Source organism: Pantoea sp. CTOTU46764 (genome assembly GCF_031974595.1).
Classification (GTDB): domain Bacteria; phylum Pseudomonadota; class Gammaproteobacteria; order Enterobacterales; family Enterobacteriaceae; genus Pantoea; species Pantoea trifolii.
Genome location: NZ_DALYOQ010000007.1, coordinates 57,220 through 103,803 on the forward strand (window position 1 = coordinate 57,220; position 46,584 = coordinate 103,803).

Sequence of the window (46,584 nt, forward strand, 5' to 3'; positions counted from 1 at the left end):
AACCTGAATAATCGCGTCATACTGCGCAAGGCTTTTGGTGAACGCCGCCAGATGCGGTGGCACCGAGAAGGATTTGTACACGCCGCCTTTGCCGAGGTGCGCCATCATGATGTCCGGCATCAAACGGTTCGCTACTTTGCGTTTCAGGCTACCGACTAACCCTTTGCCCGACTTGCTGTTGTGCAGGAACAGGGAATCCTGCTGGATGTCCTGCTGCAGTAAATAGCCAGAGCTTGTTGGATAACGGCTGATCACATCGATATCCAAATCCGCGCGCGCGGATTTCAGTGAATCAATCAGCCCACGTAAAATCGCGCCATCCCCACGATTTCCACAGGTATGGTTTCCTACCAATAAAATCTTCATAAAAAAACTCCGGAAAAATTTTTGTAATTTTTTACAAGCCGCCAATAGCTGCACTGGCAAAGTGAACTCTGTTTAAAAGGACTGCAATGGGAGTAAACCCCAAAAAATGGTGCTTAACGTCGGTACTGCTCTCTGGTGCGCATGAATGCACACCCTATAAAACCATCATCCAATGCCGATTTAACGTAGGGTCGCCATTAATGGCGACCGATTTACAAACCACTCATTACGACTTCACAGCGAAATACGGCATAGCCACCTGCTCGCCATTGATCACTACCGAGATGAAACCTTTGGGTTCGCGGGTATCCACCTGTTCCGGCTTGAGCGCGCGCGATGCCATCAGTAAATCGCCCTGCTCGTTACCGCCGATGCCAGCCTTACCGTTGTGAAGGCTGAAACGCTGCGGCGCCTGCTGTGCGCCACTGCCCGGTGCGCCTTTGTCCATCACCGCATCCACACGCGCACATTGGCCGGTCAGGAAACGATCCTTGGCGGTGCTTTTGATCAGCACGGCGGTGGTCGGCGTCCAGCCCGCCAGCTTGACGTAGACTTTGGTGTCGGTATCGCTTCGCGCTTCGAAACGCACATCAACCACCGGCGAGCTACCTTCCGCTGACCAGCTGGCTTCGGCTTTGTTTTTCTTGCGCTGCAGATGAATCACTGCGCGGCCACCGGTGCCTTTACCGTTGATCACATCCATCAGCGGCTGATTAGCAGTACCGTTATTAAACTGCGACTGGCCAAACACCTCGATCTCCCAGCTATCGCCCACCGTTGGCGAGTAGAAGTTGCCGAGTTCAAACCAGGTTTGCTGATCGCTGTTATTGGTCAGGCGGAAGCGCGAGGTGATGTAGTTGTATTTCAGACTGCCATCGATGGCGACGCCGTAAGATTCGACGCGCGTTGAGCCCATTTCCCAGATGTTCAGCCAGCGCTCGCCTTCAAGCGAGTTATCAATCCAGCTGCCCGACTGCAGATTGGTCTGACGCATATTAAGGCGCGAGTTACGCGCGTTAAGCGGGTTCTTACAATCCTCAATGCTCAGCGCATCGACAATCCACTGGCCGTTCGAGATGTCGCCAGGGAAATCGCTGTGCTCGATCCAGCCGTTATGGATGATCGATTGGCTGCAGCGCGGCAGATTCAACACCATGCCGCCTTTACAGTGCTGAGCGTTAAAGTTGGAGAGCTCAATCGCGGTGCTGTGATCCCAGGCGCCGGCCTTTTGCCCCGACCAGCTGGCTTTAATCACATCGCCGGTACAGGCGTTGGCATACCACTGGTCGATTTTGCAATCCAGCGTATCCAGCAGGCTAAGGGAGACGCCGCCAACCTGATTGAAGCGCAGGCAAGCGCCGCGGAAGAACTGGCCGCCCGGACAGGTATTGCGAAACAAACCCTGTTTGTTCGGACGCTTGTCAGTGTTGCCGTTGAAATTCAGGTTGGAGATTTCCGTCCAGCGCGCATTCACCTGGAACAGGAATTCGGAGCGTCCGTCAGAAACCAGCGTGGTCGCCGGGAAATAACCGAAGTTGACCATCGCGCCCGAGATGCGGAAGAAACGACGTCCTTCATCACCGAAATCACACTCGGAGACAAAGAAGGTGCCGGCCGGGAACTGCACGCAGATCTGCTGGCTGGCATCAATCGACCATTGATACATGGCTTTGATCGCCGGCGCGGTATCGGTTTTGCCGTCGGCGATGGCGCCGAAATCAAACAGCGTCAGGCGGTTAAAATCTTCCACCACACGACGCCAGGTGAAACCGTTGCCGCTGAAGTTCACGCCGCCATCATCTTTGCCATCACCGAAGGTGCCGACGAACTCGCCGCCGCCCACTTCCAGCCCTTCGTGCCAGCTTTTCAGCTTGATTTTGGCACCGGCAAACAGCGGACGGGTTTTGCGCAGTTCTTCAACCGACGGAATTTCGCCAATCAGCTGGTAGCCGTTCGGCTGCGCCAGACGCTGGCTAAAGTTGCTCTGATTAGGACGTGAAACATCGCTGATGGAGAACAGCGTGTGGCCTTGATCGTCCTCCACCACCATTGAATGTGATGGATTGGCGATCAACGCCGCATTGTCGTGAATGAACTGGGCGAAGTTCCCTTTGTTCAACGCAATCGGCTGGCTGATTTGTGACACTTTGCCATTGGCATCGCGCAGAAACACCGGGATCTGATTACCAGACTGGCTGGCATCACTGCCTGCCTTACCGATCCACAGTTTGCCCTCAAAGTTCTGCCAGAACTGCGGTGGCATGGTATAGACGTTTTCTGGCGTCAGAATCGGCACATCGCCCGCCGGTACGCTGGACGGATCGACAGATTTTAACGTTGGCTGACCACTTTTTGCGGCGTAGCTGGAAAACGCACTCACTGAGAGCGCAGTAACAATCGAGGAGGCTGCGGCCTGCAAGACTTCTCTTCTTTTCATGCTTCAATTCCCGTGGTTGTACGGCCAAAAAGGATTCCCGAGGCACGATAATTGTCGCTAAACAAGCGCGAGCCAGCTCTGCTTGATCTGGTTACCGTCAAACTTGAGCGCGGTTTCTTTGGTTTTTTCACTCATCGCATAGAACAGGCCATCATCGCTGGCGAGCTGCTCCATACGCTTAATAAACGTGGTTTTGTCATTCATCGGCACCAGGAAGCCATCTTCACCGTGATTGATGATCTCCTGCGGTCCGGTTGGGCAATCGTACGCCACCACCGGCAGCGACCAGGATTTGGCCTCCAGCAGCACCAGCGGCAAACCTTCATAGCGCGAGGTCATCAGCGCCATGTCGCTTTCGCGGTAGTAATCGTTAATGTTGCTGACTTTGCCGACGAAGTTAACGCTGTTAGTGATACCTAACGCAGCAGCCTGATCGTGCAGCTGCTGACGCAGTTCGCCGTCACCGGCAATCACCAGTTTCCACTCGGGATGCTTCTTACTGAAGTCGGCCCAGATATCCAGCAACAGGTCGAAGCCTTTCTGGTTATCAAGACGCCCCACCGCCAGCGCCTGACGGCTGCGCGTTTGGCGTTGAAACGCTTTGTACACCACCGGATTGGGGATTTGCTGGCTGGCAATGTTCCAGCGGTTAAAGACCTGATGATCTTTGTCAGTCAGGACGATCACCTGATCGTAATAGCGCAGCATCAGCCACTTCAGCAGCTTAATTGGCTTGCTGAACGAGTTGATCGCGATGTGTTCGCAGGCATACGCCTTGAAGCGCTTCTTCTTCAGCGCCATCAGGTTCCAGAAGGCGAACATCACGCTCAGGCGGCCCATGCTGATCAGGAATACGCTGTCGAAGCCTTCCTGGTGGATGCTGGCAACGGCGCTTTTAATCGGGTTGCTGTGGCCTTCAAAGCTGACAATTTTTTTCACCCGTTCGAACGGATAAAAGGTTTTGCCGTGGCCTTCCAGCGAGTAAATGGTGACTTCATGCTGTTCGCCGAGGCACTCAGACATAAAGTTGCAGATGTTTTCCGTGCCCGCATATGAGTAGGCATCTTTAATCACCAAAACGATCTTTTTCATAAAATCCTTTCCACCTCAAACGACTGTTTAATTGAGACCCAAATCATTCGCGCTGCAACAAGGCGGCAAGTACGACCATCCCCCGGAGCTTACTTCAGTAAGTGACTGGGGTGGACGTGCGCAGCCAACGCAGTTGCAGCGTGAAGGATGCCGGGTATCAACGGTGTTTTAAGGCGAAAAGAACGCCGTTCACCATATACCAGACGTAATAGTAATATACTTTTAACGGATTGTTTTTATAGATAATTCTTAATAATTCGAGGTGCCACTTCGCCGCTTTATTTTTGTTACGCGACAGTGAATCGCCCAACTCGTAATAGTTGACCAGGATTTTCTGGATCACGCGGGCTTGTTTGTAGCGGAGGAACAATTCATAGAGGAACAGGAAGTCTTCGTGGCCTTTACGCTGGAAGAAGATGCCCTGTGGAGGACGGCGGAAACACACCGAGGAGAAGCAAACGCGATATTGCTTCTTCACGAAGTTTTCCTGCTGCAGGTAGGGTTTGCTGTAGTTGATATCGTGATCAGCGGTTTTGGTTTTGTAGTGATAATGCGTGATCACGAAATCGTCGCCGGCGGCAATCGCAGCCGTCTGTTCGGCCAGTTTTTCGCGGTGCCACTCGTCGTCGCTGTCGAGAAACGCGATGATCTCTTCTTTCGCTGCACGCAATCCAACGTTACGGGTTTCGGCTGCGCCCTGATTCACTTCGTTGTCGAGAATAGTGATGCGTGCGTCCTGGCAATGTTCACGCACAAAGGCCAGTGAATCATCGGTGGATTTGTCGTTGATGAGGTAAAGATGCCAGTCGCTGTAGGTCTGGTTGATGATCGACTCAACCGCGCGCAGAACGGTATTTCGCGCGTTATACATCGGCATCACAATACCGACGGTGCCAACATGATTTGTCATTTGTCTACCCGGAGTTTCAGGAACCAAAAAATTGCCCCCATGTAGGGAGCAAGTGAAAGTGTTTAAAAGTGAATCAGGAGACGGCTCTTCTGCCCGAGAAGCGCGACTTCACCTTATCGAGCAGGCGATTCATGAAGTAGGCGCGATTGTCACGGTTGGTGAGGAAGAAGTAGCGTGCAAAGCTGAGGCTGGCCTGCAGCGATTTACCATCCATCTTATAGCGCAGCGGCAGCTTGAACGCCTTATAAGTGTGGATGTCGCGTGTGGTCAGATGCGGCTTCATGGTGTCGAGCCAGAAGAAGGAGTATTTGACCGATTCGCCTTTGTGCTTGGAACCAAATTTGGTCACCAGGTGGTAGGTTGCCAGCGGCTTGTCGATCATCACGAACGCGTAACCCATGCGGTCAGCGCGGATGCAGAAATCATAATCCTGATGGCGAATATAACGCGCATCAAACTGAATCTTCGCCGCATCTTCGCGCTTCAGCACAATGGTGCTGGTTTGAATGAAGCCGTAGCAGCCAAACAGATATTCGGCCACGGTTTCGTTCTTACCGGGCGGCTGCATCGGCATCACCTTGAGGAAGCTGCCATCCTGATGGATGTTCACCTGACTAAAGATGACGTAGCGCGATTTGCCCTGCGCTTCCAGTTTGGCGATGGTTTCACTCGCCACTAATAACTTGTCCGGATGCCACTCATCGTCGGCATCGAGAAAGCTGATAAAGTCGCCGCTTGCCAGCTCAATACCTTTGTTACGGGCGCCGGCGCCGTTGAGTTTGACCTCAGACAGCTCCAGTTTGATAGCCAAATCCTGATAACGCTCGCTGCGCACCACCTGCGCCAGTTCGGCCGCATCGGCCGATTTGTCATCAACAATAATGACTTCAAAATTGCGATAGGTTTGCGCTTTGACACAATCTAGCGTCGTGACAATCGATTTCGACGCGTTATACGCGGGAATAACAATTGAGAAGCGAATCTCCTGCATTGCCAGCACCTCATTAAAAAAGTTACAAAATCAATGATATAACTTGTGGGCTCAAAAGAATAATGGGTGGTGTCCTAATTTGTCGGCGAGGTCTTCATCGCCACTTTCTTCTTGTTGCTACTGCCGATAAACGGTTTCTCGACAAACAGGTAAGTCAGTTTCGCCACATAGAAAGAGGCGACAAAGAACAGCGTTGAAAGCAAGGTGTAGAACAGGAACGAATGCGGATAGAGCGTTTCTGGGATCTGCTTGATGAAATAGAGCACCACACCGTGAATCAGATACAGGCTGTAACTCACCTCACCAATCGACATCAGGGTTTTGTTTTCCAGAATGCCAAACACGGCGTTGCCGCTGCTGACAATAAAGAAGATCACCGTCAGGCAGCAGAGGAAAATCAGATACCAGAAGGTGTTGCTGGTAAAGGACAGTGAGAACAGCGACAGCACAATCACGGCGAAACCGGCCAGGCTGGAGGTTTTGTAGTGCGCAAACCTATCGCGATATTTATACGCCAGATAACCCATGGCGAAGCCCAGCACCGGACGCGGATCGGTATAGGTTTTACCCCACAGACGTAGGCCAACCGCCACACAGAAAATCACGCCGATCGAGCCGAGAATCAGCAGCGTTTTGTATTTGCCTTTGGTGGCGCGGTTAAGGACGTAAATCAGCGGAATCGACAGATACAGCAGCCATTCGAGGCGCAATGTCCACTCAACACCGGCGTTCACATCCGCCGTCAGGAAGTCACCCATGCGATAGCTGCCGATAAACAGCAACCACAACACGGCATCTTTCACCGCCGTCAGGCTGTAAGTGAGATCGCCCTGCACCACGCCCACCGCGATGATGACAAAACCGGAGAACCAGAACATTGGGACAATACGGCGGATACGCGACTTCAGCAGCTTGTGCGTCAGTTGCCCTGGCGTCAGGGTTTCATTATCCAGCCAGCGATAGAACAGGAAGGCGGAGATCATGAAGAACAGCAGTACACCAAATTTGCCGGAGTTAACGAAGAAGTTGCCTTCAGAGAACCAGGCAAAATAATCTTTATCGAACACCCACTGACCATCCAGCGAATAGATGTAGTGGGCGAAGTGTGAGAACGCGACGATGCTGGCCAGCAGCGCGCGCATACCAGAGATACTTTTAATACCGCTCTCGTTGTAAACGCCTTTGTGGAAGGAGAATACTCGCAGAATGATTAGCGCCAGACAAAATGACAGCACCATGATTAATACATACATGTCAGCTCCTGAATCTGAGTTGGGTTAGCTGCTGTGCCGTGACAAAACGCTATCGAAAGTGCTGCTTAAGACATTGAAGGTTCTTGCTGCTTTCTGTTTATAAAGCATCTCATTGGGGTGAATACAATCGGGCGACATCTCAGATTGCCAGTCACGGTTTTCTTTGATGACGCTGAACTGCTTCACAATCGGAACTTGCTGCTCTTTAGCCACTTCATTTAATTGGTAAACATACGGCCAGACGTTCCAGCGCTCGGCTTTGCCACAAATGGGATTCGGTTCCTGCAGAACCACCAGTTTGTTATTCGCCTTCGCGCCTTTTACCAGCTCGGTGATGATGCGCTTGTACTCTTCCGGCGTTTCAATGCGCTCGCCTTTATCTTTGAAGAAGTTGATGCGCGCATCATTGATCGCATAGTTAATCAGAATCATGTTGGCATCGGATTTCGCCATGCGTTCAGACCAATCCATTGGCGTATTGTCTTTGTTGTAAACCAGCACCGAAACCTGTGCGCCCGGCATGCCGTGATTCTTCACCTCAATGTTGTTGCCGTACTTCTCGCGCAACATTTGCTGCAAAAAACTCACTTCGTTGTTTTGACTGATGATGTTGCGATTGCCCTGGGCGGTAACGCCTGCGGTGGTCGAGTCACCGTAGGCCGCGATGATAAAGGTGCCGGGATGATCGTCTGCCTGCGCCAGCAACGGCGCAGAGGTGATCAGAAATGCCAGTAAGGTCTTCCGCATATTTCCTCTCATCGGTTAATGAAACAATTTGAATTCACGAGCAACTTCATAGCCGACAACGGCTTGCTTCAGTGAGATCGTGTTGTAATAGAGGTAATAAACAAGGAAGAAAGCAAACATCGCAAACATCGCCGGCTTCAATACCCGTTTCGACTGATAAATCAGCGACGTCAAAATAATCGGTTCAACCTGCAGCAGGTAGTTCGACAGGCGCGCACCCGATGAGTAGTTATAGAAGAAGATCCTGATGCCGCCGCCGATCGCAAAGGTCAGAATCAGCAGGTAGTTCAGCTTCCACACGTCGTACTGCTCGCGCTTGAGCTGGTTGCTCAGCATGAAGTAGACAAAGATAAACACCAGCATGATGTTTTTCAGGTTCGATACCGACACCACGCTGCCGTCACCGGCATTCGACGCTTCGTTACTGTAGCCTGCAGCCCTTTCCCCCATCGATCCCAGATGTCCGGCGATCAAGGCGATAAAGCCGGTCCCGCCCACCACCGAAAGGGGCACACTTAATATGATGATGGCCACTGGCCACCAGCGTGATTCCCGTATAAACAGGAACGGAATGATGGTCACCACCATTACGGCGGTGTTGTGACTGAGGAAGGAGAGGATAAAGAAGGCAAACGCCCACCAGTATTGCTTGAGGTAAATCGTCCAAATCACGCCAAGAAACAGCGCCGAACTCAGGCCAAAACGTATCTGGTTAACGTCTTTATTAATAAAGATATGCGCCGAGTAGAGCGCTAATGCCAATACCGGATACGGCGACATCTTTTTAAAGAAGATGGCGTTAGTCGATACCGCCAGAATACTGAACACAAACAGGAACACGCTGGCATTGTGTGAAAACAGGCTGGTGATCCACGCGATAGCAAAAATCAGCGGTTCGTAACGGAAGAAGGCGACGGTGTTAGCAAAACCGTTGACCTCAATACGGCGGATGAAGTCAGCAAAGAAGCTGCGATATTGATAGTCATCCATCCCGGTGCCAAGACCGCGAATACCGGCGAAGATAATCAGCGTGACCGTGGCGATGCACAGCAGGTAAGTCAGAATATGGGTGGTGCGTTCGTCTTTCTTCAACAGGATTTCGACCAGCGCAAGCAACAGCAAAAACCCTGATAAATACCAATATGGAGCCATGGTGTGATTCCTTAATTCCACAAGTTCTCGTGCCAGCGGTGGCTTTTAATGGCGTTATAGAGAGAATCACCTGTGTAAATCGTTGCGTGTCGTCATTCAAACGGTGCGATCAAAAGGGGCGGTCAACCCGCCCCTTTCTTCACCGGATTACCCTCATCATTAACTGTGAATGACGGGCAAATTAACTTTTGGTCGGTTTGCCATACTCGTAGTCGTAATAGTCGTAACCGTAACCATAAGAGTTGGCGGCTTTACGCACCACGGCGTTGAGGATCACACCTTTAATCTCAATACCGTTCTGGGCAAAGCGTTTGAAGCTGACATCCAGCTCTTTCGGCGTGTTGGTTTCAAAACGCGCCACCATCAGCGAGGTACCGGCCAGTTTGCCGATGATAGATGCATCGGTTACCGCCAGAATCGGTGGCGTATCAATCAACACCAGATCGTAATTCTTGCTCGCCCAATCCAGCAGCTCACCCATGCGACGATGCATCAGCAGTTCAGACGGGTTTGGTGGTACCTGGCCGCGTGGCAGGAAGTCAAAACCATACGCACCTTTCTGAATCAGCGCTGGGCTGAACTCGGTTTTGCCCGACAACACGTTGGACAGACCGGATTTGTTATCGGCTGACAGCAGTTCGTGGGTGTAACCACGACGCATATCACCATCGATGAACAGTACGCGTTGGCCTGCTTTTGCTACCAGCGTTGCCAGGTTGGCACAGATAAAGGTTTTACCAATACCTGGGCTCGCGCCAGTGATCATCAGGATGTTGTTTTTCGCTTCCATCATCGCGAAGTGCAGGCTGGTACGCAGGCTACGAATCGCTTCGATTGACAGGTCAGTAGGATTACCCAGCGCCAGCAGCGTTTCGTGTGGATCGGTTTTCACCTTGTTGCCACGACGCGCCAATGCTTCGGTATCTTTCTTACGTTGCCATTCTGACAGCGGCACGCTCGCATACACGTTCATGCCCAGCTCTTCCAGCTGTTCTGGATTTTCGATGCCGTGATGCAGCAGCGCTTTCATCAGAACCAGACCAACAGAAACCATCAGACCCAGAATCAGGCTCGCCGCGATGATCAGCAGTTTCTTCGGTGCTACCGGGCTGTTGCCGGTTGCTGCGCCATCGATGATACGTACATCACCCACGGTGCTGGCTTTACTGATACCCAGCTCTTGCTGACGGTTCAGCAACTGCATGTAGATTTCCTGACCAGACTGCACATCACGCGTCAGACGCAAGATCTCTTGCTGCGTTTGTGGCATCTGAGAAATCTTTTTGTTCAGCGTGGCCTGTTCGTTTTCCAGCGTTTTGCGTTTTTCCAGCAAGGCGCGATAGGTTGGGTGATCTTTGGTAAACAGCTGAGAAACTTCGGCTTCACGGAAGGTCAGTTCGTTCAACTGGCTCTGCACGCTGACAGAAGAATCCAGCGCAGATTTTGCTTCCAGCGACAGGTCAACCGACTCGTTCTGGCGACGGAAGGTATTCAGCTTGTCTTCCGCATCATCCAGTTTGCCACGCACTTGCGGCAGCTGATTGCGCAGGAATTCAAGGCTCTTTTCCGCTTGCTCAGATTTACGCTCAACGTTCTGCAGCAGGTAGTTATTGACGATTTGGTTCAGCACTTTGCTGATCTGCTCTGGATCTTCACCCAGATACTCCAGACCCAGCACGCCGGTGTCTTTGCCTTTGTCCGCAACGGTCAGGTTGGCCAGCACGGAGTTAATCGCCTGCAACTCGTTCAGCTTAGTGACGCTGAAGCTGGTGCCTTCATCAGCATTGATGCCGCTCACCAGCATGGTCACTTCACCGTGCGTTTCCAACTGACCGACTTTACCTTTGAACAGTTCATCACCATCCGCTGACACGGTGTACGAGTCAGGACCGGTCACTTCCAGTTCAACGGTGCGCTTATCGATGGTGCGTGGAATTTCCAGGCGGGAGATCGCGACAGTCGATGGCTTATTTCCCATCAGGCGCGACAGACCTTTACCAATCACCGGGAAATAGTTCTGAGTGACAACGGTGTCCAGACCCAGATCGTCAACGGTTTTACCGATAACCATACGTGATTCAAGAATCTGAATCTCGGTATCGGACGCCGGCGTTGGCGGCAGAATGCTGTCTAACTCATTCAGTACTGAGCTGGCATTCTTCTGCTCAACCTGCACTAACGCATCTGCGCTGTAGATTGGTGTAGCAAACAGTGTGTAGAGCGTCGCCACCAGCATGAAGAAGGCGGTAACGGCAACAATGATCCAGCGATGATCAATCAGCTGTCCCACAAGATGCGCCAGATCCCATCCATTCGAATCTTCCTTTGGCGCGGTCATAACCTTGTTTTTGATATTCATGGATAATCCCAACTATCGGCTTAATACGTTGACCCATTTCTGGGTAGCGTTTTCCAGTAACCCGTAGACCTCTTCAAAGGCCTCGCGACTTTTTTTGTACGGATCCGCAATTTCCTGCTGATTGAGCCAGTGGCCAAGCAGCATGGTTTTTCCGCGTGCGGCTGGATCGATGCGATTCACCTGCTCAACGTGGCGCTTTTCCATTACCAGAATCAGGTCATAGTCACGGCACATGCTGGCCGTTAACTGCTGTGCCTGATGACCATCGAGCGACACGCCGTGATCGGCGGCCACATCAAGGGCTTTCTGGTCCGCCGGATAACCTTGCAGGGCACTGAGCCCTGCTGAGGCAACCCGGATGTTTGGTAGCGCGCGTTTGAACAGACGCTCCCCGGTTGGGGAGCGGCAAATGTTGCCGACGCAGACGACTAACACGGACTTAATCATGGCGAACCCTTAGTTCGACCAGTTGCGGAAACGAAGCGCCGCGGAGCTGGCATCGTCAACACCTACGATGGTCGGCAGCAGGCTTGAAATCACACGGTTCCAACGGGTAAGTGGTGTAGCGGTGACATAGACGATGTCGTATGGCTCCAGTTGGAATTCGGTGCCCATCACCATCGATGCCGCATCTTTGGTATTCAACTGATAGATGTTGGCGATCTTGGTGCGGTTGGCGCCGCGAATCGGACGAATCACGAACACGCCGGTGGCATCAGAAGTGGTCTGATCCATACCTTGCGAGTTGCCCAGCGCTTCGGCCAGCGTCATGCCGCTGCGGTCCATCTTCAGCGTTGACTGCTGCTTCACTTCGCCCATCACGAAGACTTTGAGATCGTCGTTACGTGGCACGTAAAGGATGTCGCCCGGATAGAGCAGATGGTTTTGGCTCAGGTCGCCGTTTTGCATCAGCGCCTGCAACGAAAGACGTTGTTCTTTGCCGTTGTGCGTCAGCACCACATTGCGCCAGTCAGCGTCGGCGGCTAAACCGCCCGCAGCGTTGACGGCATCCAGCACGGTCAGCGGAACGTTAGTGATCGGCTGCTGTCCGGAGGTGGTGACTGAACCGGTCACATAGGCTTTCTGTGAACGGAATGAGGCGACGTTTACGTCAACCTGCGGGCTTTCAATGAACTGTGCCAGTCGACGCGCCACTTCGGTGCGGATCTCGGTGACCGTTCGGCCTGCTACGCGCACTTTACCGATGTACGGATAGAAAATAGTGCCATCCGCCTGCACCCAGTTACCGGTGTCGCTGGCGCTACGGTACTGACCGGCTGGTGTGGTCAACTCTGGGTGATCCCAGACGGTGACGTTCAGCACGTCACCCACACCGATGCGGTATTCGTAACTCTGAATTTCATTTTGCAGCATCGGGTTAGCCTGCGCGACTAACGGCTTCGGACGCATCTGTTCAACCAGACGCGGCGTCAGCGGGAAGACGTTGACATATTTGTCGATGTCATAGTTGCTATCCTGTTGCTCTATGACATCTTTTCCACTGGTGGAAAGGTGAGAACCCGGCTCAATGGTACATCCGGAGAGAAAAGTCGCGGATACCAGTAAAGGTATCAATTTAATTTTCATTATCATCTGATTCTTCGCTATCAGTTATTGATTGATAGAGGCGAAATCGCCCGCTGTGTAGCGTCTTACAAAAATGGAATATGACAGGTTAAACACTGAAACTGTGGGTCATTATTATGCGCTCCCTTGGTTTTATGTTGTCACCGAGTCTAAAGACGACATCAATTAAAATGGTTTATACAGACTCAATCAGTGCAGCTGTCAAATAACGACACACTCAGCACCCGCAGTTTTCAACCGGGGAAATAACGCCCTCCCCGGCTTCGCTGTCTATCAATAGGCGCCATCGCGTTTCAGCACTACGCCAACCGTCTTAAACAGAATCGCAATGTCATTCCACAGCGACCAGTTCTTGACATACCACGAGTCAAAATAGACACGGGTTTCATAGTCAACGTCGTTACGACCGCTAACCTGCCACAATCCCGTCATGCCTGGTTTCGCCATCAGGTAATAATCGACATCACCGGCATAACGGCAGAGTTCATCTTCAATAACCGGGCGCGGCCCCACCAGGCTCATATCGCCACGTACTACGTTCCACAGCTGCGGCAGCTCATCCAGACTGGTTTTACGGATGAAATGACCGACTTTGGTAATGCGCGGATCGTTCTTCAGTTTGAAATCTTTATCCCACTCGGCGCGGGCAACAGGATCGGTACGCAGTACCTCTTCCAGCACCTCTTTCGAGTTGATCACCATAGAGCGGAATTTCAGGCATTTGAACTTACGTCCGCCCAGCCCCACACGTTCATGACCGTAAATCGGAGGTCCGCCATCGCGGCCAACCATAAAGCCGAGCACCAGCAACGCCGGTGACAGCGCCAGAATAATGCTCAGCGCGCCGACGATATCGAATGCACGCTTCAGGAAACGTGAAGTGCGCTTCGCCAGGTTGTTATTTACACGCAGAATCATCACTTCATGGCTGAAGATGTAAGCCATATCGGTGCCGTACAGCGGTACACCACGCAGCGTTGGGATCACCGAAACAGAACGGCAATTGTGCATTGCCAGCGTTTTCAGCCAGTGATCGCGGTGCTGGCTCTGTTCGAACTCCACCGCCACGATGAATTGGGTTTCGCTGTTGGTCAGTTGCCACAGCTCTTGTTCGTTGTGTAGCACAGGTACGCCAGAGATGCTGGCCTGCGGGCTGCTCTTATCAACATCGAAGAAGGCGATTACATCAAAGCCCATCACCTCTTCACTCTGCAGCGCCTGCCAGGCTTCCTGTGCGTTGCGGCTGCTGCCGATAATGATGGTTTGCTTCTTCCACATGCCGTAATGATTCAGCACACGTTTAGAGATGGCGCGCGCTAATGGAATCAGAATCAACGCCAGAACCCAGGTCGCTACCCAGACAAAGCGCGACATTTGCCATTGTGAAAGTGCCGAAATTGACAAATCAATGACAGAGAAAATAAGAATGGTACGAAAGATCTCTTTGAGCTCGAACCAGAATGGTTTGCGGTAAGTATAATGTCGCAGACGAACCCAGAACCAGCCTACGCAAATAACCGATAACGCAATGTGCGTAGCGATTTTCAAATGCAGGTATTTTTCAGATATATCTGCCAGTGGAGAATGGGTGAACGAATTAATCATCGCCATCGCAATAAATAATGCTGCGTTGAAACAAATTAAATCCGAGCACGCCAGTAAAATTTTGGTCAGAAGACTTTTATAAGTAATTTCGTTATCGCGCATATTTAACTCTTTTATATTATTTCTTTAATCCCTGATGCCTCAACGCTGTTTAATAAACGAGCGAAACTTTCACTGCATTTGTTGAGGCAATCTGCGGTAAATTCTCTGAGGCCAAATCAATTCTCACAATAGTAAGCAAGAGAATTGTGATTAATACCAACAGATTAGTCCGACTTCCCTTACCACAGTGGCAGACCGTTAAACCAAGAGAAAGGCGCTTCAGGCACGCTACCGCCCTTGGCTGTCGCTGCCAATACCGCTTTCATCATCCTAATTACAACTTGTTGTATGCGGCATTTTTGCGCTAATTACTGGCCGTGGTCCGCGTGCGATCACAATTCGCAACATTAAGAGGCTATGGAGCACGCTATTAACAACATTGGCGCAGACATTTACTAACACGTTGCTATACTAGTTATTACTGGCTTGTTTACAAGTAGGCCCCGTCTTCCCTGCACTACTTTAGGAAAAAGACTACCAGCCATAAGTATTGATGCCACCCCTTTCAGGCCTTTCCTCTGCAAAATTCAGATTAATTCGATACTCAACGACGCAATACACTGCATTAAAAATGTACGCACTTGTCTGCTTTAAAAAAATAATAGCCGCCGTTATTCAGGTGCAATTTTTATCCATACTTTCATCTTATCTGTGGAAATCGGCAATCAGGTTTATTCTTCTTGCCTGGACATAGCCCGGATTGACCGGGTCAACGGCTATTTGTACGCTTTACGCCAATTCACTATCATCAGATTTAGCTCAATTCGAAGACATTAAGGTGATTAACACATGTTGGAGTGGATCATTGATCCGTCGCTCTGGGCCGGATTAGTAACGCTAATCGTTCTCGAGCTGGTGTTGGGCATTGATAACCTGGTTTTCATTGCCATCCTGGTAGAAAAGTTGCCGTCGAAAGAACGCGACCGCGCGCGCGTGATCGGCCTGCTACTCGCGCTGGTGTCGCGTTTAGCGCTGCTCGCCTCACTTTCCTGGCTGGTTACGCTGACAAAACCACTGTTTACTCTGCTGAATCATGGGTTCAGCGCCCGCGATCTCCTGCTGCTGTGCGGCGGTTTCTTTCTTCTTTATAAGGCCACCACCGAGTTAAACAGCCGTCTGGAAGGGGCTGACGAGGAAACTGGTCAAAATAAGAACGGTGCTAAATTCTGGCCAGTGGTGGCGCAAATAGTGGTGCTGGACGCCATCTTCTCGCTGGACTCGGTCATTACCGCCGTTGGCATGGTCAATGAGCTGCCGGTGATGATGGCGGCGGTCACGGTGGCAATACTCCTGATGCTGCTGGCGAGTAAGCCGCTGACGCGGTTCGTCAACGGCCATCCCACCATCGTGATTCTTTGTCTGAGTTTCCTTCTGATGATCGGCTTCAGTCTGGTGGCCGAAGGGTTAGGCTTTATTATCCCGAAAGGTTATCTCTACGCGGCGATTGGTTTCTCCATTGTCATCGAGATACTCAACCAGTTAGCGATGTTTAATCGCCGCCGCTTCCTCTCCGCCGGCCGTCCGCTGCGCCAGCGCACCTCGGAAGCAGTGTTACGTATTCTGCGCGGCGAAGCGCAACGTGCGGAACTTGACGCCGATACCGCTTCACTGGTGGCCGACGGCGAGGAAGGTGCACTCTTCAATCGCCAGGAACGCCGCATGATTGCGCGCGTGTTGGGGCTTGGACAGCGTCAGATTAATAGCATCATGACCTCGCGCCACGACGTTGAGCATATCGACCTCAGCGAAGATCCAGCGGAGATTATGGCGAAGCTCGATCGTAATCAGCACACGCGCATTCTGGTGACCGAACAGGGCCGCGACCCGCTCGGCGTGGTGCACGTGATTGATTTACTGCATCAATCGTTGCACAGCAAATCACTGGATTTACGCTCGCTGATTCGCCAGCCGCTGATCTTCCCTGAGCGTGTCACCTTATTGCAGGCGCTGGAGCAGTTCCGCAATGCGCGCACCCACTTCGCCTTTGTGGTGGATGAGTTTGGTTCGGTGGAGGGCGTGGTTACGCTGAGCGACCTAATGGAAACCATCGCCGGCAATCTGCCGATTGAAGGGGAGAAAGTTGATGCACGCTATGATATTCAGGCGCTGCCCGACGGCGGCTGGGTGGCAAACGGTCATATGCCATTGGAGGATTTAGCCGTCTACGTGCAGTTGCCACTCGATGAAAAACGCAATTATCACACGCTGGCGGGATTGCTGATGGATAGCCTGCAACATGTGCCGCAGGAAGGCGAAGAGTTGCAGATCGGCGATTATCTGTTGCGCACGTTGCAGGTTGAAAACCATCGCGTGCAGAAGGTGGAGATAGTGCCGATCGCAACGTAATCAGCCAGGTCGCCATAAATGGCGACCCTACGTTAAGGCTTCGCAGGTTGCTGGCGGTCCAGCCACTGATTCAGGCGCGACTTCGCTTCACTTTGCAGCTGTTGACGTACCACGTCATCCACCGGCAAGGAGTACTGCAAATTATTCCAGCCGCCGTACATGCGCAGCGGAATAGTTTGCTGGTTCAGTAAAGCAGCTAATTTGTCGTCGCCCTGCCAGCCGCGCAGCATCATATTAATGGTGACGTCGAGCTGCTGTTTGACCATATCCACATTGCCTTTGGTCTGCACCGCCAGACGACTGTTGCCGCCCTGCAGATCCGGTAAGCTGAAGATGCCCTGTTTAAGCGTGACGCGTCCACTCAACTGCTGAATACCCTGATCGTCGGGCTGATCGTTGGTGACACGATTACTTACGCGCGCCACCGCACGTCGCACCATCTGTTGCAGATTCAGCTGCGAAAGCTGCAAATTAGTCGCTTCCAGATCCGCACTACCCTGCCAGTTGCGTTTTGCCTCTTCAATGCTTAATCCCGCTCCGCTGATATCACCTTTCAGCGAAACGGTACCTTGCAGCGTCTCTGGCAGTTTTAAAGCCTTCAGCAATGGCGCTATGGCGATGTTATTCAGCTCAGGCTGAAACGCCACTTGCGTCACCGGTTTGCGGATATCTACCGAGCCGGGCACCGAGAAATGCCCTTCACCGAATTTGCCTTGCAGCTTACTCAACGTCATCAGACCCTGCTGATTACTGCCGTCGAGCTGCAAATTGGTCAGCGTCAGGCCGCGCCACACGCTGCTATCGGCGGTGAGGTTGAGGGTCAAATCCAGCTGATTCAGCGGCGAATCGCTGTTGTCACGCATCCGCGGCTCCGCAATCACTGGCGTGCTCACCACGTTGGCACGCTGCGGCGCGCTGCTATCCGTCACCGGTGCATTCGCCATCAACGCGTCGATGTTTAAACTGGTGGCATGCAGCGCCAGATTAAGCTGCTGCGGCAACGCCAGACGTCCCTCGGCGCTGCCATCCAGTGCGCTGTCATTGGCGGTGAGCTGCATCTTCTGTAAGGAGAAATGCTGGTTGTCGCCGTTCCATTCGCCCTGACCGCTCAAGGTGCCTTTGATCCCCTGCGTCGGCAGATTGGCGCCGTCAATGGTGTAATTCATCTCATCCAGCTGTCCGACTAAACGATGCGGATACTGCGCCACATTCATTTGCCCTTTGAGATTGACGCTGACATTGCGCTGATTACGCGAAATTCGGGTAGACAGATTGATGCTGGCCTGTTTGCTGGCATCCTGATCGAGGTTGAGATTGAGGTCGCGGAAATTGTATTCATCGCCGCCTGGCTGCTGCCAAATCAACAAACTATCGGCAAGACGCAATTTGCCAATGTTGAATGACCAGCCGTTATTGCTGCTGCTCACCGGTTCGGCATCTCCCGGTCCAACTGGCGCACCGGTCGGTTTTTGCGCGGCGCTGTCTGGCGTCACGCGGATGATGGCGTTTTTCAGCATCACCTGGCTGACGCTCAATTGATGCGACAATAACGGCCAGAGATTGACATCCAGTCGCATATTATCGGCGGTGACCATTGGCTGCGTGGCGCCCGGCGCGGTCAGACTCATGCGCCCAGCGAGTATGCTGAGCTGCGGCCAGACGTGCCAGCGCAGATCGCCGCCTACCTGAAGCTGATAACCACTGCGCTGCTCTACCTGCTGTACCATATAGGTACGAAAGTCGTTGGGATTGACCAGCAACACCAATGCTGTCATGCCCGCTACGACCACCACTAACAGGATGGCCAGCGTTGTTATCACTCTTCTCATCAATTCCTCATTGCCATCATACTTCAAGTTGCCGCAGCGTTGGCTGCGCTCGCTCACCCCGGTCACTTACTGATGTAAGCTCCCGGGGATTTACTCGCTTGCCGCCTTGCTGCAACTCGAATTATTTTGGCAAGCATTAGTTTTAGTCAGTCTTTATCTATACGGCTGGCATCCGCGCCCTGCTGACCACGATATTTGGCATCTTCGCGACGGTTATACGGTCGCGCAGCGGGGCCCGACAGCGGCTCAAAGCTTAATGCACCAATTAACATGCCGGGACGCAGTGCCAGCGGCAGTTTACCTGAGTTATAGAACTCCAGCACGATGCGGCCTTGCCAGCCCGGATCGATACGGTGCGCCGTGACATGCACCATCAAACCCAGGCGCGCCAGCGAAGAGCGTCCATCCAGCCAGCCGACCAGATCGTCGGGAATGGTGACCGATTCCAGCGTTACCGCCAGTGCCAGTTCGCCAGGATGCAGGAAAAAGGCTTCGCCTTCTGGCAGCACAATCTCATCGCTCATGACGCGGTCCAGCGCGGCACTGACTTCGTGCTTAGGACCACTCAAATCAATAAATGCCGCCGTGTGGCCGCTAAAAGTGCGGAACTGGTTGCCGAGGCGCACATCCACCGTGGCGCCATTAATGCGTTCCACCGGCGGGCGCGGCTCAATCGCCAACTTTCCGCTGTCCAGCCAGGCTTCAATATCGCGATCGCATAATCTCATCGCAGGTACTCCGTGAATTAAGTGTAGCGAATGGCTACGACAGCGCGTCACGCCGAGGCGGACGCCATGTCGTTAAAGATACTGATTAATCTTGGCCTTGAGGATATCAATCGCGATACGGTTCTTTCCGCCGCGCGGCACAATGATGTCAGCGTACTGCTTGGAAGGTTCAATAAATTGCAGGAACATCGGACGCACGGTCTTCTGATACTGGCTCATCACCGAATCCATTGAGCGGCCGCGCTCATTCACATCGCGCTTCATACGACGCATTAAACAGATGTCCAGCGGCGTATCGACGAAGATGGAGAAATTCATCTCCTGGCGCAGGCGCGCATCGGTTAACAGCAAGATGCCTTCAAGGATGATGACTTTCTTCGATTTGAGATGAATGCAATCGCTGGTGCGGGTGTGCTCAACGTAGCTGTAAACCGGCAACTCAATTTCCTGACCGGCTTTCAGCGCGCGCAGATGCTGCAACAACAGATCATGATCCATCGCACTCGGATGGTCATAGTTGGTTTTCACCCTCTCTTCCATGGTGAGGTGGCTCTGATCTTTATAGTAGGCATCTTCGGGGATCACACCGATATGCTCGTCACCGACCTGGTCACGGATTTCACGATAGAGCGTGCTGGCGATAAGACTTTTTCCGGATGCGGATGCACCTGCGATGCCAACGATCACGCACTGATGAGACTTGTCAGTCATACTTTTTTAAGACCTGATAACTGGAGCCTGCCTAAGCCGAAGCTGCAACGGGCCGAATGAGAGGGTTAGTTGGCGGCAATTATAGGTATTTCACCGGTTTGATGCCAGAGAAATGGGCCAACGGCTTTTCAGAATATCCCCTTTTGCAGCCAGACGCTTAATCGATACACTGTTCCTCTGCCAACACTGTAGCGGGCGTTGGCACTCCGAATGTAGCCGCAAGGAAAAGTATGAGCTGGAAAACCCTGACCTATTTTGGCGACAGCATGTTGCTGATCCCGACTGCGGTAATCATCGCGCTGGTATTGCCCTGGAAAAGCGACAACCGCCAAACCGTGTGGTATTGGGTGCTGGCGTTTGGTCTGGCGGGCCTGGTGGTGAGCGTCTCGAAAATACTGTTTCTCGGCTTTGGCATTGGTAGCGCCAGATTTAACTTCACCGGCTTCAGTGGGCACAGCGCGATGTCCGCCACGCTCTGGCCGGTAATGATGTGGCTGATCTCCGGTCGCTGGTCGCCGCGCTGGCGCCTGTTTACCATTGGTATCGGCTATCTGATTCCGTTGATGGTCGGCCTTTCACGTTTGGTAATCCACGCGCACTCAAAAAGCGAAGTACTTGCGGGCCTGATGCTCGGTTTCACGCTCAGCACCGCATTTCTGCTGACGCAGCGCCGGACTTCGCTGAAGGGCTTTAGTCTGCCGCAGATCGGCGTCGCGCTACTGGTGCCGCTGCTGCTACTGGGCCACGGTCGCGTCGCCACCACACAACAATTCCTCGAGCGCTTCTCTGCCAATCTTGCCGGCTTAGAAAAGCCTTATACCCGCGCCGATCTTTTTCGCTAACAGCGGTTGGCCCTTTGCGTGCAAAGGGCCAATCAATTCAGTGAATAACGACTTAAATGCAATTCCCGGCCGAAATCTCAAACAGATGTGCTAGCATGCGAAATAGTGATTGATTGGCGCATTTTCCATCGTGAATCAGGTGCGCGCAGCTGGATTCTTGCATGACCCTCGAAATATTGACTTCACGAGAAAGACCACAACGAATTTGGCTCAATGCCTTGCTCATTGGCGGGCTCACTTTTCTACTGACGCTATTTTGTCTGGAACTGATCGTTGTCAGCGGACGTATTTCACCGCTTTGGTACTCCACCGCGCTGATGACGGTGATCGTGTTTCGTGCCCACTCAAAACACGTTCCATTGCTGCTGCTTGCTTGCGTGATGGGTACCGCGCTGGCCAATCTGATCATTATTGGTCCCGCGCTCAGCAACATTAAATTTGCCATCTTAAATATGGTGCAGGCGGTTCTGGGCGGCTTGATGCTGCGCGCCCTGCTCGATCGCCGCGCCCCGCTTAATTCATTACTCGACTGGGTACGCTTTGCCTTGTGCGCCGGTCTGATTGCGCCGCTGCTCGGCGGCGTGGTGGCGTTGTGGATGCTGCATGTCGGTAGCAGCGCGTCACTGCCCTTCTTCTCAACCTGGGTGATTTCTGAAGTGATCGGCGTGCTGGCATTTGGTCCGGTGTTATTGCTGTGGCCGAACAAACCGCTGCGCCAGATTTTAACGCCAGGTCGTCAGCTTGAAACCTGCCTGACGCTGCTTGGCACGCTGCTCGCCAGCTATTTATCGCTGCGTTTTCTGCCGTGGCCCTTCACCTTTATTGTGGTGATCCTGTTCTGGTGTGCGGTGCGGCTGCCAAAATTTGAAGCCTTTCTGCTGTTCTTCCTGAACGCCAGTTTTATCTCGATTCTGCTCGCCTTTAATTTGGTCAACCTGGCGCAAAACGGCATGCTGCTCGGCCAGGTCAGCACCTGGCTGCCGTTCCTGTTAGTGCTGCTGCCAAGCCACGTGATGGCGCTAGTAATGGATGCCTTCCAGCGCGAAAAACATCACATCAGCGAGAGCGAAACCCGCTTCCGTAACGCCATGGAATATTCTGCGATCGGTATGGCGCTGGTTGCGCCGAATGGGGGCTGGCAGCAGGTCAATCAGTCGCTGTGCCAGACGCTGGGCTTCCCGGCCGATGAACTGAAAAAGCTCACTTTTCAGCAAATTACCCATCCCGACGATCTCAACAGCGATTTGCACCAACTCGAACGATTGGTGGCGGGTGAAATCATGACCTACACCCTGGAGAAGCGCTATTTCCGCAAGGATGGCGAGATCGTTTGGGCGCGCCTGACGGTGTCGATGGTGCGCGACGCCGCGCAGCAGCCGCACTACTTCATCGCGCAGATTATCGATATCTCCGAGCTAAAGCAGAGCGAGCAGGTCAATCGCCGCCTGATGGAACGCATCACGCTGGCCAACGAAGCTGGCGGTATCGGCGTGTGGGAGTGGAATCTGCTGACCGGTGAAATGCTGTGGGACAAGCGCATGTACGAGCTGTTTGGCTTAGGTCCGCATCAAACGCCCACCTACGATCTGTGGGTGCATTTGCTTGATCCCGCCGAGCGGGAAACCGCCGCGCTGGTGGTGCAGCAAGCCATCGAACGTCGCAGCGCTTTCCAGCTGGAATACCGCATCAATTTGCCGGAAGGCCCGCGCTATGTGCGTTCTGAGGCCAACCGCATCCTCAGTCAGGATGGACAGATTGAACGTATGCTCGGCATCTGTCAGGACATCACGCCGCTGCGCGCGCTGAATGAAGCGCTGTTCCAGGAAAAAGAGCGCATGGCGATCACCCTCGACTCCATCGGCGAAGCGGTGATCAGTACCGATGATGAAATGCGCGTTACCTTTATGAATCCGGTGGCCGAAACGCTGAGCGGCTGGCCGCAGGAAAAAGCGGCAGGCGTGCCGATTACCGAGCTCCTCAACATTACGCGCGGCACAAGCGGGCCGCGTGTAGACAACCTGTTGCTGTGCCAGCTGCCGGGCGAAAAAATTTCCCCCGATCTCGATGAAGAGCTGGTGCTGCACACGCCAGACGGCACGCGCGTCGAGATTCATTACAGCATCACGCCGCTGAAAACCCTGACCGGCGCCAGCATCGGCGCGGTAATGGTTATTCAGGATGTCAGTGAATCGCGCAAGGTGATGAAGCGCCTGAGCTACAGTGCCTCACATGACATGCTGACACGCCTGCCCAATCGTCACAGCTTCGAACAGCGCTTAAAACAGTTGGTGAACGATGCGGCGGCCAATGACAGCCATCACGTATTGGTGTTTATCGATCTGGATAAATTCAAAGCGGTGAACGATACCGCTGGCCACGCCGCCGGTGATGCGCTGCTGCGCGAACTGGCAGAGCTGATGCCGCATCATCTGCGCAGCAGCGATATGCTGGCGCGTTTGGGCGGCGATGAGTTTGGCGTATTGCTGCCGAATTGCGAAGTGGATCAGGTGCGCGACGTGGTGCAGCGCATCGTCAGCGCCGTGAGCGAATACCGTTTTATCTGGCAGGATCAGCCTTATCACGTGGGCGCGAGTGCCGGCATCACGCAAATTGATCAACGCAACTGTATCAGTAATGTGGTGATGTCCCAGGCTGATGTCGCCTGTTACAGCGCGAAACACGCGGGCCGTGGTCAGTATCACGTTTATCAGGAAGTGCAGATGTAATCTGCCACGTCTGCCCATTGCCAGCCCGCGCTGGCTGCGCTAAAGTCGCCCCCTTTTTTCCGGCATGGGGGATAAATATGTTTATCGGATTCGATTACGGCACAGCAAACTGCTCAATTGCTATCAGCGATAATGGCACGCCGCGCCTGCTGACACTGGAGAATGGTCAGCGCCTGCTTCCCTCCATGATTTGTGCACCAACGCGTGAAGCGATCAGCGAATGGCTGCATCGCCATCATCAGATTCCCACGCCCGACAGCGAAGGCACCGCCTTATTGCAGCGTGCGCTGCGTTATAACCGTGAAGAAGACATCGACGTCACGCCAGGCAGCGTGCAGTTCGGGTTGACTGCGCTGCAGCAATACATGGTCGATCCTGAAGACGTGTGGTTCGTGAAATCACCGAAGTCCTTCCTCGGCGCGAACGGCCTGAAACCGCAGCAGATCGCTTTCTTTGAAGATCTGGTGTGCGCCATGATGCTGCACATTCGTCAGCAAGGTGAAACCCAGCTCGATCGCCCGATTGAGCAAGCGGTAATTGGTCGCCCGATTAACTTCCAGGGTTTAGGCGGCGAAGAGGCTAACCAGCAGGCGCAAGGTATTTTGCTGCGTGCGGCACAGCGCGCCGGTTTCCGTGATGTCGAGTTCCAGTTTGAGCCGGTGGCGGCGGGCCTGGATTTCGAAGCCACATTGCAGAAAGAGACGCGCGTATTGGTAGTGGATATCGGCGGCGGCACCACCGACTGCTCGATGCTGCTAATGGGCCCAGAATGGCGTCACAAAACCGATCGCCGTGAAAGTTTGCTCGGCCACAGCGGATGTCGCGTGGGCGGAAACGATCTCGATATTATGCTGGCGTTCAAAACCCTGATGCCGCTGCTGGGCCTCGGTGGCAATACGCAGAAAGGCACCGCGCTGCCCGCGCTGCCGTGGTGGAATGCGGTCGCAATCAACGATGTTCCGGCGCAAAGCGACTTCTATTCTGCAGCCAGCGGCAAACTACTGCGCGATTTGATTCGCGATGCCGAACACGGTGACAAAGTATCGCACCTGCTGAAAGTGTGGCAGCAGAAGCTGAGTTATCGTCTGGTGCGTGCGGCGGAGGAGAGCAAGATTGCGCTGTCGGAGATGAAAGAGACCGACGCCTCGCTGGCGTTTATCGCCGCCCAATTGCAGGCGCAGATCAGCGCAGCGCAGCTGGAAGAAGCGATTAACCAACCGCTGGAACGGATTCTGGAGCAAGTGCATCTGGCGCTCGCCACCTGCGAAACCAAGCCAGAAGTGATTTATCTCACCGGCGGTAGCGCACGTTCTCCGGTGCTGCGCGCCGCACTGCAACAAGCGCTGCCCGAAACGCCAATTGCCAGCGGCGATGACTTCGCCTCGGTGACCGCCGGCCTCGCCCGCTGGGCCGAAGTGATGTTCAGTTAGTTCCCTCTCCCGCTTGCGGGAGAGGGAAAAGCCAAAGATTCTGCCAGATTAGAAATTCACGTTCGCACTGATCCCGCCTACAAACGCATCTTTCACTTCACTCACCGCACCCGGCGCAACCACATATTGCAGGTTCGGACGCAGCTGCAGCCATTTGGTCAGCTGAGCGTTGTAGTAGATTTCATAGTTGTACTCTGAGCCATCCTGAATTGGCAGATAGGTTGGGCTGTTGAAGTCCGTCTCGCCGTTAGCGTTGTTCTGCTCACGCAGTGAACGCGTGTAAGCGCTATTCACGTGAATACGCGCTGCACCGACACCAATCTCATCCTGCGGACGCGCATCGAACGGCCCTTTCCAGGTGAAGCTCACCGACTGATAGTTATCGGTTTTCGAGGTTTTGTGGTCGTTCATCACCGCTTGTACGGTAACGCCCAAGCCACGGCTGGCATCGCCGCCTTGTGCCGTCAACTGCTGTTGCAACAGCACGTAGCCGCCGTAAGCATGATCCTGGCTTTGATAGGCGCCATCGCGCCAGCTGCCGTAGTTGTCGCCGTTAGCCGATGAGTAGTAATAACCGATGCGGTAATTACCCTGCAGCTTGTCTGCGCCCAAGGTCGGTTTCCAGCCCAACTCTACCGGCACCATATTGCCTTCGGAGTTACTGGTATCCAGGCGGAAGCCGTCACCGCGATCGTAGTTGGCACTGTTCTGGTTATAGAAACCGACCTGGAAGAACACCTCAGGCGTGATATTCACCTTCACACGGCCGCCCCATTGGGAAACGGGCCAGTTGAACCAGCGATCGCCACGCCAGTTACCTGCCTGGCCGCTACCAAATGCCAGGTTTTGGAACTTACTGTCAAAGTTATCGAAATCTTCACCCACGGTCACACGACCCGCTTTCAGGTTCACGGTGTTATCGAACAAACCCTGGCTCAACCAGAACTGGGTTAAGCGCCAGGTTTGGCCGCGTCCGTACACTTCCTGAGGTGATGACAACATGCCAGTACGAGAATCGGCAACCTGATCGGCGATGTTCTGACCATTACGATCGGTAATCGTCACCTGGAATTGGGCATCCTGCCAGTTGAGCAGTTTTTCCAGGTCGAAGTTTGCGCCAAACGCCCACTGATCGCTATAGCGCATGGTGGTGTTGGTATCAGCACCGCCCGCCAGGTTAGAGCCGGTTTCCATGGTGTAGTTAACGTCGAATTTAATGCCGTCGTTTTCCAGCTGCGTTCGGTAACCGCCCCAATCACCAAACATATATGGAGAGTCGTAACTGAAAGCATCAGCGGCCAGCGCAGATGCACTCAGCATCGCAAACATCAGGGTTCCCGCTGCCAGGCGGGGTAAATGCTGCACTGCTTCTTTTCTGTTCATGATGGTTATTCTTATATGAAGTTACTGGAATGGATCGAACAGAGGATAGTGCTGAGGATTTGTCAGTTTTTGCAAATATGTGCGCAGTTAACCTGAGGTTGATAGTGCGTTAGCGCAATTGTGACGCCTGTCTATGATTGAAAATCTTTTGGCGAAAATGGCATTTTTTGTGAGGCAGAGCAGGAAAATGGCGGGACGCCGCAGCGTCCCTGAAAACATTACAGTTTGCTGGCGCTCGCCAGCTCTTCGATCTCTTGCTTGCTGAGTTCCAGCTGAGTAGCTTTCACCAGCTCATCCAGCTGCTCCAGTGAAGTGGCACTGACAATGGGCGCGGTGATGCTTGGGCGCGCAATCTGCCACGCCAGCGCAACCTGCGTCGCCGACACATCGTGCGAGGCGGCGACATCTTCTAATGCTTCAACAATGCGCTTGCCGCGTTCATTCAGATATTTATCTACGATGCCCTGCCCGCGCTTACTTTTGCTGGCATCTTCCGGCTTTTTGTATTTGCCGCTGAGGAAGCCGCTGGCCAGTGAATAGTAGTTGATCACGCCGAGGCCATTTTTCACCGCGACCTGCTCCAGACCGCTTTCGTACTCCTGACGATCGTAGAGATTGTATTCCGGCTGCAGCGTTTCATAGCGCGCCAGGCCGTGCTGCTTGCTCACATCCAGCGCTTCCTGCAGACGTTTCGCGTTGTAGTTTGACGCGCCAATCGCACGCACTTTGCCCTCTTTGATCAGTGAATCGAAGGCTTTCAGCGTGTCCAGCAGCGGCGTGGTTTCATCATCGCGATGCGCCTGATAGAGATCGATAACGTCGGTTTGCAGGCGGCGCAGTGAATCTTCCACCGCCTGACGAATGTAAGCCGGTTTAAGACCGGTTTTCTCTGGCGACAGCTCCATGCCGACTTTAGTAGCCAGCACGATGCTGTCGCGCTTGCCGCTTTTCTTCAGCCACTTACCGATGATGGTTTCCGATTCGCCCCCTTCGTTACCCGGCGCCCAGCGCGAATAAACGTCGGCGGTATCGATGAAGAACAAGCCCTTCTCCACCAGCGCATCAAGCAGTGAAAACGATGTTTTCTCATCCACCGTCCAGCCAAACACGTTGCCGCCAAAGGTGAGACGGGGAACGTCGATACCGCTGTCGCCAAGCTGGCGGAGTTTCTGTTGACTCATTTTGTTCTCCTTATTCAAACGAGACAGGTCTGCTATTGAGCTTAGCAAAGGAATTCGTCGCGCTTATGCCTATTGCTGGCAGAATATTTACAGAATATGAATACTTACCTTCGCCAGGGCGATATCCTTATTTCCTTCAATTTTTGCCCGATCCGGGCGACTACAATCATTCGTTTGCGTAGTGGCATTTTTATTACGCACCTTGGGAATACGAAACCGCTGGAGAGCACACACCTTGATGAACCGTCGACTCAAAACAAGCTTGCTGGCCGTAGCCGTGATTGCCGTATTGGCTGGCGGATATTACTGGTGGCAACATCCAGCGGAACCGAATAAACAGACGCAGGCTGAAGGTCAGCAGCAGCGTGGACGCGGCGCAAGCGGCAAACGCCCCTTAGCGCCAGTGCAAGCCGCCGCTGCCACAACCAGTAGCGTGCCGTATTTCCTTAGCGGCCTCGGCACCGTCACCGCCGCCAACACCGTCACCGTGCGCAGTCGCGTTGATGGGCAATTGATGGCGCTGCACTTCCAGGAAGGACAACAAGTGGCCGCCGGCGCTTTGCTGGCGGAAATCGATCCGCGTCCTTATCAGGTGGCGTTAACCCAGGCGCAGGGCCAATTGGCAAAAGACCAGGCCACACTCGCCAATGCGCGCCGCGATCTCAGCCGCTATGAGAAACTGGCAAAAACCTCGCTGGTGTCGCAGCAGGAACTTGATACGCAACGTTCGCTGGTGAGCGAGACGCTAGGCACCATTAAGGCCGATGAAGGCAACGTCGCCAGCGCCCAGCTCAATCTGACTTACAGCCGCATTACCGCGCCAATTGGTGGACGCGTCGGCTTGAAGCAGGTTGATGTCGGCAATTACATCACGTCCGGCGACACCACCGGTTTAGTGGTGATCACCGAAACGCATCCAATTGACGTGGTGTTCAGCGTCGCCGAGAACAACATCAGCCAAATCCTCAAGGCGCAGAAAAGCGGACAGCCGCTGATCGTCGAAGCCTGGGATCGCAGCAATAAAACGCTGCTAACCAGCGGCACGCTGTTGAGTCTCGACAACCAGATTGATGCCACCACTGGCACCATCAAGCTCAAAGCGCGCTTCAGTAACGAAGATGACACGCTGTTCCCGAATCAGTTTGTCAACGCGCGTCTGAAAGTCGATACCTTGCAGGATGCGGTGGTGATCCCGACCGCCGCGCTGCAGATGAGCAACGACGGCCACTTTGTCTGGGTGGTTAACAGCGACAACAAAGTGAGCAAGAAACGCGTCACCGCTGGTTTGCAGGACAGCCAGAAAGTAGTGATCAGCGCGGGCCTTGAAGCAGGCGATCGCGTGGTGACCGACGGGCTGGATCGTCTGACGGAAGGCGCCACCGTTGAAGTGGTGGCACCGCAAAGTGCCGCGACACACAGCACGCGCGCTGCGCAGCCCGCACGCGGAGAGCGTCAATAATGCAGGTGATGCCTCCTGACAGCAGCGGTGGACCTTCGCGCCTGTTTATTCTGCGCCCGGTCGCCACCACGCTGCTGATGATCGCCATTCTGTTAGCTGGCGTGCTCGGCTACCGTTTTCTGCCGGTTTCCGCTCTGCCTGAAGTCGATTATCCAACCATTCAGGTAGTTACGCTCTATCCCGGCGCCAGTCCTGATGTGGTGACTTCATCCATTACCGCGCCGCTGGAACGCCAGTTCGGCCAGATGTCCGGCCTGAAGCAGATGTCGTCGCAGAGTTCGGGCGGCGCTTCCGTGGTGACATTGCAGTTTCAGCTGACGCTGTCACTGGATGTTGCCGAGCAGGAAGTGCAGGCGGCGATCAACTCCGCCACCAACCTGCTGCCTAACGATCTGCCGAATCCGCCGGTGTACAGCAAAGTGAATCCGGCCGATCCGCCAATCATGACGCTCGCCGTTACCACCACCAGCATGCCGCTCACGCAGGTGCAGGACATGGTGGAAACGCGCGTGGCGCAGAAGATTTCCCAGGTTTCGGGCGTGGGTTTGGTGACGCTGTCAGGCGGGCAACGCCCTGCGGTGCGCGTGAAGATGAATACCCAGGCGCTGGCCGCGCTGGGCCTGACCAGCGAATCGGTGCGTACCGCCATTACCAACGCTAACGTCAACTCGGCGAAAGGCAGCCTCGACGGCCCAACGCGCTCGATTACGCTGTCGGCCAACGACCAGATGACCTCGGCGGAAGATTATCGCAAGCTGATCATCAGCTATAACAACGGCGCGCCGGTGCGACTGGGCGATGTCGCCACCATTGAACAAGGTGCCGAGAACAGCTGGCTCGGCGCCTGGGCAAACCGTCAGCAGGCTATTGTGCTCAACGTGCAGCGCCAGCCCGGCGCCAACATCATCGCCACCGCCGATAATATTCGCGCCATGTTGCCTGGATTAACCGCCACGCTGCCGAAATCGGTGGATGTGAAACTGCTAACTGACCGCACCACCAATATCCGCGCCTCGGTCAGCGATACCCAGCACGAACTGATGCTGGCGATGGGTTTGGTGGTGATGATCATCTACCTGTTCCTGCGTAACGTCCCGGCAACCATCATTCCCGCCGTCGCCGTGCCGCTGTCGCTGATCGGCACCTTTGCCGCAATGTATTTCCTCGGCTTCTCGGTCAACAATCTGACGCTGATGGCGCTGACCATCGCCACCGGCTTTGTGGTTGATGACGCCATCGTGGTGATCGAGAATATCTCGCGCTATATCGAAAAAGGCGAAAAGCCGCTGACGGCGGCGCTGAAAGGCGCGGGCGAGATTGGCTTCACCATTATCTCCCTCACCTTCTCGCTGATTGCGGTGCTGATTCCGCTGCTGTTTATGGGCGATGTGATTGGCCGCCTGTTTCGCGAATTCGCCGTGACGCTGGCGGTGGCGATTTTGATTTCCGCCGTGGTGTCGCTGACGCTGACGCCGATGATGTGCGCACGCATGTTAAGCGCCGAATCGCTGCGCAAGCAGAACCGCTTCTCGCGCGCCAGCGAAGCGATGTTTGACCGCGTTATTGCCAGCTACGGACGCGGCTTAACGCGCGTGCTGCTGCATCCGTGGATCACCTTGTCGGTGGCGCTCAGCACCTTGCTGATCACCGTGTTGCTATGGATCGTCATCCCCAAAGGCTTCTTCCCGCAGCAGGATAACAGCATTATTCAGGGTACCTTGCAGGCACCGCAGTCGGTTTCCTATGCCAACATGGCGGAGCGCACGCGCGATGTCGCGTCGATCATCATGAAAGATCCGGCGGTGCAGAGCATGACCTCGTTTGTCGGCGTCGATGGCACCAACGCCGCGCTCAACAGCGCTCGCCTGCAAATCAACCTCAAGCCGCTGAATGAACGTGACGATCGCATTCCGGCGGTGCAGCAGCGCCTGCAACAGGCGCTAGCCAAAGTGCCAGGCATTTCGCTGTGGCTGCAACCGGTGCAGGATTTGACCATTGATACCCAAGCCAGCCGCACGCCGTACCAGTTCACGCTGCAATCCGGCTCGCTCGAGTCGCTGAGTTTGTGGGTGCCGAAACTGCTGGAGCAGCTGAATACGCTACCACAGCTGCGTGACGTCAGCAGCGACTGGCAGGATCAAGGACTGGAAGCCTTTGTGCGCGTCGATCGTGACAGCGCCAGCCGGCTGGGCATCAGCATGGCCGATGTGGATAACGCGCTGTATAACGCCTTTGGTCAGCGGCTGATCTCCACCATTTACACCCAGGCCAACCAATATCGCGTGGTGCTGGAACAGAACAGCGATGCCACGCCGGGACTGGCGAGCCTCGACGGCATTCGCCTGACCAGCAGCGACGGCGGCAGCGTGCCGCTTAGCGCCATCGCACAAATTGAGGAGCGCCACGCCGCGCTCAGCATCAACCATCTCGATCAGTTCCCGTCGGCAACCTTCTCGTTTGATGTCGCCGACGGCTATTCGCTGGGCGATGCGGTGAAAGCGGTGAGCGCGGCGGAAGATCAGGTGGGCATGCCCGCCGAGATGATGACGCAGTTCCAGGGCAGCACGCTGGCCTTCGAAGCCGCGTTGTCCAGTACCGTGTGGCTGATTGTGGCGGCGGTGGTGGCGATGTATATCGTGCTCGGCGTGCTGTATGAGAGCTTTATCCATCCAATCACCATTCTCTCGACGCTGCCCACCGCCGGTGTGGGTGCGCTGCTGGCGCTGATGCTGAGCGGCAACGAGCTGGATATCATCGGCATCATCGGCATTATCTTGCTGATCGGTATCGTGAAGAAAAACGCCATCATGATGATCGACTTCGCGCTGGCTGCGGAGCGTGAACAAGGCATGCCGCCGCGCGAGGCGATTTATCAGGCATGCTTGCTGCGTTTCCGTCCGATTCTGATGACGACATTGGCGGCGCTGCTCGGTGCGCTGCCGCTGATGCTGAGCACCGGCGTCGGCGCAGAGCTGCGCCATCCGCTGGGGATCGCCATGGTCGGCGGCTTAGTGGTAAGTCAGGTGCTGACGCTGTTCACTACGCCGGTGATCTATCTGCTGTTTGATCGTCTGTCGCACGCTACGCGCCGTCGCTTTAAACGCTCGGAGGCGCAGTCGTGAAGTTCTTCGCGCTGTTTATCCATCGCCCGGTCGCCACCACGTTGCTGACGCTGGCGATTGCGCTGGCCGGCATTCTCGGCTTCCGTCTGCTGCCGGTGGCGCCGCTGCCGCAGCTCGATTTCCCGGTGATTTTGGTCTCGGCTTCGCTGCCCGGCGCATCGCCGGAAACCATGGCGGCCTCGGTGGCAACGCCGCTCGAGCGCTCGCTGGGGCGCATCGCCGGCGTCAGTGAAATGACCTCCACCAGCTCACTGGGCAGCACGCGCATCATTCTGGTGTTCGATTTTGATCGCGACATCAACGGTGCGGCGCGCGATGTCCAGGCGGCAATCAACGCGGCACAAAGCCTGCTGCCAACCGGTATGCCAAGCCGTCCCAGCTACCGCAAAGCCAATCCTTCCGATGCGCCGATCATGATTTTGACGCTGACCTCGGACATTTATAATCCCGGTCAGCTGTATGATTACGCCTCAACGCAGCTGGCGCAGAAGCTGTCACAAATTGAAGGCGTAGGCGATGTGACGGTCGGCGGCAGCTCGTTGCCTGCGGTGCGCGTCGAACTCAACCCGCAGGCGCTGTTCAATCAAGGCGTGTCGCTGGATGCGGTGCGCACCGCCATCAGCAACGCCAACCAACGCCGTCCGCAGGGCGCGATTGATGATGTGCAGCAGCGCTGGCAGTTACGCACCAACGGAGAATTGCAAACCGCCAGCGAATATCAGCCGCTGGTGGTGCATTACAACAACGGTGCGGCGGTGCGCCTCAGCGATGTCGCTAACGTGCAGGATTCGGTGCAGGACGTACGCAACGCCGGGATGACCAACGGCAAAGCGGCGGTGCTGCTGGTGGTGCGCAAATCGCCGGAAGCCAACATCATCGATACCGTTGATCGCATTCGTGGCGAATTGCCGGAACTGCATGACGTGATCCCCGCCGCCATCGATCTGCAAATTGCACAGGATCGCTCGCCCACCATTCGCGCCTCGCTGCATGAAGTGGAACAGTCGCTGATCATCGCCGTCGCGCTGGTGATTCTGGTGGTGTTTGCCTTCCTGCGCGACTGGCGCGCGACGCTGATCCCCGCCGCTGCGGTGCCGGTTTCGCTGATTGGCACCTTCGCCGCCATGTATCTGTGCGGCTTCAGCCTGAATAACCTGTCGCTGATGGCGTTAACCATCGCCACCGGTTTTGTCGTCGATGACGCGATTGTGGTGCTGGAGAACATTGCGCGCCACGTCGAAGCGGGCATGAAGCCGCTGCAGGCTGCGCTGACCGGCGTGCGCGAAGTCGGTTTTACCGTGCTGTCGATGAGCCTGTCGCTGATTGCCGTGTTCTTGCCGCTGCTGATGATTGGCGGCATCATTGGCCGCTTCTTCTCAGAGTTTGCCATCACGCTGTCGGTGGCGATTCTGATCTCGCTGTTTATTTCGGTCACGCTGACGCCGATGATGTGTGCTTATCTGCTCAAGCCGCAGGTCAAGCGTAGCCAGCCACGCACGCGCGGTTTCGGCAAGCTGCTGATGAAGGTGCAAAACGGCTACGCGCGCTCACTAAGTTGGGTGCTGAACCACGCTATTTGGGTGCTGATGCTGCTGCTCGGCACCGTGGCGTTTACGGTTTGGCTGTTCATCTCGATCCCGAAAACCTTTATGCCGGAGCAGGATACCGGCCGCTTACAAGGGTTTATCTCGGCGGACCAGAGCATTTCGTTCCAGGCGATGCGCGGCAAGCTGCAGGATTTCATGAACATCATCAAAGCCGATCCGGCGGTGGATAACGTCACCGGCTTTACCGGCGGTTCGCGCACCAATAGCGGCTCGATGTTCGTCTCGCTCAAACCGCTCTCCGAGCGCAGCGAAAGCGCGCAGCAAATGATCGCCCGGCTGCGTATCAAGCTGGCAAAAGAGCCGGGCGCCAATCTCTATCTCAACGCGGTACAGGACATTCGCATTGGCGGACGTGAATCCAACGCCAGCTATCAATACAGTTTGCTGTCGGACAACCTGAATGATTTGCGCGAATGGGAGCCGAAAATCCGTCAGGCGTTTGCCGCCCTGCCCGAGCTGGCGGACGTCAACTCGGATCAGCAGGACAACGGCAGCGAAATGAATCTGACCTACGATCGTGAAAGCATGGCGCGGCTCGGCATCGATGTGTCTGCCGCTAACGCGCTGCTGAATAACGCCTTTGGTCAGCGCCAGATCTCCACCATTTATCAGCCGCTCAATCAGTACAAAGTGGTGATGGAAGTCGATCCGCGTTACACCCAGGACATCAGTTCACTCGATCAGATGTTTGTGATTAACAGCGACGGCAAAGCGATCCCGCTGAGCTGGTTTGCCAAGTGGCAACCGGCCAACGCGCCGCTGTCGGTGAACCACGAAGGCTTGTCGGCGGCGTCCACCATTTCGTTCAACCTGCCGGAAGGCGTGTCGCTGTCGCAGGCGTCTGAAGCCATCGATCGCACCATCACCGCGCTTGGCGTGCCCTCCAGCGTACGCGGCAGTTTTGCTGGCACCGCGCAGGTGTTCCAGCAGTCGCAATCCAATCAGCTCTACCTGATGCTGGCAGCGATTGCGGCGGTGTATATCGTGCTGGGCATTCTGTATGAGAGCTACGTGCATCCGCTGACCATTCTCTCCACGCTGCCGTCGGCGGGCGTCGGCGCGCTGCTGGCGCTGGAACTGTTCGATACGCCGTTCAGCCTGATTGCGCTGATCGGCATTCTGCTGCTGATCGGTATCGTGAAGAAAAACGCCATCATGATGGTCGACTTTGCGCTGGATGCCGAGCGCAACGGCAATCTGTCGCCGCGCGACGCCATCTTCCAGGCATGCCAGCTGCGCTTCCGCCCGATTCTGATGACCACGCTCGCCGCGCTGTTTGGCGCACTGCCGCTGGTGCTAACCAGCGGTGACGGCGCGGAACTGCGTCAGCCGCTCGGCATCACCATCGCCGGGGGTTTGGTGATGAGCCAGCTGCTGACGCTTTACACTACTCCGGTGGTTTATTTGATGATGGATAAGCTGCGGCGGCGTAAGAAAAAGGTATTGGTGGCGGGTTAAGGGAGGTCGCCATGAATGGCGCCCCTACAAAACCGCACCCTACATTCGTAGGGTCACCATTTAGGGTGACCGCATAGCAGAGGAGATTCAGTGAACACGCAAAACGCCACCGTGCGCTGGCAGCTGTGGATCGTTGCGTTTGGCTTCTTTATGCAGGCGCTGGATACCACCATCGTTAACACTGCGATCCCCTCGATGGCGCGCGATCTCAACGTCAGTCCGCTGAATATGCACTCGGTGATCGTTTCCTATGTGCTGACCGTGGCGATTACGCTGCCAATCAGCGGCTGGCTGGCGGACCGATTTGGCGTGCGCAATATCTTCTTCTGCGCCATTGTGCTGTTCAGCATCGGCTCGCTGCTGTGCGCCTTCTCCACCACGCTGGATGAGCTGATTATGGCGCGCGTGGTGCAAGGCATTGGCGGTGCGATGATGGTGCCGGTTGGCCGTTTAACGGTGATGAAAATCGTGCCGCGCGAGCAATATATGTCGGCGATGACTTTCGTCACCACGCCGGGACAAATTGGTCCGCTGCTCGGCCCGGCGCTCGGCGGGATTCTGGTACAGTACGCCAGTTGGCACTGGATCTTCCTGATCAACATTCCGGTTGGCATTATTGGCGCGATTGCCACGCTAACGCTGATGCCCAATTACACCATGCAGACGCGACGCTTCGATTTTCTCGGCTTTGTGCTGCTGGCTGTTGGCATGGCGACTTTAACGCTGGCGCTGGATGGCCAGCGCAGCTCCGGCGGATCGCCGCTGTTGCTCGGCTTACTGATTCTGATTGGCGTATTTTCGCTGCTGTTCTACCTGATGCATGGCCGCAACAACGATAACGCACTGTTTAGCCTGAAACTGTTTGATAACCGCATCTATTCGATTGGCCTGCTCGGCAGTTTTACTGGTCGTATCGGTAGTGGCATGCTGCCGTTTATGACGCCGATCTTCCTGCAGGTCGGACTCGGCTACAGCCCGTTCCACGCCGGATTGATGATGATTCCGATGGTGCTCGGCAACATGGGCACCAAACGCGTGGTGGTACGCATCGTTAACCTGTTTGGTTATCGCCATGCGTTAGTCGGCGCGACGATCGCGCTGGCGCTGGTGGTGCTGCTGTTCCCGCTGGTGGCGCTGCTTGGCTGGATCTGGCTGCTGCCGGTGGTGCTGTTACTGCAAGGCATGGTGAATGCCATCCGCTTCTCCTCGATGAACACCTTGACGCTAAAGGAACTGCCGGACGATCTGGCTTCGAGCGGCAACTCGTTGTTATCGATGATCATGCAGCTGTCGATGAGTATTGGCGTCACCGTGGCCGGTTTGCTGCTGGGCGCATTCGGTCACGGCGTGGTGACCGACAGCGCGGCGGCCCATCAAACCTTTATTTACACCTATCTGTGCATGGCGCTGGCGATAGCGCTGCCGGCGTTTGTATTTTGGCGCGTACCGAAGGATGTCAGTAAAAACGTTGACCTTAGAGGCAGGAGCAAAGGATGAAACGGCCGGTAAAATGGGGCATTGGCGCCAAACTGTTTGCGGCGATTTTTTCCACCTGCATGCTGGTGATCATCACCATGCATTGGGGCGTGCGGCTCAGCTTTGAGCACGGCTTTGTGGACTACATCAAAAAAGGCAACGAACAGCGCTTAACCCTGCTGAGCGATGCGCTGGCCGATCAGTATGAGCAGCACGGTAGCTGGGATTTTCTGCGTACCAATGACAAGCTGATTTTTTCTATCTTGCGCTCGCTGGAGCAGAATCCTGGCAGCGTTAACCAGCTACCGCCGCACGGCTGGCGCACGCAGTTCTGGATTATCGATCAGCAATACAAAGTGCTGTCAGGGCCGCGTCAGCCAGTGCCGCCGGAAGGCACCCGACGCAATATCACCACCAGCAACGGCAAGATTGTTGGCTGGGTGATTGCCTCACCGGCCGAACGTCTGACGCGCAGCACCGACATCAACTTTGATCAGCAACAGCGACGTACCAGCTGGATGATCGTGGCGTTAACCGGTTTGCTCGCTGCGTTGGTCACCTGGCTGTTGGCGCGCGGTTTACTGGCACCGGTGAAACGACTGGTAGATGGTACGCACCATCTGGCGGCGGGCAATTTCGCGACTCGCGTGGAAGTCGGCAGCAGCGATGAACTCGGTCAACTGGGCCGCGACTTCAACCTGCTTGCCAGCTCGCTGGAGAAAAACGAAAGCAACCGCCGCGCCTTTATGGCCGACATCTCCCATGAACTGCGCACGCCGCTGGCGATTCTGCGCGGTGAGCTGGAAGCGATGCAGGATGGCGTACGCAAGCTGACGCCTGAAGCCATCAGCTCGCTACAAAGCGAAGTGGTGGTGCTGACCAAACTGGTCGACGACTTGCATCAGCTGTCGCTGTCCGATGCGGGCGCCCTCGCCTATCGCAAACAGCCGGTTGATTTGGTTAATCTGCTGGAAGTGGTGGCTGGCAGCTTCGGCGAACGTTATCGTAGCCGCAGCTTATCGCTGAATCTGGCATTGCCCGCACAGGCCGAGAGCTTTGGCGATCCCGATCGTCTGATGCAGCTGTTCACCAATTTGCTGGAAAACAGCCTGCGTTATACCGACAGCGGCGGCGCGGTGCAGCTCTCGATGGCGCTGGCGGGTGAAAACTGGCAGCTGAAGTTTGCGGATAGCGCGCCGGGCGTCGATCCGGCCCATCAGGCACAATTATTTGAACGATTTTTCCGCGCGGAAAGTTCGCGTAATCGCGCCAGCGGCGGCTCGGGGCTTGGCCTGGCGATCTGTAAAAACATTGTGGAAGCGCATGACGGCAGCATCAGTGCGGATCACTCTGATTTAGGTGGACTGCAAATCACGCTAAACTTGCCGTATGTTCCTCACTAGACGTCCCATATGAGCCCGGATAATAGCGATCCTCTGATCCTTGTTGTAGAAGATGAACCCAAACTGGCGCAGCTGATGATTGATTATCTGCAGGCGTCCAACTATCGCACGCACCACATTGCCGACGGTAACGAGGTGTTGAGCTACGTACAGCAAACACCGCCGGATCTGATGCTGCTGGATTTGATGCTGCCCGGCCGCGATGGCTTAACGCTGTGCCGCGAAATTCGCCGCTTCTCCGAGTTGCCGATTATCATGGTGACCGCGCGTACCGAAGAGATTGATCGCCTGCTGGGGCTGGAAATCGGTGCCGATGACTATATCTGCAAGCCGTTCAGCCCGCGTGAAGTGGTGGCGCGCGTCAAAACCATTTTGCGCCGCGTCAAACGTTCACCCGAAGAAGCGCAGCAGGAATCGCATCTGCATATTGATGAGAGCCGCTTTCAGGCCAGCTGGCGTGAACAGCAGCTGGAGCTGACGCCTGCGGAGTTTCGTCTGCTGAAAACGCTGGCGCTGGAGCCGGGAAAAGTGTTCTCTCGCGAGCAGTTGCTCAATCATCTCTACGACGATTACCGCGTGGTCACCGATCGCACCATCGACAGCCACATCAAAAACCTGCGCCGCAAGCTGGAAAGCCTCGATGCGGAACAGCCGTTTATCCGAGCCGTATACGGTATGGGCTATCGCTGGGAAGCGGACGTCTGCCGCTTGCTGTAACCTGCAGCGGCTTACGTTGATCAAGGTCAATTTACATCGGGTGCGGGCCTGCCTACAATTCCCCACCTTTTGCAGGGCCGTATAATGCGGCCGCTGCACCTGCCATCCGCGATGGCATGCTGACCTGACATCAGTGAGAAAATCCATGTTAAAACCTGAACTGCTTTCTCCAGCGGGATCGCTGAAGAATATGCGCTATGCCTTTGCCTACGGCGCTGACGCCGTCTATGCCGGCCAACCGCGCTACAGCCTGCGCGTACGCAATAACGAATTCACCCACGAAATTCTGGCCAAGGGCATCAATGAAGCCCATGAACTGGGTAAGAAATTCTACGTGGTGGTCAACATCGCCCCGCACAACGCCAAACTGAAAACCTTTATCCGCGATTTGACACCGGTGGTGGCGATGCAGCCGGACGCGCTGATCATGTCCGATCCCGGCTTGATTATGCTGGTGCGTGAAGCCTTCCCGCAGATGCCGATTCATCTGTCGGTGCAGGCCAACGCGGTTAACTGGGCGACGGTGAAATTCTGGCAGCAAATGGGGCTGACGCGCGTGATTCTGTCGCGTGAGCTGTCGCTGGATGAGATCGCCGAAATCCGCCAGCAGGTACCGGAAATGGAGATTGAAATCTTCGTGCACGGCGCGCTGTGCATGGCTTACTCCGGCCGCTGCCTGCTCTCCGGCTACCTTAACAAACGCGATCCTAATCAAGGGACCTGCACCAACGCCTGCCGCTGGGAATATAAAGTGGAAGAAGGCAAGCAGGACGAGGTTGGCAATATTGTCGGTTTCCATGAGCCGGTTAAGGTGCAAGAGCCCACGCTCGGCGTTGGTGCGACCACTGACCGCGTGTTCCTGCTGGAAGAGAAGATGAAACCGGGTGACGTGATGAGTGCCTTCGAGGACGAACACGGCACCTACATCATGAACTCAAAAGATCTGCGCGCGGTGGCGCACGTTGAACGTCTGAGTCAAATGGGCGTGCATTCGCTGAAAATTGAAGGTCGCACCAAATCCTTCTACTACTGTGCGCGCACCGCGCAGGTTTATCGTCGCGCCATTGACGATGCCGCAGCCGGCAAACCGTTCGACCCGGCACTGCTGGAGACGCTGGAAGGCCTGGCGCATCGCGGTTACACCGAAGGTTTCCTGCGTCGTCATACCCATGATAGCTATCAGAACTACGAGCAAGGTTTCTCCATCTCCGAGCGCCAGCAGTTTGTCGGTGAATTCACCGGCGAACGTCGCGGCGACTGGGCGCAGATTGCGGTGAAGAACAAGTTTATGCTCGGGGATGCTGTCGAGATCATGACGCCTGAAGGCAACCTCAATTGCACGCTTGAAACCATGCAGAACGATAAAGGATCGGCGGTGGACGTGGCGCCAGGCGATGGACATCGCGTGTGGATCCCGGTGCCGGAATCGGTCAACCTCGCCTTTGCCCTGCTGCTACGTAACTTCACCGATGGCAACAGCACCTACGATCCACACGGGAAAAATCGCACGTAATGAAAAGATTTCGGCGAAGTTAGATTAGGATCACAGACCACCTCTTCGCCTCGCTTTAGAATCCCGCCTGCTGCTAACGAGTAAGAATAAAAGCAGGTAGTACCAGGAACCACCTCATTCACCCGCCCGGCTCCCCCGTGCGGGTTTTCTTTTTTTCGTCTCCCGCCGATAAAGTTCTCTCCCCAGCTATGCTATAACCAGTGCTCTGTCTCTCGCATCAAGGAACTGATAATGCAAAACAAACCGCTGACGCTGCTGATCCTCAATGGGAAAGGCGCCGGTAATGAAGATTTGCGCGCTGCGGTGAATACGCTGCGTGATGAAGGCTTTAATCTGGCGGTGCGCGTCACCTGGGAAAAGGGTGATGGCGATCGTTATGTACAAGAAGCGGTCGCTTTGCAGGCAGAAACCGTGGTGGCGGGAGGCGGCGATGGCACCATCAATGAAATCGCGACCGCGTTAGCGAGATTGCCAGAGCAACAACGTCCAGCGCTGGGCATTTTACCGCTCGGCACCGCCAATGATTTCGCCACCAGCGTCGGTATTCCCGAAGGCATGGAACCGGCTTTACGCTTAGCGCTGGTGGGAAAAGCCACGGCGATCGATTTGGCGCGCGTGAACGGCGATCGCTACTTTATCAATATGGCGACCGGCGGATTTGGCACCCGCATCACCACCGAAACGCCTGAAAAGCTGAAATCGGCGCTGGGTGGCGTGTCGTACTTTATTCATGGGTTGATGCGTGTTGATGCGCTGAAGCCTGACAGCTGTGAAATCAGCGGCCCTGGCTTTAACTGGCAAGGCGATGCGCTGGTGATTGGCATTGGCAATGGACGTCAGGCCGGTGGCGGGCAAAAGCTCTGCCCGGATGCGCTGATCAATGATGGACAGCTCAACCTCAGCATCGTCACCGCGCAAGAGCTGCTGCCCACGTTGCTGCATTCCCTGACGCGTGATGATGAAAATCCGAATATCGTCACCGCACAGTTGCAGTCGCTCACCATCCGTTCACCGCATGAGATGACGTTTAATCTGGATGGTGAACCACTGACGGGAAGTGAATTTGAGATTGAAGTGATGGCGGGCGCACTGAGCTGCCGCTTGCCGCCGCAGTGCCCATTATTAGCGTGATTTTTCGCGGGTCGCCAATCATGGCGACCCAGTCGCTGATTTAGACTTTCATCCAGCGGCGTTCCAACGCGGAAACCGCTACCGCTTCCAGCACCTTCTGCACCTGCAATCCTTCGGCGAAATCTGGCCACATACGATCGCCAGCGGCAATGCCATTGATCAAATCGCGGATCTCGACGGTTTTCTGATCGTTAAAACCGATGCCGTGTCCGGCAGAGACGCAGAAATTGGCGTAATCCGGATGTGCCGGACCGGTCAAAATGGTTTTGAAACCCTGACGTCCTGCCGGTTCATCGTGGATGTACAGCTCCAGCTCGGCCATACGTTCCTGGGTATAACGCAGCGTGCCTTTGGTGCCGGTGACCACATAAGTCAGACCCATTTTGCTGCCGCAGGCGATACGCGAGGTTTCAAACACGCCGTGCGCCCCGTTTTTAAAGCGCAGCAAGGCACTGGCCTGATCTTCATTTTCCACTGGCAGCAGGCGCGCCTTGTCCTTTGGGTCCGGACGCTCTTTAATCACCGTCATCATATCGCCGCTGACTTCTTCAATATTACCGACCAGATAGTGCGCCATATTCACAATATGTGCAGCGAGGTCGCCTAACGCGCCTAATCCCGCCAGCGCTTTCTGGCAGTGCCAGTCGAGTGGGGTTTCCGGGCGTGCCAGATAATCTTCGTTGTGCGTGCCGTAGAAGTGCACCACGTCGCCGATTTCACCACGAGCGATAATCTCGCGCGCCAGCTGGCTGGTCGGGTTTTTCATATAATTGAAACCAACCAGCGTTTTCACGCCCGCCTGCTGCGCCGCTTGCACCATCTCTTCCGCATCAGCCACTGACAGCGACAACGGTTTCTCAGAGTAAACGTGTTTGCCGTTGCGAATCGCTTCCAGCGCCATCTCTTTGTGCAGGAAGTTTGGCGCACAGATATCAACCACATCAATGTTTGGATCGCGCACCAGCTCACGCCAGTCGCCAGTGGAACGGGCAAAGCCAAAAGTCGCCGCCTGTTTCGCTGCCAGCTCTGGATTAACCTCCGCCAGCATCTCACGCACGATCTCGCCTTTCAGGGCAAAAACCGTGGGGGCCTGAGCGTAGGCAATCGCGTGACAACGACCGATGTAACCACTGCCAATCATACCGATTCTGACTTTGTTCATGACTAATCCTGCATTCGGGTAAGAGTTGATGTGGAATATATGTTTCGCTTTTTGCCCCGACAACGGTGAAATGAAATATCTGTGATCATGCATGCGAGGTATCTGACAAAATCGACAAATCAGAATGTAATTTTGCATAGAGTTAGTGATCATCGTCACAAAATGGATTATGTCAGCCGTGATTCTGCTGCTCTGAGTTCGCTTATAGCGTGCAATTGACGCTTTATTCAGCAGTCAGAACGAATTGTGAAAAAGAGTTTTGACAAGGCGAGGTCCGCTCGATAATATGCGCCCCGTTCAAACGATTCCTCTGTAGTTCAGTCGGTAGAACGGCGGACTGTTAATCCGTATGTCACTGGTTCGAGTCCAGTCAGAGGAGCCAAATTCTTGAAAAGAGCAGCCTATAAGGCTGCTTTTTTTGTGTCTGCGATTTGGGTGCTGTTTTCCCCCTCATCCTGGCCCTCTCCCAGCGGGAGAGGGAACACTCCGCTGCACCATGCCTTTATGCACTCGCCGATCGGCTCCCTCTCCTTTGGGAGAGGGTTGGGGTGAGGGAAACAATACGCTCTGTGATTCTGTTCACAACTCTTTAACGCCGACTTGTATGGTAGTATTAGTGCGCGTATTTTTTCATCATTGCATTCCTGTTGGAGTAGATGATGAAAAGTGTAGTGATAGAGCAACCGGGTGAACTGGTACTAGCAGAGCGTCCACTGCCGCAACCCGCTGCAGGTGAAGTACGCGTGAAGGTGCAATTTGCCAGCATCTGCGGTTCCGATGTGCATATCTGGCACGGTCACAATCCTTTCGCTAAATATCCGCGCGTCATTGGTCACGAATTTTTTGGCCTGATCGATGCAGTTGGCGCTGACGTTGCCGCCAGCCGCATTGGCGAACGCGTAGCGGTCGATCCGGTTGTCAGCTGCGGTCACTGCTATCCCTGCTCCATTGGTCGCCCAAACGTCTGCAAAGAGTTGCAAGTGATTGGCGTGCACCGCGACGGCGGCTTTAGCGAATATGCCGTCGCACCGGCTAAAAACGCCTTCCGCCTGCCGGATAGCATTCCCGACAAACTTGCCAGCATGGTCGAACCTTTCACCATCGCGGCCAATATCACCGCCTTCCTCAAACCACAGCCAAACGATGTGGCGCTGATTTACGGTGCTGGTCCCATGGGCCTCACCGCCATTCAGGTGCTGAAAGGCGTGTATGGCGTTGAACAGGTCTTGGTGGTTGATCGTCTGCCAGAACGTCTGGCGCTGGCGCAGGAAAACGGTGCCGATCAGGTGTTCAACAACAGCGAGATTCCATTAGCCGCGCAGCTGGAAGGCGTACAGCCAACGCTGATTATTGATGCCGCCTGCCATCCGACGATTCTGGCCGAAGCCGCCGCCCTCGCCTCACCTGCAGCGCGTATCGGCCTGCTGGGCTTCTCTGGTGAGCCGTGCAGCATTACGCAGCAAAGTCTCACCAGTAAAGAGCTGTCGCTGTTCACCTCGCGCCTCAATAGCAATCGCTTCCCGCAGGTGATTGAATGGATTGAGCAAGGCCAGATCCAGCCGGAGAAACTGGTGACGCACTATTTCCCGCTGGCCGAGGTGGAGCAAGCCATGACGCTGTTCGAAAAAGATCCCCGCACCTGCTGCAAAGTGATCCTACAAATGGGTTAAGTTAATCCGCACACCAGGTGTCCCCATGCCGGTCCCTTACCCGCCGGCATTATTACTATAAAAATGACGATGACGGAGTTTCTATGTTTAAGAACCTGCGCTGGACCCTCGTACTGCTGTTGTTCCTGGTGTTTATGATCAACTACCTGGATCGTATCGCCCTCTCTCTGACCGTACCGCTGGTGGAAAAAGACCTGATGATCAACTCCGAACAGTTCGGCATGATTTTCGGCAGCTTCTTCTTCGGTTATGCCCTGTTCAACTTCATCGGTGGCTTAGCGACCGATAAATTCGGCCCGACCATCGTGCTTGGCACCGCCGTTGGCATGTGGTCGCTGTTCTGCGGCCTGACCGCGATGGCGACCGGCTTCTGGTCGATGATGATTCTGCGCGTGCTGTTTGGCATGGCAGAAGGTCCCATCTCGGCGTCGGCGAACAAAGCGATTAACGGCTGGTTCCCGAAAAAACAGGCCGCCACCGCGATGGGTTTACTTAGCTCGGGTTCACCGCTGGGTGGCGCGGTTGCCGGTCCGATTGTGGGTTATCTGGCGCTGTCGTTCGGCTGGCGTCCGGCGTTTGTGGTGATCGCCTCGATTGGTTTTGTCTGGCTGGCGCTGTGGTTCTTCTTCGCGTCAGATAACCCGGCGAAAAGTAAGCGCGTATCGGCGGAAGAGCGTGCCTTGGTGGAAAAACTGAAAGCCGAAGAACCGGCTGACGTGATCGACCCAAGCGGCAACGCGCACGGTTTGGGCTTCTATCTGCGCCAGCCGATCATTCTGGTCACCGCCTTTGCCTTCTTCTGCTACAACTACATTCTGTTCTTCTTCCTGAGCTGGTTCCCGGCGTATCTGGTGCAGGCGCACGGCCTCGACATCAAAGCGATGAGCATCACCACCATGATTCCGTGGATTGTTGGCTTCGTGGGCTTGGCGTTGGGCGGCTGGATCTCCGATAAGATTTTCAACATCACCGGCAAGCTGCTGCTTTCACGAAAAATTGTGCTGGTGGTTTCACTTACCGCCGCCGCGATTTGCGTGGCGCTGGCAGGTACGATAAAAGAGGTCAACTCGGCGGTGATCATGATGTCGATCTCCATCTTCTTCCTCTACATCACCGGCGCGATTTACTGGGCGATTGTGCAGGATGTAGTACATAAAAGCCGTGTCGGCAGCATCAGTGGCTTTATCCATCTGATTGGTAGCCTGTCAGGCGTGATCGGCCCAGTGGTGACGGGCTTCATCGTGCAGCACTCGGGTAAGTTTGACAGCGCCTTCATCCTCGCAGGTGCAGTGGCCGGCGTCGGCGCGCTGCTGGTACTGCTGGTGATACGTGAACCCAAGGCCAACAATAAACCGGTTTCAGTGTAATTCTCATGGGGCGCTGAGCGCCCCATTTGCCAAAAGGAATGACTATGTTAGAGCTTGAACGCCTCCCCGCTGATGTCCAACGTCCCGCTTACGATCGCAGCCAACTGAAAACCCGCATGGTGCACATCGGCTTTGGTGCCTTCCATCGTGCGCATCAGGCGCTGGCAACCGATAAGCTGGCGGCACAAGGCAGCGATTGGGGCTACTGCGAAGTGAATCTCAACAGCGGCACGCTGATTCAGGCGCTGCGTCAGCAGGATCTGCTCTACACGCTGACCGAAATGGCGGATGAGAGTTTACACACGCGGGTGATTGGCGTGGTGACGCAAGCGCTGCATGGCAAAGGCGACGGCATTGATTCAGTTATTGAGGCGATGAGCCAGCCGGATGTGGCGATTGTCTCGATGACCGTGACCGAGAAAGGCTATTGCTATATGCCCTCGAGCGGCAAGCTCAATCCCGATCATCCCGATATTGTGCACGACCTCGCGAATCCTACTGAGCCACGTTCGCTGCCCGGCTTGATTCTGGCGGCCATTATCCGTCGCTGCGAACGCCATCTGCCGCCGTTTAGCGTGATGTCCTGCGACAACATGCCAGAAAACGGCCATGTCACACGCAACGTGATTACCCAGCTGGCCGAGCGCCACAGCGCTGAACTGGCGGAGTATATCCAGACGCACATCACATTCCCTTCAACCATGGTCGATCGCATCGTCCCG

The 46,584-nt window shown here is 54.9% G+C and carries 31 protein-coding genes, 1 tRNA gene and 2 pseudogenes; 16 read left to right on the plus strand and 18 right to left on the minus strand.

Features of this window, described 5'->3' with window-relative positions; genetic code table 11:
- From RTM06_RS04560 to wbaP, 12 genes and pseudogenes are all read right to left on the minus strand, one after another.
- A pseudogene (locus RTM06_RS04560) lies at positions 1 to 366 on the minus strand (colanic acid biosynthesis pyruvyl transferase WcaK); the annotation flags it as partial.
- Between the two features lie 226 nt (positions 367 to 592).
- Complete coding sequence (locus tag RTM06_RS04565; protein ID WP_008104862.1) at positions 593 to 2,803, minus strand: phage tailspike protein; 2,211 nt, start codon at positions 2,801 to 2,803, stop codon at positions 593 to 595.
- A gap of 57 nt (positions 2,804 to 2,860) precedes the next feature.
- Positions 2,861 to 3,895, minus strand: coding sequence for a glycosyltransferase (locus tag RTM06_RS04570; protein ID WP_256696860.1), 1,035 nt, complete (start codon positions 3,893 to 3,895; stop codon positions 2,861 to 2,863).
- 157 nt (positions 3,896 to 4,052) lie between these two features.
- The gene (locus tag RTM06_RS04575; RefSeq protein WP_312180255.1) at positions 4,053 to 4,805 is read right to left on the minus strand and encodes a glycosyltransferase family 2 protein; all 753 of its coding nucleotides are present in this window, start codon (positions 4,803 to 4,805) and stop codon (positions 4,053 to 4,055) included.
- A gap of 73 nt (positions 4,806 to 4,878) precedes the next feature.
- Positions 4,879 to 5,796 carry a glycosyltransferase family 2 protein gene (locus RTM06_RS04580; protein WP_256696862.1) on the minus strand — a complete coding sequence of 306 codons (918 nt, stop codon included), beginning with the start codon at positions 5,794 to 5,796 and terminating at the stop codon, positions 4,879 to 4,881.
- 74 nt (positions 5,797 to 5,870) lie between these two features.
- Positions 5,871 to 7,049 carry an acyltransferase gene (locus RTM06_RS04585; protein ID WP_256696863.1) on the minus strand — a complete coding sequence of 393 codons (1,179 nt, stop codon included), beginning with the start codon at positions 7,047 to 7,049 and terminating at the stop codon, positions 5,871 to 5,873.
- A 24-nt stretch (positions 7,050 to 7,073) separates the two neighbouring features.
- Entirely contained in the window at positions 7,074 to 7,796 is a 723-nt protein-coding gene (locus RTM06_RS04590; protein WP_312180259.1) for an SGNH/GDSL hydrolase family protein, read from the minus strand.
- Positions 7,797 to 7,811: 15 nt separating this feature from the next.
- Complete coding sequence (locus tag RTM06_RS04595) at positions 7,812 to 8,948, minus strand: EpsG family protein (protein WP_312180260.1); 1,137 nt, start codon at positions 8,946 to 8,948, stop codon at positions 7,812 to 7,814.
- A gap of 181 nt (positions 8,949 to 9,129) precedes the next feature.
- The gene (wzc, locus tag RTM06_RS04600; protein WP_008104875.1) at positions 9,130 to 11,307 is read right to left on the minus strand and encodes a tyrosine-protein kinase Wzc; all 2,178 of its coding nucleotides are present in this window, start codon (positions 11,305 to 11,307) and stop codon (positions 9,130 to 9,132) included.
- A gap of 12 nt (positions 11,308 to 11,319) precedes the next feature.
- Positions 11,320 to 11,754 carry a protein tyrosine phosphatase gene (locus RTM06_RS04605; RefSeq protein WP_312180263.1) on the minus strand — a complete coding sequence of 145 codons (435 nt, stop codon included), beginning with the start codon at positions 11,752 to 11,754 and terminating at the stop codon, positions 11,320 to 11,322.
- A 9-nt stretch (positions 11,755 to 11,763) separates the two neighbouring features.
- A complete protein-coding gene (locus tag RTM06_RS04610) occupies positions 11,764 to 12,894 on the minus strand; it encodes a polysaccharide export protein (RefSeq protein WP_008104879.1) in 1,131 nt (376 codons plus the stop codon).
- Between the two features lie 273 nt (positions 12,895 to 13,167).
- Positions 13,168 to 14,601, minus strand: coding sequence for an undecaprenyl-phosphate galactose phosphotransferase WbaP (gene wbaP / locus RTM06_RS04615; RefSeq protein ID WP_176972414.1), 1,434 nt, complete (start codon positions 14,599 to 14,601; stop codon positions 13,168 to 13,170).
- 789 nt (positions 14,602 to 15,390) lie between these two features.
- Between wbaP and RTM06_RS04620 the strand changes: the two genes are divergently transcribed.
- Complete coding sequence (locus RTM06_RS04620; RefSeq protein ID WP_312180268.1) at positions 15,391 to 16,947, plus strand: TerC family protein; 1,557 nt, start codon at positions 15,391 to 15,393, stop codon at positions 16,945 to 16,947.
- A 32-nt stretch (positions 16,948 to 16,979) separates the two neighbouring features.
- On the opposite strand, the gene asmA is transcribed toward RTM06_RS04620, so the two are convergent.
- From asmA to udk, 3 genes are all read right to left on the minus strand, one after another.
- Positions 16,980 to 18,776 carry an outer membrane assembly protein AsmA gene (gene asmA / locus RTM06_RS04625; protein ID WP_312180270.1) on the minus strand — a complete coding sequence of 599 codons (1,797 nt, stop codon included), beginning with the start codon at positions 18,774 to 18,776 and terminating at the stop codon, positions 16,980 to 16,982.
- A 146-nt stretch (positions 18,777 to 18,922) separates the two neighbouring features.
- Positions 18,923 to 19,504, minus strand: a complete 582-nt coding sequence (gene dcd, locus RTM06_RS04630; protein WP_256696873.1) for a dCTP deaminase — start codon at positions 19,502 to 19,504, stop codon at positions 18,923 to 18,925.
- Between the two features lie 72 nt (positions 19,505 to 19,576).
- Positions 19,577 to 20,215, minus strand: coding sequence for a uridine kinase (gene udk / locus RTM06_RS04635; protein WP_008104883.1), 639 nt, complete (start codon positions 20,213 to 20,215; stop codon positions 19,577 to 19,579).
- 230 nt (positions 20,216 to 20,445) lie between these two features.
- On the opposite strand from udk, the gene RTM06_RS04640 reads away from it, so the two are divergent.
- From RTM06_RS04640 to yegD, 3 genes are all read left to right on the plus strand, one after another.
- Positions 20,446 to 21,057 carry a phosphatase PAP2 family protein gene (locus tag RTM06_RS04640; RefSeq protein ID WP_008104884.1) on the plus strand — a complete coding sequence of 204 codons (612 nt, stop codon included), beginning with the start codon at positions 20,446 to 20,448 and terminating at the stop codon, positions 21,055 to 21,057.
- 161 nt (positions 21,058 to 21,218) lie between these two features.
- Positions 21,219 to 23,783: a diguanylate cyclase gene (locus RTM06_RS04645; RefSeq protein WP_312180275.1), complete on the plus strand. Its 2,565-nt coding sequence runs from the start codon at positions 21,219 to 21,221 to the stop codon at positions 23,781 to 23,783.
- A 77-nt stretch (positions 23,784 to 23,860) separates the two neighbouring features.
- Positions 23,861 to 25,213 carry a molecular chaperone gene (gene yegD / locus RTM06_RS04650; RefSeq protein ID WP_312180277.1) on the plus strand — a complete coding sequence of 451 codons (1,353 nt, stop codon included), beginning with the start codon at positions 23,861 to 23,863 and terminating at the stop codon, positions 25,211 to 25,213.
- Between the two features lie 48 nt (positions 25,214 to 25,261).
- Here the strand turns inward: yegD and RTM06_RS04655 are convergent, their stop codons facing one another.
- Positions 25,262 to 26,596 (minus strand): carbohydrate porin, encoded by a 1,335-nt coding sequence (locus RTM06_RS04655; RefSeq protein WP_312180279.1) that lies wholly within the window; start codon positions 26,594 to 26,596, stop codon positions 25,262 to 25,264.
- A gap of 218 nt (positions 26,597 to 26,814) precedes the next feature.
- On the minus strand, positions 26,815 to 27,777 hold the full coding sequence (locus RTM06_RS04660; RefSeq protein ID WP_312180281.1) for an aldo/keto reductase: 963 nt from the start codon (positions 27,775 to 27,777) through the stop codon (positions 26,815 to 26,817).
- A gap of 238 nt (positions 27,778 to 28,015) precedes the next feature.
- Between RTM06_RS04660 and RTM06_RS04665 the strand changes: the two genes are divergently transcribed.
- The 8 genes from RTM06_RS04665 (at position 28,016) to yegS (ending at position 41,663) form a co-directional block, all read left to right on the plus strand.
- Entirely contained in the window at positions 28,016 to 29,236 is a 1,221-nt protein-coding gene (locus RTM06_RS04665; protein WP_256696878.1) for an MdtA/MuxA family multidrug efflux RND transporter periplasmic adaptor subunit, read from the plus strand.
- Positions 29,236 to 32,358: an MdtB/MuxB family multidrug efflux RND transporter permease subunit gene (locus RTM06_RS04670; RefSeq protein WP_312180283.1), complete on the plus strand. Its 3,123-nt coding sequence runs from the start codon at positions 29,236 to 29,238 to the stop codon at positions 32,356 to 32,358. The genes RTM06_RS04665 and RTM06_RS04670 overlap by 1 nt, the downstream gene beginning before the upstream one ends.
- Entirely contained in the window at positions 32,355 to 35,423 is a 3,069-nt protein-coding gene (gene mdtC, locus RTM06_RS04675; protein WP_312180285.1) for a multidrug efflux RND transporter permease subunit MdtC, read from the plus strand. Before RTM06_RS04670 ends, mdtC begins: the two co-directional genes overlap by 4 nt.
- A gap of 90 nt (positions 35,424 to 35,513) precedes the next feature.
- Positions 35,514 to 36,920, plus strand: coding sequence for a multidrug transporter subunit MdtD (gene mdtD / locus RTM06_RS04680; protein WP_312180287.1), 1,407 nt, complete (start codon positions 35,514 to 35,516; stop codon positions 36,918 to 36,920).
- Entirely contained in the window at positions 36,917 to 38,302 is a 1,386-nt protein-coding gene (baeS, locus tag RTM06_RS04685) for a two-component system sensor histidine kinase BaeS (protein WP_312180289.1), read from the plus strand. Before mdtD ends, baeS begins: the two co-directional genes overlap by 4 nt.
- Positions 38,303 to 38,311: 9 nt before the next feature.
- Entirely contained in the window at positions 38,312 to 39,019 is a 708-nt protein-coding gene (gene baeR / locus RTM06_RS04690) for a two-component system response regulator BaeR (RefSeq protein ID WP_312180291.1), read from the plus strand.
- A 145-nt stretch (positions 39,020 to 39,164) separates the two neighbouring features.
- Entirely contained in the window at positions 39,165 to 40,532 is a 1,368-nt protein-coding gene (gene yegQ, locus RTM06_RS04695; protein ID WP_293792999.1) for a tRNA 5-hydroxyuridine modification protein YegQ, read from the plus strand.
- Between the two features lie 231 nt (positions 40,533 to 40,763).
- Positions 40,764 to 41,663 (plus strand): lipid kinase YegS, encoded by a 900-nt coding sequence (yegS, locus tag RTM06_RS04700; RefSeq protein ID WP_265302314.1) that lies wholly within the window; start codon positions 40,764 to 40,766, stop codon positions 41,661 to 41,663.
- 40 nt (positions 41,664 to 41,703) lie between these two features.
- Here the strand turns inward: yegS and RTM06_RS04705 are convergent, their stop codons facing one another.
- Entirely contained in the window at positions 41,704 to 42,825 is a 1,122-nt protein-coding gene (locus RTM06_RS04705) for a Gfo/Idh/MocA family oxidoreductase (RefSeq protein ID WP_312180298.1), read from the minus strand.
- A gap of 306 nt (positions 42,826 to 43,131) precedes the next feature.
- Here RTM06_RS04705 and RTM06_RS04710 point away from each other — a divergent pair.
- From RTM06_RS04710 to RTM06_RS04725, 4 genes and pseudogenes are all read left to right on the plus strand, one after another.
- Positions 43,132 to 43,207, plus strand: a tRNA-Asn gene (locus RTM06_RS04710).
- Positions 43,208 to 43,484: 277 nt separating this feature from the next.
- Complete coding sequence (locus RTM06_RS04715; protein ID WP_312180310.1) at positions 43,485 to 44,495, plus strand: Zn-dependent oxidoreductase; 1,011 nt, start codon at positions 43,485 to 43,487, stop codon at positions 44,493 to 44,495.
- An 83-nt stretch (positions 44,496 to 44,578) separates the two neighbouring features.
- Positions 44,579 to 45,862, plus strand: a complete 1,284-nt coding sequence (locus tag RTM06_RS04720; protein ID WP_312180299.1) for an MFS transporter — start codon at positions 44,579 to 44,581, stop codon at positions 45,860 to 45,862.
- 44 nt (positions 45,863 to 45,906) lie between these two features.
- A pseudogene (locus RTM06_RS04725) lies at positions 45,907 to 46,584 on the plus strand (fructuronate reductase); the annotation flags it as partial.

Coding starts and splice junctions, on each gene's coding strand:
- RTM06_RS04565 (WP_008104862.1), bottom strand. CDS start 2,803: ATGAAAAGAAGAGAAGTCTTGCAGGCCGCAGCCTCCTCGATTGTTACT.
- RTM06_RS04570 (WP_256696860.1), bottom strand. CDS start 3,895: ATGAAAAAGATCGTTTTGGTGATTAAAGATGCCTACTCATATGCGGGC.
- RTM06_RS04575 (WP_312180255.1), bottom strand. CDS start 4,805: ATGACAAATCATGTTGGCACCGTCGGTATTGTGATGCCGATGTATAAC.
- RTM06_RS04580 (WP_256696862.1), bottom strand. CDS start 5,796: ATGCAGGAGATTCGCTTCTCAATTGTTATTCCCGCGTATAACGCGTCG.
- RTM06_RS04585 (WP_256696863.1), bottom strand. CDS start 7,049: ATGTATGTATTAATCATGGTGCTGTCATTTTGTCTGGCGCTAATCATT.
- RTM06_RS04590 (WP_312180259.1), bottom strand. CDS start 7,796: ATGCGGAAGACCTTACTGGCATTTCTGATCACCTCTGCGCCGTTGCTG.
- RTM06_RS04595 (WP_312180260.1), bottom strand. CDS start 8,948: ATGGCTCCATATTGGTATTTATCAGGGTTTTTGCTGTTGCTTGCGCTG.
- wzc (WP_008104875.1), bottom strand. CDS start 11,307: ATGAATATCAAAAACAAGGTTATGACCGCGCCAAAGGAAGATTCGAAT.
- RTM06_RS04605 (WP_312180263.1), bottom strand. CDS start 11,754: ATGATTAAGTCCGTGTTAGTCGTCTGCGTCGGCAACATTTGCCGCTCC.
- RTM06_RS04610 (WP_008104879.1), bottom strand. CDS start 12,894: ATGAAAATTAAATTGATACCTTTACTGGTATCCGCGACTTTTCTCTCC.
- wbaP (WP_176972414.1), bottom strand. CDS start 14,601: ATGCGCGATAACGAAATTACTTATAAAAGTCTTCTGACCAAAATTTTA.
- RTM06_RS04620 (WP_312180268.1), top strand. CDS start 15,391: ATGTTGGAGTGGATCATTGATCCGTCGCTCTGGGCCGGATTAGTAACG.
- asmA (WP_312180270.1), bottom strand. CDS start 18,776: ATGAGAAGAGTGATAACAACGCTGGCCATCCTGTTAGTGGTGGTCGTA.
- dcd (WP_256696873.1), bottom strand. CDS start 19,504: ATGAGATTATGCGATCGCGATATTGAAGCCTGGCTGGACAGCGGAAAG.
- udk (WP_008104883.1), bottom strand. CDS start 20,215: ATGACTGACAAGTCTCATCAGTGCGTGATCGTTGGCATCGCAGGTGCA.
- RTM06_RS04640 (WP_008104884.1), top strand. CDS start 20,446: ATGAGCTGGAAAACCCTGACCTATTTTGGCGACAGCATGTTGCTGATC.
- RTM06_RS04645 (WP_312180275.1), top strand. CDS start 21,219: ATGACCCTCGAAATATTGACTTCACGAGAAAGACCACAACGAATTTGG.
- yegD (WP_312180277.1), top strand. CDS start 23,861: ATGTTTATCGGATTCGATTACGGCACAGCAAACTGCTCAATTGCTATC.
- RTM06_RS04655 (WP_312180279.1), bottom strand. CDS start 26,596: ATGAACAGAAAAGAAGCAGTGCAGCATTTACCCCGCCTGGCAGCGGGA.
- RTM06_RS04660 (WP_312180281.1), bottom strand. CDS start 27,777: ATGAGTCAACAGAAACTCCGCCAGCTTGGCGACAGCGGTATCGACGTT.
- RTM06_RS04665 (WP_256696878.1), top strand. CDS start 28,016: ATGAACCGTCGACTCAAAACAAGCTTGCTGGCCGTAGCCGTGATTGCC.
- RTM06_RS04670 (WP_312180283.1), top strand. CDS start 29,236: ATGCAGGTGATGCCTCCTGACAGCAGCGGTGGACCTTCGCGCCTGTTT.
- baeS (WP_312180289.1), top strand. CDS start 36,917: ATGAAACGGCCGGTAAAATGGGGCATTGGCGCCAAACTGTTTGCGGCG.
- baeR (WP_312180291.1), top strand. CDS start 38,312: ATGAGCCCGGATAATAGCGATCCTCTGATCCTTGTTGTAGAAGATGAA.
- yegQ (WP_293792999.1), top strand. CDS start 39,165: ATGTTAAAACCTGAACTGCTTTCTCCAGCGGGATCGCTGAAGAATATG.
- yegS (WP_265302314.1), top strand. CDS start 40,764: ATGCAAAACAAACCGCTGACGCTGCTGATCCTCAATGGGAAAGGCGCC.
- RTM06_RS04705 (WP_312180298.1), bottom strand. CDS start 42,825: ATGAACAAAGTCAGAATCGGTATGATTGGCAGTGGTTACATCGGTCGT.
- RTM06_RS04715 (WP_312180310.1), top strand. CDS start 43,485: ATGAAAAGTGTAGTGATAGAGCAACCGGGTGAACTGGTACTAGCAGAG.
- RTM06_RS04720 (WP_312180299.1), top strand. CDS start 44,579: ATGTTTAAGAACCTGCGCTGGACCCTCGTACTGCTGTTGTTCCTGGTG.